Here is a 57,199-nt window from a genome sequence, read left to right as displayed (position 1 = left end):
GCCGGGACAACAACCGGCTGCCGCCCGTCACCCTGGACGCGGAAGAGGCCGCCGCGCTCGGAGTGGCCGCGAAAGTCTGGCAGCAGGCCCGGCTCGCGGGCGCGGCCAGTGGTGCGCTGCAGAAGCTGCGCGCCGCCGGGATGCCGCTCGCGGGGGAGGGAGCCGACCCGGAGGCCGGTGCGGTGGAGCAGGTCAGCGCGCTGGAGCCGCGGATTCCGGTGCGGGAGGCGGCGTTCGAGCCGCTGATGCTCGCCTGCCGCGACCGCCGGCCCGTCGTCTTCCCGTACCGCAAGGCCAATGCGGCCCGTCCGGAGGATCGGCATGTCGAGCCGTGGCAATTGGAGTGCTGGCGGGGCCACTGGTACCTCGTCGGCCACGACCGCGGCCGCGACGCCGAGCGCGTCTTCCGGCTCTCGCGCATCACGGGCCGGGTCCGCAACCGCGGCCGTGGCTTCACCGTCGAGGTGCCGGACCGGGTGACCGTGCGCGAGACCGTCGAGCGCTGGGCCGGCGAGAGCGCGGACCGCTCGGCGCTGATCCGGCTGCGCACCGGCGCCGGCTACCCGCTGCGCGCCCGCGCGTACGGCATCCGCGAGGCGGTGCTGCCCGGCTGGGACGAGCTGGAGATCCCGTACGGGCACGGACTGGACGCCTGGCTGGTGGAGTTCGGTCCTGACGTGGTGGTCCTGGAGCCCGCCGAGCTGCGGGCCGACGTCATCGACCGGCTGCGTGCCGTGGCCAAGGGCTGAAGGGGAGCGGGGGAGCAGTGGCCAGTGCCATCGACCGGACCCGGCGGATGCTGTCGCTGGTGACGTATCTGCGGGAGCGCAACGGGGCGTACCTGTCGGACGTCGCCCGCGCCTTCGGTGTCACCGAGGACGAGCTGATCTCCGACCTGGACGTGCTGCCGATGTGCGGGACGAGCTTCCGCGGCGGCGACCTGCTGGACATCGACACCGACGGCGAGCGCATCTGGTTCCACAATCCCGAGTCCACCGGCACCGGTGAGCCGCTGCGACTGGCCGCGGACGAGGCCACCGCGCTCCTGGTGGCGGCCCGGGCCGTGGCCACTTTGCCGGGGTTGCGGGCCGGTGACCGGCGGGCGCTGGTCCGGGCCACCGCGAAGCTGGAGGCCGCGGCCGGCGAGTCGGCGGCGGCCAGCTCCAGCCTGTCGGTGACGTTCGAGTCCGAGGGCGGGGTCTTCGCCGAGGTGGACCGGGCCATCTCCGAGCGGCGCCGGCTGTGGCTGCGGTACTACTCGCCGTCACGGGACGAGCTGACCGAGCGGGAGATCGACCCGATCCGGCTGGTCTCCGTCGGGCACACCTATGTGGAGGCGTGGTGCCGGCTGTCGGAGGCGCGGCGGACGTTCCGGCTCGACCGGGTCGCCGAGATCCGGATCCTCGACGCCCCGGCCGACCCGCCGCCCGTCGAGCTGCGCGATCTGTCCGAGGGCATCGTCCAGCCGTCCGCGGAGGACCCCGAGGTCGTCATCGAGGTGGGCCCGGGCGGGCGTTGGGTCGCCGAGTACTACCCGCACGACAGTGCGGAGGAGCTGCCCGACGGGGGGCTGCGGATCTCGCTGCGGGCCCCGGACCCGGCGTCGCTGCGCCGGCTGGCGCTGCGGCTGGGGCGGGACGGGCGGATCGTGGCGCCGGGTGACCTTGCGGACAGCGCGCGGGACGCGGCGGTCAAGGCGCTTGCCGCGTACGACGTTTAGTAACAAGCTCCGCTATTCCGGCATAGGGGGCGTAGCGAACGAATCGGCGGTCTGCGTCCTCCGGGCGCCGGTGTCTTCTGGGGCCGCCGCGGCGGCTAGGCTTCGCCCATGATGTGGCCCATGACCGCCGTCGCGCTCGGCTTCCTCGGGCTCGTCGCCCTTGCCGTTCCGGCCCTTCGCGTCGGCCTCGAAGTGCACAGACTCGCCCGCCGGCTGGACGACGCGGCGCAGCAGATCAGCCGTGCGACGCGAGATCTTGAACGCTCCGCGGCGGACGTCGCCCGGCGGGCGGGCTCGACACGTGACCTCCCCGGATCGGATTTCGGGAGGTAGGCTGCAGGTCGCGGCTCCGGTGCGAGGCGGGGGCCACGATTGGTGTACGCCGGGGGATTGCCCGGAGTTCACCCCCGCGGGTTACGATCGATCACGCCCAAACCCACGCAGCCTCGGTGAGAAGGTAGACGCATATGTTCGGACGGCTCGGCCCTACCGAGATCATCCTGATTCTCGTCGTCGTCATCCTGCTGTTCGGCGCGAAGAAGCTTCCGGACATGGCCCGTTCGCTGGGCAAGTCGGCCCGCATCCTCAAGAGCGAGGCCAAGGCCATGAAGAACGAGGGCAAGACGGACGAGGCCGCTCCGGCGGACCCGCCGCAGCCCGCGCCCAAGACCATCCAGGCCGCCCCCGGCGACGTGACCAGCTCCCGTCCGGTCAGCGAGCCGCAGGTCAACGACCAGCAGCCGCAGGCGCAGACGCAGCAGCAGTCGCAGCGCTGACCGATCCGCAGGGGCACTCCGCGGCCGGAGACGGTCTCGCGGCACGAGATGAGGACGTGGGTTGCTAAGCGTTGCCCGCCGTAAGGAGCGCAAGGAGCGCGAGGAGAGGGACCCCGAGGGGCGTATGCCGCTCGCGGAGCACCTGAGAGAGCTTCGCGACCGGCTCGTCAAGGCCGTCGGGGCCATCCTCGTCGTCTGTATCGTCGCGCTCTTCTTCTATCAGGACATCGTCGACTTCCTGATGGACCCGGTGCTCGAATCCGTCGGCTGCCCGGACGACCTCAAGGCGTCCGACATCGGCAAGAAGGAGGACTGCGCCTCCTTCACGGTCAACGGCCTCATCTCGCCGTTCACCATCATGCTCAAGGTCTCCTTCATGACCGGCATGGTGCTCTCGACGCCGATCTGGCTGTACCAGTTGTGGGCGTTCCTCGCCCCCGGGCTGCACAAGAACGAGAAGAAGTACTCGCTCGGGTTCGTCGCCGCGGGCGTGCCGCTCTTCCTCGGCGGTGCCTTCTTCGCGTACAAGATCCTGCCGACGACGGCCGAGGTGCTGCTGGAGTTCACTCCGGAGAACGCCACCAACCTGCTGCCGCTGCCGGAGTTCATCGACCTGCTGACCCGCATGGTCGTGGTCTTCGGGCTCGCCTTCGAGCTGCCGCTCGTGCTGGTGATGCTGAACATGGGCGGGGCCGTCACCGGGCGCCGTATGCTCGGCTGGTGGCGGGCCATGATCTTCGGCATCGTCGCCTTCGGCGCCGTCGCCACCCCCAGCACCGACCCGATCGGCATGTTCGCGCTGGCCGGCCCGGTGATCGTGCTGTACTTCCTGGCGACCGGGTTCTCCCTGCTCAACGACCGCCGCCGGGCCCGTATCGCGGCCCGTGGGCCGGCGGACGACGAGGCGTCCGACCTCGACCTCACGCCCGAGGACGTGGGCGACGTGGAGCCCGTGAGCGCCTCGGCGTCGCTGCCCGAGCAGTCCACCGGCGAGGCCGACGGCGCAGGTGGCGGCGGGAGCGGGGACAGCACGCCCCGCAGAAATGGTTACGACGACGCCACCTGACCGCTAGGGTCACGCGGGTGACCAGCGATATCACCGTGTTCGTCAACCCCACCGCGGGCCGCGGCCGGGGTGCCAAGGCCGCCCCCGTCGTCACCGAGGCACTGCGTGACGCCGGCTACGAGGTGACCACCGTCCAGGGTCGCGACGCCGCCACCGCGCTCGCCGGTGCCCGCGAGGCCGTCGCCGCGGGCACCGGGGCGCTCATATCGGTCGGCGGCGACGGGATGGCCGCCCTCGCGCTGCAGTCCGTGGCCGGCACCGAGGTGCCCGTGGGCATCGTGGCCGTGGGCACCGGCAACGACTTCGCCCGCGCCACCGGTCTGCCCGTACGCGATCCGGACGCCGCCGCCGAGGTCGTCGTGGGGGCCCTGGAGTCCGGCAGCACCCGGGCGATCGACCTGGGCAAGGCGGGGGACACGTACTTCGGGACCGTGCTGGCCTCCGGGTTCGACTCCCGCGTCAACGACCGGGGCAACCGGATGAGCTGGCCGCCCGGCCGGTTCAGGTACGACGCGGCGATGGTCGCCGAGCTGGCGTCCTTCCGCCCGATCCCGTACAGGATGCGGCTCGACGACGGCCCCGAGACCGAGATCGAGGCGACCCTCGTCGCCGTCGGCAACGGCCCGTCGTACGGCGGCGGCATGCGGATCTGCCACGAGGCGCGGATGGACGACGGGCTCTTCGACATCACCGTCGTGGGCCGGTGCAGCCGGCGCACGCTGCTGCGGGTCTTCCCGCGGGTCTACAAGGGCACGCACCTGACCCATCCGGCCGTCACCGTGCACCGGGCCGCGCGGGTGTCGCTGAGTGCCGCAAACGTCACCGGGTACGCGGACGGGGAGCCGCTGGGTCCGCTGCCGCTGACCGCGGAGTGCGTGCCGGGCGCGGCCCGAGTGCTGGTGCGCTGAGCCCCCGGCCACCCGGAACGCCGCTGGTCGCGGCCGCCGCGGTCCGGCGGGCCCGGGGCGGTCCCCAAAGATCGGGTGCGCTGTCGGTGGTGCCCGGTAGGCTCGTACTCACGATGACCGACGAGCACATCCCTCCCGCCGAGGCGTACGCGGCGCACCGCCGCCGGGCCGCCGAGGAAGCCACCGCACTCGGCTCGTTCCGCGGGCTGTACGAGTTCGCGCTCGACCCCTTCCAGCTCGACGCCTGCCGGGCGCTGGAGGACGGCCGCGGCGTGCTGGTCGCGGCGCCGACCGGCTCCGGCAAGACGGTCGTCGGCGAGTTCGCCGTGCACCTGGCGCTGGAGCAGGGCCGCAAGTGCTTCTACACCACGCCGATCAAGGCGCTGTCGAACCAGAAGTACGGCGACCTCGTCCGGCGCTACGGCGCCGCGAACGTCGGCCTGCTGACCGGCGACAACACCATCAACTCCGACGCCCCGGTGATCGTCATGACCACCGAGGTCCTGCGGAACATGCTGTACGCGGGCTCCCAGACCCTCCTCGGCCTCGGCTACGTGGTCATGGACGAGGTGCACTACCTCTCCGACCGCTTCCGCGGCGCCGTCTGGGAAGAGGTGATCATCCACCTCCCGGAGTCCGTCACCCTGGTCTCCCTGTCGGCGACGGTCTCCAACGCCGAGGAGTTCGGCTCCTGGCTCGACACCGTGCGCGGCGACACCGCGGTCATCGTCTCCGAGCACCGCCCCGTGCCGCTGTGGCAGCACGTGATGGCCGGCCGCCGGATGTACGACCTGTTCGAGGAGCGCACCGCCGCCGGCGGCCGGCAGGAGCCCGCCAAGGCGGTCAACCCCGACCTGTTGCGGCTGGCCCGGCAGGAGTACTCCCGGCCGTCGGGTCCGCGCGAGCGCCGCCGCGGCCGGGGCCGCGAGGCCGACCGGGAGCGCGAGCGCCGCTCCCGCTCCCGGGTCTGGACGCCCAGCCGGGTCGAGGTCATCGAGCGGCTGGACGCCGAGGCGCTGCTGCCGGCGATCACGTTCATCTTCAGCCGCGCCGGCTGCGAGGGCGCCGTACAGCAGTGCCTCTACGCGGGCCTCCGGCTCAACGACGAGGAGGAGCGCGCCGCCGTCCGCGAGATCGCCGAGCTGCGCACGGCCGCGATCCCCCGCGAAGACCTGCACGTGCTGGGCTACTTCGACTGGCTGGAGGGCCTGGAGCGGGGCATCGCCGCGCACCACGCGGGGATGCTGCCGACGTTCAAGGAGGTCGTCGAGGAGCTGTTCGCCAAGGGCCTGGTCAAGGCGGTGTTCGCGACCGAGACGCTGGCCCTCGGCATCAACATGCCGGCTCGCTCCGTGGTGCTGGAGAAGCTGGTGAAGTGGAACGGCGAGACCCACGCCGACGTCACGCCGGGCGAGTTCACGCAGTTGACGGGCCGCGCGGGGCGCCGGGGCATCGACATCGAGGGCCACGCCGTGGTGCTGTGGCAGCGCGGCATGAGCCCGGAGTACGTCGCCGGCCTGGCCGGCACCCGGACGTATCCGCTGCGCTCCTCCTTCCGCCCGTCGTACAACATGGCGGTCAACCTCGTCGCCCAGTTCGGCCGGCACCGCACGCGCGAGCTGCTGGAGATGTCCTTCGCGCAGTTCCAGGCGGACAAGTCGGTCGTCGGCATCTCCCGCCAGGTGCAGAAGAACGAGGAGGGCCTGTCCGGCTACCGCGAGGCGATGACCTGCCACCTCGGCGACTTCGAGGAGTACGCGCGGCTGCGCCGCGACCTGAAGGACCGTGAGACGGAGCTGGCCCGCGAGGGCGCCTCGCAGCGCCGCGCCGCCGCCGCGGGCTCGCTGGAGAAGCTGCGGCCGGGCGACGTGATCCACGTGCCCACCGGCAAGTTCGCCGGCCTCGCCCTCGTCCTCGACCCCGGCACGCCCGCGGGCCGCACCAACGGCCACCGCGGGTTCGAGCAGCACGACGGCCCCCGCCCGCTGGTGCTCACCGCCGCCCGGCAGGTCAAGCGGCTGGCCGCGATGGACTTCCCGGTGCCGGTGGAGCCGCTGGAGCGGATGCGCATCCCCAAGTCGTTCAACCCCAAGAGCCCGCAGTCGCGCCGCGATCTGGCCTCCGCGCTGCGCACCAAGGCCGGGCACCTGGAGCCGCGGCGGCACCGCAAGGAGCGCGCCCCCGCCGCCGACGACGCCGAGATCGCCCGGCTGCGCAAGGCGATCCGCGCCCACCCCTGCCACGGCTGCGACGAGCGCGAGGACCACGCCCGCTGGGCCGAGCGGTACCACCGGCTGCTGCGCGACACCCACCAGTTGGAGCGCCGCATCGAGGGCCGGACGAACACCATCGCCCGCACCTTCGACCGGGTCTACGCGCTGCTCACCGGGCTGGGCTACATCGCCGAGCAGGACGGCGGCGAGAAGGTCACCGAGGACGGCCGCCGGCTCGCCCGGCTCTACGGCGAGCTGGACCTGCTGGCCTCCGAGTGCCTGCGCGAGGGCGTCTGGGAGGGCCTCGGCCCCGCCGAGCTGGCCGCCTGTGCCTCCGCGCTGGTCTACGAGGCCCGGCAGTCCGACGACGCGATGGCGCCGAAGCTCCCCGGCGGCGGCGCCAAGCGGGCTTTGGGCGACATGGTCCGCATCTGGGGCCGGCTCGACGCGCTGGAGGAGGACCACGGCATCCGCCAGACCGAGGGCGTCGGCCAGCGCGAGCCGGACCTCGGCTTCGCCTGGGCCGCGTACCAGTGGGCGTCCGGGCGCAGCCTGGACGAGGTGCTGCGCGAGGCGGACATGCCGCCGGGCGACTTCGTGCGCTGGTGCAAGCAGTTGATCGACGTGCTGGGGCAGTTGTCCGCCGCCGCCGATCCGGAGGGCACGGTCGCGGGCAGCGCCCGCAAGGCGGTCGACAAGGTGCTGCGCGGCGTCGTGGCGTACAGCTCGGTGGGCTGAGGCGGCCCGCGCGCGGGGCACTACCCTGCCCGGGTGATCACCTACGACGATCTGACGCCCCCGGAGCGGGAGTTGTGGGCCGCGTTCCCCGAAGGCCGCCCGGTGGACCTGCGCGTGGGCGAGGCGGCTCTGGACGATCCCGCCGGCGGCGCGGCCTGGGGCCCGGAGCGTACGGTACGGGCCGCGGTCCTCGCCGCGCTGCTGCTGGGCGCGCACCCGCCGCAGCCCGGCGCCATCGCCGCGCTCCGGCTGGCCGGGGCGCGGATCACCGGGGGACTGGACCTGACCGGGGCGGAGACCACCCACCGGCTGCGGCTGGAGCACTGCTTCCTGCACGAGGAGGTCGTCCTCACCTCGGCGACCACGGCGAGCGTGCACCTCGACGACAGCGTGCTGCCCCGCGTCGACGCCCGACTCGCCCGGGTCGAGGGCGTGCTGTCGGTGCGGCGCAGCCGGGTCGCCGGCGCCCTGCTCGCCACCAACGCCCGGATAAGCGGTGAACTCCTCCTCCACGGCACCCGGTTGGCCGGCGAGAACGGCTGGTCCCTCTTCGCCGGCGGGCTGGAGGTGGACGGGGCGGTCTTCTGCACCCACGGCTTCACCGGCGGCGGCGGTATCCGGCTCATCGGCGCCCGGCTGTCCGGCGGGCTGTTCCTCGACGGCGCGCGGATCGGCGCCGCGGACGGCCTCGCGCTTCTGCTCGACCACGCCGAGGTCACCACCGTCCAGATCACCGACGGCTTCGCCGCCGCGGGCCGGTTGGAGCTGCGCGGCACGCACATAGCCGACCTGCTCAGCTTCGACGGGGCGCGGCTCGGCGACTGCACCGGCATCGACTGCGCCCGGATGCAGGCCACCGACCTCCGCTTCACGCCCGCCGTCCGCCCGGCCGGGCCGGTCTCGCTCGACGGCACGCAGGTGACCACGCTCCACGACGACCCGGAGAGCTGGCCCGTGACCGTCCTCCTCGACGGCTTCGCCTACGGGTCCATCCAGTCGGCGGGCGCCGCGGGGAAGGACTCCGTACCCCGCAGGCTCGACTGGATCCGCCGCGGCACGGGCTACGCCCCGCAGCCGTACGAGCAGCTCGCGGCCTGGTACCGGCAGATAGGCCACGTCGACGACGCCCGCCGCGTCCTGCTCGCCAAGCAGCGCGCCCGCCGCCGCACGCTGCGCCCCGCGGGCCGCGCCTGGAGCCTGCTGCTCGACGGCACCGTCGGCTTCGGCTACCGGCCGTGGCTGGCCGGGCTCTGGCTGGCGGCGCTCACGCTGCTCGGCAGCCTGGTCTTCGCCGCGGGCGACGACCGGCCCGTGCGCGAGGGCGAGGGGCCGGACTTCCATCCCGTCGTCTACGCCCTGGACCTGCTGATCCCGGTCGGGGGCCTCGGCCAGCGCGACTTCTGGTACATGTCGGGCGGGCCGGCGCAGATCCTCTCGTACGTCCTGGTCGCCACCGGCTGGCTGCTGACCACGGCGCTGGTGGCGGGGATGACGCGGACCCTGGAGCGGACGTAGCGGCCGGGACGCGGCGTGCCCCGCCGCGTCCGTGACCGGGTGACGCCGCTGCCCCGAACGTGGGAGAGGCGCGGGGTGTTGCGCCGCCGGACCGCCGCGGCCGGTGACCCTGTGAGCCATGCGTTGGACCAAACTCTGTGCCGCGGCGGTCTCCGCCGCCGCCCTGTCCGTGCTCGTGGCCGCACCGACCGCCGCCACGGCCCCCCGCGACGAGCCGGCGTGCACGTCGGACACCGGCCCGTACCAGCGGGAGCTGGAGAAGGAACTGCAGCTCGAAGTGGACGGCCGGCAGAGCCCGGAGGACTGCGCCGCCATCAGCGCGCTGCAGCGCCGCCTCGACATCCACCCGCCCGACGGGTACGCGGACCTGATGACGTACCGCTACGCGCTCGCCGACCGCGTGGGCCGCGACTCCGCCGAGCGCCGCGACTGCCCCACGCGCACGTACCGCGTCACGTGCGTGGACCTCGACCGGCAGTTGCTGTGGGTGCAGAAGGGCGGGCGGCTGGTGTTCGCACCGGTGCCCGTGCGTACCGGCCGCAAGGGGCTGGAGACCCGCGTCGGCTGGCACCGCATCTACTGGCGCAACCGGGACCACCACTCGACGATCTACGACGTCCCGATGCCCTACGCGCAGTTCTTCGACGGCGGCCAGGCCCTGCACGGCACCGACGAGGACCTGTTCACCTCCGGCTCCGCCGGCTGCGTGAACCTCACGGAGGAGGACGCCAAGACCCTCTGGGACCTGCTGCGCGAGGACGACCAGCTCTACATCTGGGGCGCGAAGCCGGGCACGGGCGGCTGAGCGCCGCACCCTCCCGCCGCGCCGGCGGCGCCGGCCCGGGTGTCCGGGGCGGCGCCGCCGTGCCCGTGCGGCGCGCCGCCATACGGCCGGCCCCGCCGTCAGATACGCGATACATCTCGTATTGACGGGCTCGCGATAGTCGCGATATGTTCGGCTACGAGTATACGGTGCCGGGCAAGGGAGGGGAGCGGACGTGCCCGCGAAGCGGCGGAAGCTGAGCAACCCGCTGGCCCTGGCCGTGCTGGCCTTCCTCGCCGAGCGGTCGATGCACCCATACGAGATCGCCCAACTGCTGCGGCAGCGGGGCAAAGAGGAGAGCATCAAGATCAATTTCGGCTCCCTCTACACCGTGGTGCAGAACCTGGAGAAGCACGGCTTCGTCACCGCCGCCGGGGTGCAGAAGCAGGGGAACCGGCCGGAGCGCACGGTCTACGCCATCACCGACGCCGGCCGCGCGGAGATGCACGACTGGCTCACCGAGATCGTCGCCGCCCCCCGCCGGGAGTTCACGCACTTCGAGGCCGCCCTCTCCCTGATCGGCGTGCTGCCGCCGGACGAGGCGGTCGAGGCGCTGCAGACCCGGCTGGCGCGGCAGGAGGTCCTGGCCGCGGGGCTGCGCGGCGCGCTGGCGAAGCTGTACGAGACGCTGCCGCGCGTCTTCGTCGTCGAGACCGAGTACCAGGCGCACATGCTGGAGGCCGAGGCGGCCTGGCTGCGCGGCCTGCTGGCGGAGCTGGCCGACGGCTCCCTCGGCGGCGTCGCGGAGTGGCGCGCCTGGCACGAGACCGGCGAGATGCCGGCCGAATGGCAGGATCTGGAGGAGGAGTTGCCCGGCGGCGCGGGCGGGACGCCCGGCGCCGCACAGGAGACGCAGGACCCGAGGAAGGGCCCGTAGCGGCCCGGAAGAAATGCGTCCCGGCGGGCTGCGCCAACAGCCCGCCGGGACGGACCCCGAACATCCGGACCTGCGCGGAGGCAGGCGCCGGGCGCCGAGGTGCGGCACACCCCAGGATAGCCAGGCTCCGCTTTCGCCGACGGTCCGGCGGCACCCACGCACACCGTGCGAGAGCGGAGTTCGCCATGCCCGGAAGAGGGACGCTCGCCGTCGAGGCGCGCGAGCTGACCAAGAAGTATCCCCACGGCGTCACGGCCCTGGACGGCATGTCCCTGGCCGTCGCGGCCGGTACGGTCTTCGGGCTGCTCGGCCCGAACGGCGCCGGCAAGTCCACCACCGTCAAGATCCTCACCACCCTGGCCAGGCCCGACGGCGGCACCGCCGCCGTCGCGGGACACGACGTGCTGCGCCACCCGGGGCGGGTCCGGCGCGCGATCGGCGTCGTGGCGCAGAAGTCGGGCGCCGACCCGATGGCCACCGGGCGCGAGAACCTGCTGCTGCAGGGCCGGCTGTACGGGCTGCGCGGCGCCCCGCTCGGCCGCCGCGCCGACGAACTGCTGGCGCGCTTCGACCTGGCCGGCGCCGCGGACCGCCTGGTACGCGGCTACTCCGGCGGCATGCAGCGGCGCCTCGACGTGGCGCTCGGCCTGGTGCACCGGCCCGAGGTGCTGTTCCTGGACGAGCCGACGACGGGCCTGGACCCCGAGGCCCGTACCGCCCTGTGGGAGGAGATCGCCCGGCTCGCCGGCGGCGAGGGGCTGACCATCGTGCTGACCACGCACTACCTGGAGGAGGCCGACCGGCTCGCCGAGCGCGTCGCCATCGTCGACCGCGGGCGGGTGGTCGCCGAGGGGACGCCCGACGGGCTGAAGGGCGAGCTGCGCGGCGACGCGGTGCACGTCGAACTCGCCCGCGCGCCGGGGGAGACGGGGGCGGAGCCGCTGCGCGCCGCGCTCACCGGCTTCGCGGGGGTGCGCGAGGTGGTGCTCGACGGGCGCCGGCTGAGCGCGCGCGCCGCGAACGGCGCGGCCGCCGTGCCGCTGGTGCTGGCCGCGCTGGAGCGCGCGGGCGCCGAGGCGGCCGCGGTCACCGTCGCCCGGCCCTCGCTGGACGACGTGTATCTGCGGCACGCGGGCCGCCGGTTCGCCGACGCGGACAGCGCCGGCCCGGCCGGCGACGCGCAGGTCCCGGCCGCCGCGGGGGGTGCCCGATGAGCGCCCTGGCCGCCCAGACCTGGTACATGACGCAGCGTCAACTGACCGCGTTCCTGCGGCAGCCGGCGTACCTTCTGATCACCCTCGTCCAGCCGGTGATCTGGCTCTTCCTCTTCGGCAACCTGTTCCGCGAGATCACCGAACTGCCGGGCTTCGGCACCGGCTCGTACCTGGACTACCTGATCCCGGGCGTGGTGGTGATGACCGCGCTCAGCTCCAGCATGTGGGCCGGCATGGGCACGCTGGAGGAGATCGAGCGCGGCACCCTCAACCGGTTCCTGACCACCCCGGTCAGCCGCGGGGCGCTGATGAACGCCAACGTCGTCAACAACGGCCTCAGCGTGCTCGTGCAGGCGGTCGTGATCGTCCTGCTCGGGCTGCTCGCCGGTGCGGACTACGCGGGCGGGGCCGCCGGGCTGCTGGTGCTGGTGGCCGCGGCGATCCTGCTGGGCACCGTCTTCGGGGCGATGTCCAACGCGATCGGCATGGTGGTGCGGCAGCGTGAGTCGATCATCGGCATCAACACGTTCCTGCTGCTGCCGCTGACGTTCCTGTCCTCGGCGTTCATGGCGCCGGCGCTGATGCCCGGGTGGATGCGGCACATCGCCGACGCCAACCCCGTCGACTGGGCGGTGGTGGCCGGCCGGGGCGCGCTGTCGGCGGACCCCGACTGGGGCGAGGTGCTGCTGCGCTGCGGGGGGCTGCTGGCGGTGGCGGTGGTGGCGGTGTGGCTGTCGACCCGTACGTTCCGCACGTACCAGCGGTCGGTCTGAGCCGTCCGCCCCGCGGGCCTCAGGGTGCGGAGCCGGTGGCCGGCTCCGCACCCTCCTGCTCGCGCTCGACGGCCTCGTTCCACTGCTTCTTCGAGGACTGCCAGCCGTCCTCGTCGTGGCCGAGCCGCCAGTAGCCGGAGATCGACAACTGCTCGCGTGGCACCTCCCGTTCCAGCCGCAGATGCCGGCGCAGTTCCTTGACCATCCCCGCCTCCCCGTGCACGAAGACCTGCGCCCGGCCGGGCGGGAACTCCAGCGCCCGCACCGCCTCGACGAGGGCCCTGCCCACCGGCCGGCCGTCGCGGCAGAGCCAGGTGACGGCGCCCTCGGGGGCCGCCAGCGGCTGCCGCTCGGCGGCGTCGGCGACCTCGATCAGCACGTGCGCGACGGCACCGTCCGGTACGCGCGCCAGCGAGGCGGCGATGGCCGGCAGCGCGCTCTCGTCGCCCGCCAGCAGATGCCAGTCGGCGTCCGGGCCGGGCGCGTACGCCCCGCCGGGGCCGAGGAAGCGCACCACCTCGCCCGGCCGGGCGCGCAGCGCCCAGGGGCCGGCCACGCCGGCCGCGCCGTGCACGACGAAGTCGAGCGTCAGCTCCCGGGCCTTGGCGTCCCAGTCGCGCACGGTGTACGTGCGCATCAGGGGCCAGCGGTCGCGGGGCAGGTCGCGGCGGATGGCGTCCAGGTCGTACGGCTCGGGGTACTCCGCGCCCGGTGCGGGGAAGAGGAGCTTGACGTAGTGGTCGGTCCACTCGCCCGCGGTGAAGCCGGCCAGTTCGTCGCCGCCGAGGACCACGCGCACCATGTGCGGGGTGAGTTGCTCGGTGCGCACCACGCGGGCGGTGTGGACCTGGCGCTTCCGGCCGGCGGGGCGGTCTGCCACGTGAACCTCCGGGACGAGAGTCAAGTTAGGGTTACCTAACTTAACACCCCGGCGGCCGGGCCGCGGCGCCGAACCGCGGCACCCGGCCCCTGTCCCGGCTCCTGTCCCGCCCCTGTCCCGGCCCTCGCCCGGCCCGCCGTCAGCCGCGCAGCGTCGTCAGCAGCCGCTCCAGCGAGCCGCCGAGCCCCCACTGCTTCGCCAGCGCCGCCAGCCGCTCCGGGTCCCGCGGCGACCGCGGCAGCTCCGGGTCGTACGCCGGCAGCGGCACGTCGGCCGCGACCCGCACCACCTTCGGCGCCACCTCGACGTACGGCCGCGCCTCGGTCAGCCGGCGCCGCTGCGCCGGGGTGAGCCGCGAGGCGGGGTCGCCGGCGGCGGCCATGATGCCGGCGAGGTCGCCGTACGCGTCGAGGAGCTTGGCCGCGGTCTTCTCGCCGATGCCGGGCACGCCCGGCAGGCCGTCGCTGGGGTCGCCGCGCAGCAGGGCGAGGTCGGCGTAGCCGGAGCCGTCGACCCCGTACTTCTCGCGCAGGGCCGCGCCGTCCATGACGGTGGCGTTGCCGACGCCCTTGACGGGGTACACCACCCGTACCCCCCGGGCGTCGTCGACGAGTTGGAAGAGGTCGCGGTCGCCGGTGACGATGTCCACGGGTCCTGCCGCCTGCGCGGTCAGGGTGCCGATCACGTCGTCCGCCTCGTACGGGGCCACGCCCACCCGCGCGATGCCGAGGGCGTCCAGCACTTCCTCGATGACCGGCACCTGGGGCGACAGCGTGTCCGGCACGACCTCCTCGTCCGCCTCCTCCCCGGGGTGCTCCTCGGCGACCCGGTGCGCCTTGTACGAGGGGATGAGATCCACGCGCCACTGCGGCCGCCAGTCGGCGTCCATGCAGGCCACGAGGTCGTCGGGACGATAGTCGGCGACGAGCCGGGAGATGAAGTCGAGCAGCCCCCGCACGGCGTTCACGGGGGTGCCGTCGGGGGCCGTGACCGATTCCGGTACGCCGAAGTACGCGCGGAAGTAGAGGCTGGCCGAGTCGAGCAGCATCAGGCGTCGGGTCATCCCCTGATGATGCCGTATGCACCGCGACCAAACGCGATCCAGATGTGAACTGGATCACGCAATGGTTTGGACATCGTGATCCTGGGCAGCGGCCGAAGTGGAGTGAACCGATGGTCTATACACGGACAATTCGGTAAGCAACCGGGCAGAACCCGCGTCACTCCACGACCTGCCGACGGGGGAGGCAGGTCGATTTTTCCGTTCGAAGCGTGAGGTGTATGTGAGCAGGCTCCAGGCGGAGCACCTGTACAAGGTGTTCGGCAAACGGCCAGAAGACGCGGTCGCCCGGCTAGAGTCAGGCGAAGACCGTGAGAAACTTCGCAAGAAGGGCACGACCGCGGCGGTGGTGGACGCCTCCTTCACCGTCGAGTCGGGCGAGATATTCGTGGTCATGGGCCTCTCCGGGTCCGGCAAGTCCACGTTGCTGCGCATGCTCAACGGGCTGCTCGACGCCACGTCCGGCCGGGTGCTCTTCGACGGCCAGGACCTGACGTCGCTGACCGACCGCGAACTGCGCGAGGTGCGTTCCACGAAGATCAGCATGGTCTTCCAGCACTTCGCGCTCTTCCCGCATCGCAGCGTCCTGGAGAACGCCGCCTACGGCCTCGAAGTCCAGGGCATACCCCGGGCGCAGCGCGAACAGCGCGCCACCGAGGCCCTGGAGCTGACCGGCCTGAAGGGCTGGGAGCACCACTGGCCGGACGAGCTGTCCGGCGGCATGAAGCAGCGCGTGGGCCTGGCCCGCGCCCTGGCCACCGACGCCGACCTGCTGCTCATGGACGAGTCCTTCAGCGCGCTGGACCCGCTGATCCGGCGGGACATGCAGGACCAGCTCATCGAGCTGCAGTCCAAGCTGAAGAAGACCATCGTCTTCATCACCCACGACCTCAACGAGGCCATGCGCCTGGGCGACCGCATCGCCGTCATGCGTGACGGCCGCATCGTCCAGATAGGCAGCCCCGAGGACATCCTCGTCCGGCCCGCGGACGACTACGTGCGCCGCTTCGTCGAGGACGTCGACCGCACCCGGGTGCTCACCGCCGGATCCATCATGGAGGAGCCGCAGGACGGCCTCTCCCCGAAGGAACTGCGCGCCGCGGCGCCCGTCAGCGTCACCGAGGACACCCCCGTCGCCGAGCTGTTCGGCCCGTTCGCCACCGGCGACGACGCCGTGGGCGTCACCGACGCCGACGGGGACCTCGTCGGCCTCGTGGAGCGCGGCCGGCTGCTGTCCATCCTGGGCGACCAGGCAGGCGACGACGAGGGTGAGAAGGTGACCGCAGGTGCCTGAGATCGACTTCGGGTCCCGGGTCGAGTCGGTCGTCGACTGGCTCAAGGACCACCTGGGCTGGCTCTTCGACTTCATCGACACGGTCCTGTCCGGCATGTACGACGGCGTCAACGCCGTCCTCGACGCGCCGGAACCGCTCGTCATGGCGGGCATCTTCGCCGTGATCGCCTTCTGGCTGCGCGGCCCGCTGCCGGCGGTGCTCGCCTTCGCCGGATTCGCCGTCGTCGACTCGGTGCAACTGTGGCCCGAGGCCATGGAAACCCTGTCGATGGTGCTGGTCGCCACCGCGATCACCGTGGTGATCGCCGTGCCGCTGGGCATCTGGGCGGCCCGTAACAAGGTCGTCAGCACCGCCATCAGGCCGATGCTCGACTTCATGCAGACGATGCCCGCCTTCGTCTATCTGATCCCGGGCGTCATCTTCTTCTCCATCGGCATCACCCCGGGCATCATCGCGACCATCGTGTTCGCCATGCCGCCCGGCGTGCGCATGACCGAGCTGGGCATCCGGCAGGTCGACGCGGAACTGGTCGAGGCCGCCGAGGCGTTCGGCACCAAGCCCGCCGACACGCTGCGCCGCGTGCAACTGCCGCTGGCGCTGCCGACGATCATGGCCGGCGTCAACCAGGTCATCATGCTCGCGCTGTCCATGGTCGTCATCGCCGGCATGGTCGGCGGCGGCGGCCTCGGCGAGGTCGTCTACAACGCCGTCACCCGCGTCGCCATCGGCACCGGCTTCGAGAGCGGCCTCGTCGTCGTCATCCTCGCCATGTACCTGGACCGGATGACCGGCGCACTCAACCAGCGCGTCTCGCCGCTCGGCCGGCGCGCGCTCGCCAAGACCGCGGCCGCGGTCGACCGGTGGAAGTTCCTGCACTACAAGCCCACCACCGCGATCGCCACCGTCGGCATCGTGGTGCTGGCGCTGCTCGCGGGCGGCCTGAACCTGGCCGACTCCGACGACGAGGGCACCCCGCAGGCCGCCGCCGCGTCCACCGACGTCGGCGAGGGCCGGCAGATCGACATCGGCTACATCCCCTGGGACGAGGGCATCGCCTCCACCTTCCTGTGGAAGGAGGTGCTGGAGCAGCGCGGCTTCGAGGCCGAGGCCAAGCAGCTCGACCCGGGCCCGCTCTTCACCGCCGTCTCCGAGGGCCAGGTCGACTTCCAGACCGACGCCTGGCTGCCCGTGACCCACGAGCAGTACTGGGAGAAGTTCGGCGACAAGATGGAGGACATGGGCTCCTGGTACGGGCCCACGACGCTGGAGCTGTCCGTCCCGTCGTACATGAAGGACATCAAGTCCCTGGAGGATCTGAAGGATCACAAGGGCGAGTTCGACGGGAAGATCATCGGCATCGAGGCCAGCGCCGGCATGATGGGGATCCTGAAGGACAAGGTCGTCAACGAGTACGGGCTGGAGGACTGGGAGGTCGTCTCCTCGTCCACCTCCTCCATGCTCGCCGAGCTGGAGCGCGCCTACCAGGCCGAGGAGCCGGTGGTCGTCACGCTCTGGTCGCCGCACTGGGCGTACAGCAAGTACGACATGACCAAGCTGGCGGACCCGAAGGAAGCCTGGGGCTCCGGTGACGACGTGCACACCACCGCGCGCAAGGGCTTCGCGAAGGACGAGCCCGTCGTCGCCGAGTGGCTGCGCGACTTCACCATGAAGGAGAAGGAGCTCACCAGCCTGGAGGAGATGATCGTCGACGCCGGGGAGGGCAACGAGCAGCAGGCCGTCCGCGACTGGCTGGAGCAGAACGAGGGCTACGTCGACAAGATGGCCCCGCTCCCCGACGGCGGCAAGGGCGGCGGTACCCAGGGCAAGGACGCGGGCAAGACCGTGAACCTCGGCTACTTCCCGTGGGACGAGGCCATCGCCTCCACGTACCTGTGGCAGAACGTACTGGAGGACCGCGGCTACAAGACCAACGTCAAGCAGCTCGACCCCGGCCCGCTCTACACCGCGCTCGCCGAGGGGCAGATGGACGTGCAGTTCGACGCCTGGCTGCCGGTGACGCACGAGCAGTACTGGGAGAGATTCGGCGACGACCTCACCGACATCGGCTCCTGGTACGGCCCGACCACGTTGGAGCTGTCCGTCCCGTCGTACATGAAGGACATCAAGTCCCTGGAGGATCTGAAGGATCACAAGGGCGAGTTCGACGGGAAGATCATCGGCATCGAGGCCAGCGCCGGCATGATGGGGATCCTGAAGGACAAGGTCGTCAACGAGTACGGGCTGGAGGACTGGGAGGTCGTCTCCTCGTCCACCTCCTCGATGCTCGCCGAGCTGGAGCGGGCGTACGACAAGAAGGAGCCCATCGTCGTCACGCTCTGGTCGCCGCACTGGGCCTACGGCAAGTGGGACCTGACCAAGCTGGAGGACCCGAAGAAGGCGTGGGGCGAGGGCGACGACATCCACACGGTGGCAAAGAAGGACTTCGCCCAGGACTTCCCGGAGTTCCACGAGTGGCTGAAGGACTTCAAGCTCTCAGAGGAGGAGCTGTCCTCGCTGGAGGTCGAGATCCAGAACGGCGGTGACGGCAAGGAGAAGGAGTCCGCCCGCAAGTGGATGGACGACAATCCCGAGGTCATCGACAGGATCGCACCGGTCTCCTGACCTGCGGCACACTCGCGGCGCCCCGTCGTCCCCTGCACAGGGGGCGGCGGGGCGCCCGCCTTTTGCCCGGCTTCGGCGGCCTGCGCCCGCCTACGCCGTGCGCAGCGCCGCGGCCAGCACGCCGGGCGCTTCGGCCAGCGACGGCCCGTACCACGTCAGATGCCGCCCGCTCACCGGCGCCGCGGCCATCGCCGGGAACGCCTCCGGGCCGTCGTCCGCCCCGAACGCGTACGGCTCGTCGGGCAGCACCACCAGCTCCGCGCCGCTCTCGTGCAGCTCCGCGAGCGGCACCCGCGGATAGCGCTCCGCGTGCCCCGCGTACACGTTCGCCACCCCCAGCCGCGCCAGCAGGTCCCCGGCGAACGTCTCCCGGCCCAGCACCATCCACGGCCGCCGCCACACCGGCACCACCGCCGGCCGGGCCCGCGCCGCCGGCCGTACGGCCCGCCAGGCCGCCTCCGCGGCGGCCAGCCACGCCGGCCGCGCCGCCGCCCCGCACGCCGTCAGCACCCGCGCCAGCTCCGCGAACGCCTGCTCCAGCGTGCGGACTTCGGTGACCAGCACCTCGAGCCCCGCCGCCCGCAGGGCGGCGAGGTCCGGTTCGCGGTTCTCCTCCTCGTTCGCGACGACCAGGTCGGGCGCCAGCGCGACGATCCGCCCGACGTCCGGGTTCTTCGTCCCCCGCACCCGTACGACGCCGAGCCCCGCCGGGTGGGTGCACCAGTCGGTGGCGCCGACGAGGGCGCCGGGCGCCGACACGGCGATCGCCTCGGTCAGCGACGGAACCAGGGACACCACGCGCCTGCCTGCCATGTCCCCAGGCTACGGGGACGGTCGTCAGCGGGCCGGGGCCGCGAGGAGGTCGCCGCGGGCCACCGCCGCCGCGGTGCGGACCGCGGCCGTCAGCCAGGCCGCGGTCAGCAGCACGTACAACAGCACCGCAAGCCCGCGGAACGCCGCGAGCCCCGTGTGCTCCGCCAGACTCGCCGCGCCCGTCACGCACGTGCCCACCGGGAACGTGAACGCCCACCACGTCAGCGCGAAGGGCATGCCGCGCCGCGCGGCCCGTACGACCAGCGCTCCCGCCACCGCCAGCCACAGCAGCGCGAAGCCCAGCACCGGCACCCCGTAGAGCGCCGCGAACGCCCCCGGCACCGCCGCCGAGCCGTCCGCCAGCGCCCCCGCGGCCGTCGTCGACTGCCCGAGCGGCCCCAGCACCAGGAACAGCGCCGGGGTCAGCGCGAGCGGCAGCGGGCCCCGCTCCACCAGCCGGGCGAAGATCAACGGCAGCATCAGCAGCGTCGCCAGCAGGCTCATCCCGAACATCCCGAAGCAGCCCAGCACCAGCGACTCCCGCCACTGCCCCGCGGGCAGCCGCGGTGCCAGCGCCGGGCCCGTCGCGGCCGACACCATCGGGGCCACCACCGGCAGCAGCCACACGGGCGAGGCGTCGCCGGGGCGCACCCGGTGGCGTACGACCATCAGGTACGGCACGGCCACGGCCGCCGCCAGCCCCACCGCGGTACCCGCCACCCACAGGGCGGCGTGCACGGCGAACGCGGCGTCGCCGCCGGTCACGTGCGCCCCCACGGCGGTCGTCGCGGCGCCGACCGCGAGCAGGGCCATCGACAGGCAGCCGTAGAACGGCGCGACCGCGGGATCGGCGAGGTGCTCGCGGGCGCGGTCGGCGTGCCGGGCCCAGTGCGCGGCGCGGGCGGCGAGCAGCGCGGCGAGGAGGAGGGCGGCCAGGGCCCAGACGGGCACCAGCGCGGCGGCCGGCAGGCCGACGGCGGCGCCCGCGGTGGCGACGATGGCGGTGCCCATGACTCCGGCGTACCAGTTGGGGCCGAGGTCGCGGGTGGAGAGCCGGTGGCGGGCGCGGGCGGTGTGCCGGGGACGTACGAGGGCGGTGGCGGCCATGGCTTCAGCCTTGCCCGGGTGGTGGGCGGCTGGTAGGGACCGATCTTCTATCGGCTCATAAGCTGGGGTTATGAGTGAGTACGAGGCCGCGGGCGACCCGGAGCCCTCGCTGGCCCGCCGGGTGCCGGACCTGGCGGCGCTGGAACTGCTGCTGGCCGTCGCGCGGCTGGGCAGCCTCGGGCGGGCGGCCAAGGCCCTCGGCGTGAGCCAGCCGGCGGCCAGCGCGCGCATCCGGTCCATGGAGCGGCAGCTCGGCGTCGCGCTCGTGCACCGCTCGCCGGCGGGTTCGCGGCTCACGGAGGCCGGGGGCGTGGTGACGGAGTGGGCCCGGCGGGTGGTGGAGGCGGCGGAGGCGTTCGACGCGGGCGCGGCGGCGCTGCGCGCGCGCCGGGACTCGCGGCTGCGGGTGGCGGCGAGCCTCACGGTCGCGGAGTACCTGCTGCCGGGGTGGCTGGTCGCGCTGCGCGCGGCGCGGCCGGAGACGGCGGTGTCGCTGCAGGCGGGCAACTCGGTGGCGGTGGCGTCGCAGGTCCGGTCAGGGGCGGCGGACCTGGGGTTCGTGGAGGGCTCGGGGGTGCCGCCGGGGCTGGACGGGGCGGTGATCGGGCACGACCGGCTGCTGGTGGTCGTGGCGCCGTCGCATCCGTGGGCGCGGCGCCGGCGGGGGCTGCCGCCGGGGGAGCTGGCGGGGGCGGCGCTGGTGCTGCGGGAGCAGGGCTCGGGTACGCGGCAGGTGCTGGACGAGGCGCTGAGCCCGTACGGCGGACTGGGAACGCCGCTGCTGGAGCTGGCGTCGACGACGGCGGTGAAGGCGGCGGCGGTCACGGGTGCGGGGCCGGCGGTGCTGTCGGAGCTCGCGGTGGCGGACGAGGTGGCGACCCGCCGTCTGGTGTCGGTCGCGGTGACGGCCCTGCCCCTCACCCGGGCCCTGCGCGCGGTCTGGCCCCGCGGCCAGCGCCCGACGGGCCCGGCGCGGGATCTGCTCGCGCTGACGAGAGGCGGGAGGGAGCGGTAGACGGGTGCGGTACGGGGCCTGTTTGCCGTACGGGAACGAGCGCCGGCCGGTCGCGGGTGGGGGTGCCCCGTCCCCACCCCTATCCCGCTTCCTCAGGGGCTGCGCCCCCGAGCCCCCCGCGGGGCTGCGCCCCGGACCCCCCGCGGGGCTGCGCCCCGGACCGCCACCGGCCTGTGCCCCTGTCCCCCGGGGCTGCGCCCAACAGCCGTCCGCGGCGCCCCCGCCGGGGGTCTGCCGCGGATCCTCTCGGGGGTTGGGCCCGCGGGTCCCCGCGGGGCTGTGGCCCTGCCCTCGGGCCTGTGGCCGCAGCACCCGCCCACCGCGCCCCCGGCAGGGCTTCGTGCCTGCACCCCGGCTCCTGCGAGCCCAGTACCGGCCCGCCACGCGCCCGTGGGACTGCACCCGGGATCCCGCGGAGCTTCGCCTCCCCACACCCGCCGCCCCCGCCGCATCCCAGCCGCCCTGCCCGCGCTCCCGACGATCCGCCCCCGTGCCCCCGCAGGGGCTCCGTACACCCTGCGGGGGGCGGGTTTCCGCGTTACCCTCGTTCCAACCTGTCTTGATCTTCGAGGCGTCGAGCGGACGCGGGGAGCGCGTGGTGTCAGCAGAGGACCAGTCCTTCATACCCGGCGTCTCCGTCGAACAGCCCACCTCCGCCCGCGTCTACGGCTGGCTGCTCGGAGGCAAGGACAACTACGCCGTCGACCGGGAGTTCGCGCTCAAGCAGCTCAAGGAGTTCCCCGCCGGGCTCGACATCACCCGTGAGAACCGGCTGTTCCTCTTCCGGGCCGTGCGGTGGCTCGTCGAGGAGGCCGGGATACGGCAGTTCCTCGACATGGGATGCGGGCTGCCCACCGACAACAACGTCCACCAGGTCGCCCAGCGCTTCACCCCCGACGCCCGCGTCGTCTACGTCGACAACGACCCCATCGTCCTCGCCCACGGCCGCGCGCTGCTCGCCGAGGACGCTTCCACCATCGTCGTCGACGGCGATCTGCGCGACCCCGCCACCATCCTCGACGACCCGCTCGTCACCCGGCTCATCGACTTCGACGAGCCGCTCGCGGTGCTCTACCTGTCGGTCATGCACCACGTACCCGACGAAGACGACCCCCACGCCGTCCTCGGCGCCGTGCTCGACCGCGCACGGCCCGGCAGTTGCGTCTGCCTGTCGCAGGTGGTCACCGACGACCCCGTCACCAGCGCCGCGATGACCGAGAGCGTCCGGGCCAAGGGCATCCCGTGGCAGACGAGGACGCCCGCCGAGGTCGACGCCCTCGTCCGGGGGCTGGAGCCCGTCGAGCCCGGGCTGGTGGATCTCGTCGACTGGCGGCCCGACCGGTTCCAGCCGCCGCTGGCCCCCGTCGACCCGGCTCTCCAGCCGTACCTCGGCACCACCAAGCACGCCAAGCCCGTCTACGAGTACGGCGGCATCGTCCGCAAGCCCGCCTGAGCCGCGGCGCCGGGCCCGTCAGCCCGCCGCCTCCACCAGGCCCCGCACCACCCGCACGTCCTCGCCCATCTCCGGGTGCCACTGCACCCCCAGCGCGAAGCCCCCCGCGTCCGGCAGCTCCAGCGCCTCCACCACGCCGTCCGCCGCGTACGCCGACGCGATCACACCGGTGCCCAGCTCCGCCACCGCCTGGTGGTGGTACGCGGGGACCGTCACCGCCTCCGGCAGCAGCGCGGCGAGCCGCGTGCCCGGGACCGGCTTGATCTCGTGGGCGCCGAAGACGCCGGGGCGCTGGCGGTGGCCCTCCATGTGCTGGCACAGCGTGCCGCCACGGGTGACGTTCAGCAACTGCGCCCCGCGGCAGACCCCCAGCAGCGGCAGCTCCGCCGCCAGGGCCGCGTCGATCAGGGCCAGTTCCCACGCGTCCCGCTCGCGTGACGTCGGGGTGACCGGGTCCGTGCGGGCGTCCGCCTCGGCGCCGTAGCGGGCCGGGTCCAGGTCCGGGCCGCCCGCGACGATCAGGCCGTCCAGGCGGCGCAGGGTCTCCGCCGCGCGGGCCGGGTCGTCGGGAGGGAGCAGCGCGGCGAGGCCGCCGGCGCGCTGGGTGAGGCGGTGGTAGCCGGCGGGCAGCAGGGCGGCGGGCAGGTGCCACTGGCCCCACCTGGCCTCGTCGACGAGGTAGGTGGAAATGCCGATCAGGGGCCGGGTCCTGCTCATCACTTCTCCCTCGTCGTGGGACGCTCGAGTTCCGCTTCCGCCTCCGCCAGCGCCGCGAACTCCTCCTCGGGTGCCGCCGCGACCAGCCGGTGCCGACTGTAGACGGCGAAATATCCCAGGGCCACCGCGTAGACGCAGCCCGCGATCATGGCCGCCCACTTGTCCACCAGGAACGTCGCCACCAGCGCCGACAGCGCGAGCACGAACGCCACCGAGGACGTCACCGCCCCGCCGGGCGTGCGGTAGGGGCGGTGCAGCCCCGGTTCGCGGCGGCGCAGCACGATGTGCGAGAGCGCCATCAGCGCGTACGAGATGGTGGCCCCGAACACCGCGACGTTCAGCATCCGCGCCCCGTTCCCGCTCCCGGCCGCCAGCGCGAAGCCGATCGCGCCCGGCACCAGCAGGCCCAGATACGGGGCCTTGCGGCGGGAGGTGAGGGAGAGGACGCGGGGCAGGTAGCCGGCCCGGGAGAGGGCGAAGAGCTGGCGCGAGCCGGCGTAGATGAGGGAGAAGAACGAGGCGACGAGCCCGGCGAGGCCCGCGTAGTTGACGAACCGGCTGAGCGCGGTCGCCTCGCCGTCCGGTTGCAGCGCCTCCACCAGCGGGTTGCCCGCGTCCTGTACGGCGGCGGAGCCGCGGGCGCCGGCCGCCGCGATGAAGGTGACGACGGCGAGCAGCAGCAGCACGCCCATCGCCCAGGCCATCGCGCGCGGCAGCGTACGGGACGGGTCCTTGGTCTCCTCGGCGGCCAGCGGCACCCCTTCGACGCCCAGGAAGAACCACATCCCGAACGGGAACGCCGCCCAGATGCCCAGGATCCCGAACGGCAGCCAGGAGTTGGCCCCGAGGGCGCCGTCGTCGACCGGGATGTCGTTCAGCGAGCCCGCGCTGAACTCGGTGAGGGCGCCGATCGCGAAGATCAGCAGCGCGGCGACCGCGACGGCGGTCACGACGAGGCTGAAGCGCAGCGCCTCGCCGACGCCCCACAGGTGGATGCCCAGGAAGAGGACGAAGCAGGCGAGGTAGACGGGCCAGCCGGAGGTGAGCCCGAACAGCTCCAGCGACTCGACGTAGTCGCCGATGAAGATGACGATCGCGGCCGGCGCCAGGACGTACTCGATGAGGATCGCGGTGCCGGTCATGAACCCGCCCCAGGGGCCGAGCGCCTTGCGGGCGAAGCCGTAGCCGCCGCCGGCCGTGGGCAGCACGGCGGCCAGCTCGGCGAGGGCGAAGACCAGGCAGGTGTACATCACGCCCATGAGCAGCGCGGCGATGGCCAGGCCGCCGAAACCGCCCTCCGCCAGGCCGAAGTTCCAGCCGGAGAAGTCGCCGGAGACGACGTACGCCACGCCCAGGCCGGTGAGCAGCAGCGGCCCGGCGCTGCCGGCGCGCAGGGCGCGGCGCTGGAGGTACGCGTCGTCCGCGGCGCCGTGCGCCGCGGGGCCGGAGCCGGGGCCGGCGGGGGCGCCGGGACCGCCGTCGGGGGCGGCGCGCGGGCCGGGCGGTGCGGTGCGGGACTCGGTGCCTTCGCTCATGGTGCCGCTCCTGCCTCAACGGACGGTGGGACCCAGCAATGGTGTGGTGCCATACCTTTGCGGCGCCGAGGTCACGAGCGCAAGCCCCGTGCATGAAGGTCCTGTTACGCGGCCCCGCCCGCGGCGGCGCGTCAGGCGGGGCCTAGCCCAGGAAGCCGCGCAGCAGCGCCGCCGTGCCGGCGCAGTGCTCGCGCATCATCTCGCGGGCGGCGTCCGGGTCGCCGTCGAGCACCGCGCCGACGAGCGCGGCGTGCTGCGCCTGGCTGTGCTCCAGGTTCCGTACCAGCAGCGGGATGCAGTCCAGCAGGTCGTTGACGGTGGCCCGGACGGCGGCGTACTGCGCCGCGAGCCGCGGCGAGCCCGCGAGTTCCGCCAGGGTCAGATGCAGCAGCGTGTCCAGCCGCCGGTAGTCGCCCAGCGGGGCGTCCTGGGTGGCCTCCAGGGCGGCACGCAGCCGTGCCCGCTGCCCGGTCGTCATCTCGGTGCCGGCGCACAGTTCGGCGGCGCCCGTCTCCAGCACCTCGCGGAAGCGCAGTACGTCCTCCAGGTCCGTACGTTCCGTGCGCCGGCGCAACTCCTCCTGCGCGTCCCGGCGCGCGGGGGTGCGCTCCCGTACGAAGGTGCCTCCGTAGCGCCCCCGGCGGCTCTCCACCAGGCCCTCGTCCGCCAGCACCTTCAGCACGTCCCGCAGCGTGACCCGGCTGATCCGCAGCCGCTCCGCCAACTTCCGCTCCGCGGGCAGCCGCTCGCCCGGCGGCACCAGGCCCAGGCGCAGCACCTGGAGTATCTGCTCCAGCGCCTCCTCGAAGCCGTTGCCCGCGCGCACCGGGCGCAGTACGGTCCGCAGCCCGTCGCCGGCCGCCGCGTTGCTGAACGCCCTCATCCCGACCCCGCCCTCCCGACCCGCTGCCTCTGCCTACTTCCCAACCAAAGGTATCCACGCATACCTTAAGACGTCCGCAGAAGAGGAGACCGATCCGTGACCGACTCCGCACGCACCCCCGCGCTGCCCGTGCCCGAGCTGCGCCGGCTCGTCGAGGCCGGTGAGCTCGACACCGTAGTCCTGGCCTTCACGGACATGCAGGGCAGGCTTCAGGGCAAGCGCTTCGCCGCCCCCTTCTTCCTCGACGAAGTACTGGCACACGGCACCGAGGGCTGCAACTACCTGCTGGCCGTGGACGCCGACATGAACACCGTCGAGGGCTACGAGATGTCGTCATGGGAGCGCGGCTACGGCGACTTCGCCATGCACCCCGACCTCGCCACCCTGCGCCGCATCCCCTGGCACCCCGGCACCGCCATGGTCACCGCCGACCTCGCCTGGCACGACGGCGCGCCCGTCACCGCCTCGCCGCGGCAGGTGCTGCGGCGCCAGCTCGACCGGCTCGCCGAGCGCGGCTGGACCGCGTACGCGGGCACGGAGCTGGAGTTCATGGTCTTCAAGGACACCTACGAGCAGGCGTGGGACAGCGCGTACCGGGGCCTGACCCCCGCCAACCAGTACAACGTCGACTACTCCGTGCTCGGCACCGGCCGCGTCGAGCCCCTGCTGCGCCGCATCCGCAACGAGATGGCCGCCGCCGGCATGACCGTCGAGTCCGCCAAGGGTGAGTGCAACCTCGGCCAGCACGAGATCGCCTTCCGCTACGACGACGCGCTGACCACCTGCGACCAGCACAGCATCTACAAGACCGGCGCCAAGGAGATCGCCGCCCAGGAGGGCACGGCGCTGACCTTCATGGCCAAGTACGACGAGCGCGAGGGCAACTCCTGCCACATCCACCTGTCCGTACGCGACGCCGACGGCGCCCCCGTCTTCGCCGCCCCCGCAGGACCGGAGGACGGGGACGCCCCGTACGGCATGTCCGAGACCATGCGGCACTTCGTCGCCGGACAGCTCGCCTGCCTGCCGGAACTGACCCTCCTCTACGCCCCGAACATCAACTCCTACAAGCGCTTCCGCCCCGGCTCCTTCGCCCCCACCGCCGTCGCCTGGGGCCCCGACAACCGCACCTGCGCGATCCGCGTCGTCGGCCACGGCGGCTCGCTGCGGCTGGAGAACCGGCTGCCGGGCGGCGACGTCAACCCGTACCTCGCCGTCGCCGGGATGATCGCCGCCGGGCTGCACGGCGTCGAGCGGAAGCTCGAACTCCCCGAAGCCTGCACCGGCAACGCCTACACCGGAGACGCCGCGCACGTCCCCGCCACCCTCCGGGACGCGGCCGAGCTGTGGAGCGGCAGCACCTTGGCCCGGGAGGCGTTCGGCGAGGACGTCGTACGCCACTACCGCAACATGGCGCGGGTCGAGCAGGAGGCGTACGACACCGCCGTCACCGACTGGGAACGCTTCCGGTCCTTCGAGCGCATGTGAGGTCGACACCCTTGGCAGCATCAGCACCCGCAGCACAGGCACCACCCGCCGCGCCGCACGAGCACACCGTCGTCAACCCTGCCACCGAGGAGCCCGTCGCCACCGTCCCGGCCGCGGGCCCCGAAGAGGTCGCCGCCGCCGTCGCCCGTGCCGCGGAAGCCCAGCGGGACTGGGCCGCCCTCGCCCCCGGCGACCGCGCCCGGCTGCTGCGCCGCTTCGCCGCCGAGGTCGACGGCCGGATCGAGGAGCTGGCGCGGCTGGAGGTCACCGAGGCCGGGCACCCGGTGGCCGCCGCCCGCTGGGAGGCGGGCAACGTACGCGACCTCCTCGACTACGCCGCCGGGGGAGTGGAACGCCTCACCGGCAGCCAGATCCCGGTGGCCGGGGGACTCAACGTCACCTTCGCCGAGCCGCTCGGCGTCGTCGGCGTCATCGCGCCGTGGAACTTCCCCATGCCCATCGCCGCGTGGGGCACCGCCCCCGCGCTCGCCGCCGGCAACGCCGTCGTGCTCAAGCCGGCCGAGACCACCCCGCTGACCGCGCTGCGGCTCGCCGAGCTGGCGCTCGAAGCGGGCCTGCCGGAAGGGCTGTTCCAGGTCGTGCCGGGCGCCGGACCGGGCGCCGGCGCCGCGCTGGTCGACCACCCGGACGTGGCGAAGATCGTGTTCACCGGCTCCACCGCCGTCGGCAAGCGCATCGCGGCGCGCTGCGCGGAGCAGGTCAAGCGCGTCACCCTCGAACTCGGCGGCAAGAGCCCGAACATCGTCTTCGCCGATGCCGACCTGGAGCGCGCCGCGGCCGCCGCCCCCGCCTCGTTCCTCGACAACACCGGCCAGGACTGCTGCGCCCGCAGCCGCATCCTCGTCCAGCGCAGCGTGTACGACCGCTTCCTCGCGCTGCTGGAGCCCGCCGTCCTCGCCTTCACCGCCGGCGACCCGGCAGACCCCGGTACGCAGATGGGCCCGCTGATCTCCGCCGCCCACCGCGAACGGGTCCGCGGCCACGTCCCCGAGTCCCGCCCCGCCGCCATCCGCGGCACCGTCCCCGAAGGCCCCGGGTACTGGTACCCGGCCACCGTCCTCACCGACGCGCCGCCCGGTGACCCGGTCAGCCGCGAGGAGGTCTTCGGCCCCGTCGCCGTCGTCCACCCCTTCGACGACGAGGCCGACGCCGTACGCCTCGCCAACGCCGGCCCGTACGGGCTGTCGGGCTCGCTGTGGACCCGCGACACCGCGCGCGCCGTGCGCGTCTCGCGCGCCGTCGCCGCCGGGAACCTCTCGGTCAACTCGCACAGCAGCGTGCGCTACTGGACCCCCTTCGGCGGCTTCAAGCAGTCGGGCCTCGGCCGCGAGCTGGGCCCGGACGCGCTCGCGTCGTTCACCGAGACCAAGAACGTCTTCATCAGCACCGAGGAGTGAGCACGTTGACCGACCAGACCCCCGTCTGCCGCCGGCTGCCCGGCCGCACCGCCGTCGTCACCGGAGCCGGCAGCGGCATCGGCCTGGCCACCGCCCGCCGGCTCGCGGCGGAGGGCGCGCACGTCGTCTGCGCCGACGTCGACGAGACCGCGGGCAAGGCGGCGGCCGAAGCGACCGGCGGGCTGTTCGTACGCACCGACGTCACCGTCCAGGAGGACGTCGAGGCGCTGTTCAAGGCCGCGTACGACACGTACGGCTCGGTCGACGTCGCGTTCAACAACGCCGGCATCTCGCCGCCCGAGGACGACTCCATCCTGCTCACCGGCATCGACGCCTGGCGCCGGGTGCAGGAGGTCAACCTCACCTCCGTGTACCTGTGCTGCAAGGCCGCCATCCCGTACATGCAGCGCCAGCGCCGCGGTTCCATCGTCAACACCGCCTCGTTCGTGGCCGTGATGGGCGCCGCCACCTCCCAGATCAGCTACACCGCGTCCAAGGGCGGCGTGCTGGCCATGTCCCGCGAGCTGGGCGTGCAGTTCGCCCGCGAGGGGATCCGCGTCAACGCGCTGTGCCCGGGGCCGGTCAACACCCCGCTGCTCCAGGAACTGTTCGCCAAGGACCCGGAGCGCGCGGCCCGGCGGCTGGTGCACATCCCGGCGGGCCGCTTCGCGGAGGCGGAGGAGATCGCCGCGGCGGTGGCGTTCCTGGCGAGCGACGACGCGTCGTTCGTCAACGCCGCGGAGTTCCTGGTCGACGGCGGCATCGCGGGCGCGTACGTCACGCCGCTGTAGCCGCGTTCCGCCCGTGCGGCCCGCTCCTGCGGGCCGTCCGGGCCGTCCCGCCTAGAGGAACGTACGGCCCTCGCCGCGGTACGTCGGAACCGCCTCCGTGACGCGCTCGCCCTCGATCAGGTGCAGCGCGTCGAACCGCTCGCACAGCTCGCCCGCCTTGGCGTGCCGGAGCCACACCCGGTCGCCGACCAGCAGGTCGTCGGCGGGCGGCCCGAGCAGCGGGGTCTGCACCTCGCCCGCGCCCTCCTGCTTGTCGTAGCGCAGGCCCGCCGGCAGGTACGGCACGGGAGGCCGGTCGGAGCCGGCGGGTCCGGACGCGGGGTAGCCGCCGCCGAGGACGGTGACGACGCCGACGCCGGGGCGGCGGACGACGGGCAGCGCGAAGACGGCGGCGGGGCGGCCGGAGAACGCGGTGTAGTTGTCGAACAGCCGCGGCTGGTAGAGCCCGGAGCCGGCGGCGATCTCGGTGACCGCGTCCTCGGCGGCGGTGTGCTGCACGCTGCCCGTACCGCCGCCGTTGACGAACTCCAGGTCCGCCAGCCGCCGCACCGCCGCCACCGCCTCCGCCCGCCGCTCGGCGAGCTGCCGCCGGGCCACCGCCTGCATCAGCCGTATCCCGCGCGACGTCAGCGGCCACCCGGGGATGTCGTCCCCGACGCCGGCCACGTGCCCCTCGTACGCCATCAGCCCCACCAGCCGGAAGCCCGGCCGCCGCACCACCTCGCGGGCCACCGCCGCCAGCGCCGCCGCGCCGGACAGCGGCGAGCGGCGGGCGCCGACGCGCAGCCGGCCGCCCAGCAGCCGCAGCGAGGTGTCCAGCTCCAGGCAGACGCGCACCTCCTCGCGCCCGCGCCCCCGCGCGGCGTCGACGAGGTCCAACTGCGCCGGGTCGTCCACCATCACCGTCACCGCGGCGGCGAGCTTCGGGTCGCCGGTCAGTTCGGCGAAGCCGGCGCGGTCCGCCGACGGGTACGCCAGCAGCACGTCCGCGAAGCCGGACCGCGCCAGCCACAGCGACTCGGCGAGCGTGAAGGACATGACCCCGGCGAAGCCCGGCCTGGCGAGCACGCGCTCCAGCAGCGCCCGGCAGCGCACCGACTTGCTCGCCACCCGCACCGGCTTGCCCGCGGCCCGGCGCACCAGATCCGCGGCGTTGGCGTCGAACGCCTCGGTGTCGACCGCGGCGAAGGGGGCGTCGAGGTGGGCGGTGGCGCGGTCGTAGCGGGCGCGCAGGGCCGCGTGGTCCGGGACGGGGGCGGTGTGGGCCGGCATGGGGGAAGCCTCCCACCGCGTGGCCGGGAGGCGGTAGTGGGTACGGACAGGATGAGGCATTCGGGCGGCGCACCGTCCGTCGCGGGAGCCCAGTAGAGTGTCGCGAGCGCCCGTCCAGCAGGTCATGCGGGGCTACTCACAGGAGGGGAGTGAGGGGGCTGTTGAGCACTGACGCAGAGCAGACTCCCGCGGCCCCGCCGTCGCCGGATTCCCCGCCCGCGGCGAAGCCGCGGGAGAGCGCGGAGCCCGTACGGCCGGTGCGCCCGCGCGCGGACGCGGAGCCTCCGCGACCGGCAGGTCCCGCGGGCGCCTCCCACACGGCGGTACGGGAGGCGGGGTCCGCGGCGGCCGACGCTTCCGTACGGCCGAAGCGGCCGGAGCCCGCGGCCGAACCCCCGCCGCCCGCAGCGGAATCCACCGGCACCGCGCCGTCTTCGCCGTCCCCGGCCACCCCCTCGCCGGAGGCCAAGCCGCCGCCGCGGCCGTACGCCCCGCCGGTGCCCGCCGGCCCTCCCAAGCCCGTAGGCGCCCCGCTGCACATGGCATCCGTGCTCCCCTCCGACATCCCCCGCCCCGAGCCGGAGCCGCCCGCCGAACGCCGCACCGTCGCGCGCACCGTGGCCGCCGCCGTCGCGCTCGTCACCGGCGTCGGCCTCGTCGTCGGCGCCGCCACCGGCAGCCTGCTCAGCGACGGGCCGAGCGCGCAGGCCAGGCCCGGGGCGTACGAGGTGGCCCGCGGCCTCTGGCACGCCACCCCCGTCGACACCCTCTTCCCGCCCCGGCTCGAAGGGGACGGCGCGGGACCCGGCGGCGCCGACCGCGTCTGGGTGCGCGTCGCCGTCGCCCCGCCCGCGGACTGCAAGTCGGGCCTCGACGCGGCGCTGGCCCGGGAGTTGCGCCGCGTCGGCTGCGAGAAGCTGCTGCGCGCCACGTACACCGACGCCACCCGCAGCAGCGTCACCACCGTCGGCATGGTCTTCACCGCGGCGGGCTCTTCGAAGATGGGCCGGTTCGAGGACCGCTTCGAGGAACGGGAGCTGGCCGCGCGGACGGACATGCTCCCGCGCGCGTACGGCACGGAGACGGGACCCGCCGCAGGCTTCGGCGCCGGGCAGCGCGCGACCTGGACCGTACGGGTCCTCTCCGACGCCCCCGTCGTCCTCTACGCCGTCACCGGCTTCGCCGACGGCCGCGCCGTCACCGAACCGCAGCCCGCCAACGAGGCCGTCCACCCCGACGCCACCACCGCGCCCGCCCAGGCCGGCCTCGGCCACGACGCCGAGGGCATCGCCGACCGCGTCGAGCGCGGCCTGCGCAAGACCTCCGCCAAGGCCACGGAGTCCCCCCGGTGACCCGCCCGTTCCCCGTACGCCGCCGCGCCGCCGCGCTCCTCGCCGCGCTGGCCGCCACCGCGCTGCTCGGCGCCACCGCCGCCCCCGCGCACGCGGACGGCCTCCAGGACCTGCAGTGGGGCCTGGACGACGTCCGCGCCCCCGAGGCGTGGAACACCACCCGCGGCGAGGGCGTCACCGTCGCCGTCCTCGACACCGGCGTCGACGCCGGCCACCCCGACCTCACCGGACAGGTGCTGGACGGCAAGGACTTCGTCGGCTTCGGCGCCCGCCGCGGCGACGACTCCTGGGCCCGGCACGGCACCGCCATGGCCGGCATCATCGCCGCGCACGGCCACGGCCCCGGCGCCACGGAAGGCGTCACGGGCGTCGCGCCGGAGGCGAAGATCCTGCCGGTACGGGTCATCCTGGAGGACGGCGACGCGCAGCGCGGCAAGGCCCGCGAGACCCGCGGCAGCGCGCTCGCCGACGGCATCCGCTGGGCCGTCGACAACGGCGCCGACGTCATCAACCTCTCCCTCGGCGACGACAGCAAGTCCGCCCACCCCGAGCCCGGCGAGGACGCCGCCGTGCAGTACGCGCTGCGCAAGGGCGTGACCGTGGTGTCGTCCGCAGGCAACAGCGGCGAGAAGGGCGACCGCATCTCGTACCCCGCGGCCTACCCCGGCGTCATCGCCGTCACGGCCGTCGACCGGACGGGCGCGCGCGCCGGGTTCTCCACCAGGCACTGGTACGCCACCGTCGCCGCGCCCGGCGTCGACGTCGCCATCGCCGACCCCGACCGCACGTACTACGAGGGCTGGGGCACCAGCGCCGCCGCCGCGTTCGTCTCCGGCGTCACCGCCCTGGTCCGCGCCGCCAACCCCGACCTGACCCCCTGGCAGATCCGCGACCTGCTGCGGGACACCGCGCAGGACCCGCCGGCGGGCGGCCGCAGCGACGAGCTGGGCGCCGGCCGGGTGGACGCGGCGGCGGCGGTCGCGGCGGCCGGGGAGCTGCAGGCCGCGCCGCAGGAGCCGAGGTCGGCCGCGTACGACGAGAAGCGCTTCGGCTCGGCGCCCGCGCTCGTCGCCACCGAGGACGACGGGCCCAACGGGCTGGCGCTCGCCGCGGGCGTCATAGGCGTGGGGCTGATCGCGGGCGCGTGGTTCCTGTGGCGCGGTCCGCGGTCGCGCGCGGCCGGCGTCTGGCGCGGCCCCGAGCCCCCGCCCTTCGCGCCGCCGCCGGCCGGGCCGCCGCGGCAGGCGCCCCCGCCCGGCGCCGCGGGACCGCGCCCGCAGGGCGGCGACGGGCCACCGCTAGGCTCGTCGGGTGTCGCTGAAGAACATCCCTGATTCCGGCTTCGCCGCCGACGACGGCTCGGCGGATCCCGGCCTCGCCGCCGCCCTCACCGCGTACGCGGCAGCCCCCGACGACCCCGCCGCCGGACCCCGGGTGCTCGCGGCCCTCGCCGGCACACGGGTGCTGGTCCCCGTCGTCGCGCTCCTCGGGGAAGTGGAGGAGGGACCCGACGGACTGCGCCGTGACAAGACCAGCGACATGGCCGTGCCCACCCTCGAAATCCCCGGCGGCCGGCGCGCCCTGCCCGCCTTCACCTCCACCGCCGCCCTCGCCCGCTGGGACCCCGCCGCCCGCCCCGTGGCCGTGGCGCTGCCGCAGGCCGTACGTGCCGCCGTCGCCGAGCGCGCCGACACCGTCGTCCTGGACGTCGCGGGCCCCGTGCCGTACGAGCTGACGGGACCCGCGCTGCTGGCCGCCGCCGAGGGCCGCGGCAGCACCGACCCGCTGGCCGACCCCGGCGTCGTCGCGGCCGTGACCGCCGTGGTCTCCGGCATCCGCGGGATACGCGCCGCGTCCCTGGCCCGCGCCGGCGAGGCGGACGGCACCCTGGCGCTCGTCCCGGCCGCCGGCACCGCCCCCGCCGACATCGCCCGCGCCGTGGCCGAGGCACTGGCCGCCGACCCCGCCCTGCGGGCCCGGCTGGTCCGCGGCCTCGACCTCGCCCTGCTGCCGCCCGGCACCCCGCTCCCCGGCGCACCGCTGCCGCTGCGTCCCGCCGGATAGGGCCCGTACCCGGCCCCGGGCCGCGGTCCGGGCGCTGGTTAGGGTGGCCTCCGGTCCCGTACGAGGAAGTGAGCCCCCATGAGCGACACCGGCCCCGGCGCCGACACAGGACCCGACTTCGACGCGATGACCCGCGACATCGCCGAGGTCCCCGCCGTGGAGGTGATCACGACGGTGGCGGTGCACCTGATGAGCGCCGCCGCGGTCAAGCTCGGGCTCGCCGAGGACGGCACCGCGCACAAGGACCTGGACGAGGCCCGCAAGCTGATCACCGCGCTGGCCGGGCTGGTCACCGCGGGCGCCGCGGAGGTCGGCTCGTACCACGCGGCACCGCTGCGCGACGGGCTGAAGTCGCTCCAGCTCGCGTTCCGCGAGGCGTCCGAGCACCCGGACGAGCCGGGCCAGGGGCCCGGCGAGGCGTACACGGGCCCCGTCTTCGGCTGACCCCCGCGGCGGGCGCGGCACGGATGTGCAGGGTCTCTCCGCGCACTGGTATGCTCGAAAGCGACCGGCCGGACGCGCCATGCAGGAAAGAGGAGCGCCCGGCCCGCAAGTGGAGGCTCCGATCTCCCACCTTCCGGCCCCCGGTCGGCGGGTCACCGGTCCCAAGCGCCCCGCGGCTCGCTCTGCGGTGGTGCTCCCCGGCAGGAGCCCGCATTTGCGTTCCGTCCGGGGCTTTTTTGTGCCCGCGTCGGATGGTCGGCAGACAGAACGTGACGCGGTTGCCCGCCAGGCAGTCGCGTGGTGGAAATGAGGAGGCCACATCAGCGCCGAGCCCCGCATCAACGACCGGATTCGCGTCCCCGAGGTGCGACTTGTCGGCCCCAGCGGCGAGCAGGTGGGCATCGTCCCGCTCGCCAAGGCTCTGGAGCTTGCCCAGGAGTACGACCTCGACCTGGTCGAGGTGGCGGCCAACGCCCGTCCTCCGGTGTGCAAGCTGATGGACTACGGGAAGTTCAAGTACGAGTCGGCCATGAAGGCCCGTGAGGCGCGCAAGAACCAGGCGCACACGGTCATCAAGGAGATGAAGCTCCGGCCGAAGATCGACCCGCACGACTACGACACCAAGAAGGGTCACGTCGAGCGGTTTCTCAAGCAGGGTGACAAGGTCAAGATCACGATCATGTTCCGCGGTCGTGAGCAGTCCCGTCCCGAGCTGGGCCGGCGGCTGCTGCAGCGGCTCGCGGAGGACGTGCAGGAGCTGGGCTTCGTGGAGTCCACCCCCAAGCAGGACGGCCGCAACATGATCATGGTCCTCGGTCCGCACAAGAAGAAGACCGAGGCGATGGCCGAAGCCCGGGAGGCCCAGGCCGCCCGCAAGGCGGAGCGCAGGGGCGACGACACCGCTCCGGCGGAGCGCGCCGAGGCCTGATCGCGGACCCGGCCCCGGGTCCGGAGACGTAGGACGAAAGTCAGTCTGACGCTTTCGCATGCCCTTTTACGGGTGGTGGGAGGCGCCGAAGACGAGGAGTGAACGGCGAGATGCCGAAGAACAAGACCCACAGTGGTTCCAAGAAGCGCTTCCGCGTGACCGGCTCCGGCAAGGTGCTGCGTCAGCGTGCCAACCGGCGCCACTACCTGGAGCACAAGCCGTCGACTCTGACCCGGCGCCTCGCCGGCACGGTCGAACTGTCCAAGGCCGACGCCAAGAAGGTCAAGAAGCTTCTCGGCAGGTGAGTCGCCGCCCTGCACCGGCAGGGCGCAGGACGACTCAAGAGACCGGGACCCAGCCGTTCCGGGTCGCGCAGCCGACGCGACCCAGCCCCAAGGAGTGAACAAGTGGCACGCGTCAAGCGGGCAATCAACGCCCAGAAGAAGCGCCGGGCGATCCTCGAGCAGGCCAGCGGTTACCGTGGCCAGCGCTCCCGCCTCTACCGCAAGGCGAAGGAGCAGGTCACCCACTCCCTCGTCTACAACTACAACGACCGCAAGAAGCGCAAGGGCGACTTCCGGCAGCTCTGGATCCAGCGGATCAACGCCGCTGCCCGCGCCAACGGCATCACCTACAACCGCTTCATCCAGGGCCTGAAGGCCGCGGGCGTCGAGGTGGACCGCAAGATGCTGGCCGAGCTGGCCGTGAACGACGCCGGCGCCTTCGCCGCGCTCGTCGAGGTGGCGCAGAAGGCGCTGCCCAGCGACGTCAACGCGCCGAAGTCCGCCGCCTGAGCCACCGCGCTCGCACGGCACGTACCAAGGACCCGCAGGCCCCCCGGCCTGCGGGTTCCGTCTTCAGCGCGGGCACTTCCCGCCGTCCGCACCGCAGTACGAAAGGTCTCCCCGCCGCCCATGGGCACCCCCGAGCCGATCTCGCCGCGCTCCGCCCGCGTCACCGCCGCCCGCAAGCTGCTCAGGCGCGCCGGGCGGGCCAAGGAGCGCAGGTTCCTCGCCGAGGGGCCGCAGGCCGTGCGGGAGGCGGTGGCGTACGGGGCCGGAGCGGCCGGCGGCGCCGGTCCTGCGCTGGTCGAGCTGTTCGTCACCGCGGAGGCCGCCGAGCGGCACGCGGAGATCGTCGCGGCGGCCCGTGACGCGGGGGTGCGCGTGCACAGCGCCGCCGGGGAGGTCGTCGCCGGGCTCTCGCAGACCGTGACGCCGCAGGGTCTCGTGGGCGTCTGCCGGTTCCTCGACGTGCCCCTCGCCGACGTCGTCGCCGCCCGCCCCCGGCTGGTGGCCGTCCTGGCGCACGTCCGCGACCCCGGCAACGCCGGCACCGTGCTGCGCTGCGCCGACGCCGCGGGGGCCGACGCCGTGGTGCTGACCGACGCCTCCGTGGACCCGTACAACCCCAAGGCCGTACGGGCCTCCGCCGGCAGCCTCTTCCACCTGCCCGTCGTCACCGGCGTGCCCGCCGAGCGGGCCGCCGCAGAACTGCGCGCCGCCGGCGTCCGGCTGCTGGCCGCGGACGGTGCGGGGGAGCGGGACCTCGACGACGAGCTGGACGACGGCGGGCTCGCCGCCCCCACCGGCTGGATCTTCGGCAACGAAGCGTGGGGGCTGCCCGCGGAGACCAGGGCGCTCGCCGACGCCGTCGTCCGGGTGCCGATCCACGGCCGCGCCGAGAGCCTGAACCTCGCCACCGCCGCCGCCGTGTGCCTCTACGCCTCGGCCCGGGCGCACCGCCCGATCGGCGGGTGCCGTGCCGTCAGCTCCGCCCGGTAAGGTGACCGCTCTAGGTCCGCGAGTCGACCGTGCGGGCAGGCCAACGCCCGGTCTGCGGGAGGGGGTTCATGGGGTGGAGAGTGCAGATGACGGGCCCGAGGCCAAGGGCCTCGGCTGTGCGCCCGACGATCTGCCGGACGGCCTCGTCGTGGCCGACGAGCGGGGCATCGTGGTGCGCTTCAACGCCGCCGCCGCGCGGATCACCGCCCTGGCGCCGGCCGCCGTCCTCGGCCGCCCGCTGACCGAGGCGCTGCCCCTGGAGGACCTGAAGGGCCGCCGCTGGTGGCGGCTGACGGACCCGTACGGCGGCCTGGCCATCCGCACCGGGCACCCCGAGCGCAACCTGCTGCTGCCGGGCAACCGCGAGGTGCTGGTCGCCGCCCGCTACGTACGCGACGGGCGCACGGGCCCGGTGCGCAAGCTGGTCGTCACCCTGCGCGGCACGGAGGCCCGGCGGCGCAGCGAGCGCAGTCACGCGGAGCTGATCGCCACCGTCGCGCACGAGCTGCGCTCGCCGCTGACCTCCGTGAAGGGCTTCACCGCCACGCTGCTGGCGAAGTGGGAGCGGTTCACCGACGACCAGAAGCGGCTGATGCTGGAGACCGTGCACGCCGACGCCAACCGCGTCACCCGGCTCATCGCCGAGCTGCTGGACATCTCCCGGATCGACTCCGGCCGGCTCGAAGTGCGCAAGCAGCGGGTCGACGTGGTCGCCGCGGTGCACCGGCACGTGGAGGCGCAGACCACCGCGGGCCAGGACCCGGCGCGGTTCCGCACGCTGGTGCCGGGGGAGCTGCCCGACCTGTGGGCCGACCCGGACAAGGTCGACCAGGTGCTGGGCAACCTGCTGGAAAATGCCGTGCGGCACGGCGAGGGACTTGTCACCATCGAGGTGGCACCCGCCACCCTCAACCACGGCAGGGAAGGCACCCAGGTCACCGTGAGCGACGAAGGCCCCGGCATCCCAGAGGAGTCGATGAGCCGCGTCTTCACCCGCTTCTGGCGGGGCAGCAAGCGCGGCGGCACCGGCCTGGGGCTGTACATCGTCAAGGGCATCGTGGAGGCCCACGGCGGGATCATCACGGTCGGCCGCGCGCCCGGCGGCGGCGCCCGCTTCCGATTTACCCTGCCCGTCGGCGCCCCGGCCCACCTCGCCTGAGCAGCGGCCGCCCGCCCACGGGCTTCACCTACGGGCTCCACCCACGGGCTCTGGCCTGCTCGCCCGCCCTCCGGGCGGACGACGGAGTCTGCGAGACAGGCCCTAGACTCGACCCCCGGCCCCTCGGCGACCTCGCTCGCCGACACGCCGCGGCCGCCGGGTCGGGGCGCAGCCAGCCAATCGGAAGTACGGGAAGAGATGTCGGCACCGAACAAGTCGTACGACCCTGTCGAGGTCGAGGCACTGAAACCGGAAGAGATCGACCGGGTGCGCGACGAGGCGCTGGCCGCCATCGCCGCGGCCGGCGACCTCGCAGAGCTCCGCGAGGTGAAGATCGCCCACGCCGGCGACCGCTCCCCGCTGGCGCTGGCCAACCGCGAGATCGGCGCCCTGCCGCCGCACGCCAAGGCGGACGCGGGCAAGCGCGTCGGCCGGGCCCGCGGCGAGGTCGGCCAGGCGCTCAAGCGGCGGCAGGAGGAGCTGGAGGCGGAGCGCGACGCCCGGGTGCTGGTCGAGGAGGCGGTGGACGTCACGCTGCCGTACGACCGCACGCCCGCCGGCGCCCGGCACCCGCTGACCACGCTCTCCGAGCGCATCGAGGACATCTTCACGGCGATGAGCTGGGAGGTGGCCGAGGGCCCCGAGGTCGAGGCGGAGTGGTTCAACTTCGACGCGCTCAACATCGCGCCCGACCACCCCGCGCGCAGCGAGCAGGACACCTTCTTCGTACGCGGCCCGCAGGGCGGCGCCGCGGAGCGGCAGGGCGACGACGAGTCCGGCGTCGTGCTGCGTACCCACACCTCGCCCGTGCAGATCCGCACCATGCTCGACCGCGAGCCGCCCGTCTACGTGATCTGCCCCGGCCGCGTCTACCGCACCGACGAGCTGGACGCCACCCACACCCCCGTCTTCATGCAGGTCGAGGGGCTGGCCGTGGACGAGGGCCTGACGATGGCCGACCTCAAGGGCACCCTCGACCACATGGTCTCCTCGCTCTTCGGCGAGGGCATGCGGACCCGGCTGCGCCCGGACCACTTCCCGTTCACCGAGCCGTCCGCCGAGATGGACATGGTCTGCTTCGTCTGCCGCGGCGAGTCCGTCGGCAACCCGGACCGGCCCTGCCGCACCTGCGGCTCCGAGGGCTGGATCGAGCTGGGCGGCTGCGGCATGGTCAACCCGAAGGTGCTGGTCGCCTGCGGCATCGACCCGGAGCGCTACAGCGGGTTCGCGTTCGGCTTCGGGATCGAGCGGATGTTGATGTTCCGCCACAACGTCGAGGACATGCGAGACATGGTCGAGGGTGACGTGCGCTTCACCAGGCCGTTCGGGATGGAGATCTGATGCGAGTCCCGCTTTCGTGGCTGCGGGAGTACGTCGACCTGCCGGCCGGCGAGACCGGCCGCGCCGTCCAGGCCCGGCTGATCAGCGCCGGCCTGGAGGTCGAGACCGTCGAGCGGCTCGGCGCGGGCCTGACGGGCCCGCTGGTCGTCGGCCGGGTGCTGGCGATCGAGGAGCTGACGGAGTTCAAGAAGCCGATCCGCTACTGCCAGGTCGACGTCGGCCGGGCCAACGGGACCGGCGAGCCGCAGAACATCATCTGCGGCGCGAGCAACTTCGCCGTCGGCGACAAGGTCGTCGTCATCCTGCCCGGCGGCGAGCTGCCCGGCGGCTTCAAGATCGGCGCCCGCAAGACGTACGGCAAGGTCTCCGAGGGCATGATCTGCTCGGTGCGCGAGCTGGACATCGGCGACGACCACGACGGCATCCTCGTGCTGCCGCCGGAGTACGAGCCGGGCACCGACGCGGTCGAGCTGCTGGAGCTGAACGACGAGGTCCTGGACATCGCCGTCAACCCCGACCGCGGCTACGCGCTGTCGCTGCGCGGCGTCGCCCGCGAGACCGCCATCGCCTACGGCCTGCCGCTGCGCGACCCGGCGCTGCTCGACGTGCCCCCGCCGAACGACTACGGCTACCAGGTCAAGGTCGACGACCTGCGCGGCTGCGACCGGTTCACCGCCCGCGTCGTCACCGGCGTCGACCCCGAGGCCCGCTCGCCGATCTGGCTGCAGCGCCGGCTGCAGAAGGCCGGCATGCGCCCGATCTCGCTCGCCGTGGACGTCACCAACTACGTGATGCTGGAGATCGGCCAGCCGCTGCACGCCTACGACCGCGACCGGCTCGACGGCCCCCTCGGCGTCCGCCGCGCGGCCCCCGGCGAGAAGCTCACCACCCTCGACGGCGTCGAGAGGACCCTCGATCCCGAGGACCTGCTGATCACCGACGACCGCGGCCCGATCGGGCTGGCCGGGGTGATGGGCGGCGCCGACACCGAGATCGCCGAGGCCGAGGTACGCGACCACCTGCTCGGCACCGTGGCGGGCACCACCGACATCGTCATCGAGGCCGCGCACTTCGACCCCGTCTCCATCGCCCGCACCTCGCGCCGCCACCGCCTCACCTCCGAGGCGTCGCGCCGCTTCGAGCGCGGCGTCGACCCGGAGGCGGGCCCGGCCGCGGCGCAGCGCACCGTGGACCTGCTGGTGCTGCTCGCCGGCGGCTCCGCAGAGGCGGGCGTGACCGTGGTCACCGCGCCCCGCGGCCCGCGTACCGTGCGGATGAAGGCCGACCACCCGGACCTGGTGGCGGGCGTGACGTACGGGCGCGAGACCGTGGTGCGCCGGCTCCAGGAGGTCGGCTGCGATGTCTACGGCGCCGACGAGCTGACCGTCACCGTGCCGACCTGGCGCCCCGACCTGGGCTCGCCGAACGACCTCGCCGAGGAGGTCATCCGGCTCGAAGGCTACGAGAACCTGCCCTCCACGCTGCCCAGGCCGCCCGCGGGCCGCGGTCTGACCGGCCGGCAGCGGCTGCACCGCAGGGCCGGCCGGGCGCTGGCCGGCGCCGGCTACGTCGAGGTGCTGAACTACCCGTTCCTGGGCGAGGCGGCGCTCGACGCCCTCGGCCTGGAGCCCGACGACGCCCGCCGCCGTACGGTCACCCTCGTCAACCCGCTGAGCGACGAGGAGCCGGCGCTGCGCACCACGCTGCTGCCCGGGCTGCTCGCCGCCCTGCGCCGCAACCACGGCCGCGGCGCCGCGGACCTGGCGCTCTTCGAGACCGGCCTGGTCTTCCGGCCCTCCGGCTACGAGACCGCGCCCGTGCGGCTGCCCGTCGACCGGCGGCCCACCGGCGAGGAGATCGCCGGGCTCGACGCCGCCCTGCCCAAGCAGCCGCGCCGCGCCGCCGTCGTCCTCGCCGGCGCCCGCGAGCAGGCCGGCTGGTGGGGCCAGGGCCGCCCGGCGGACTGGGCGGACGCGGTGGAGGCGGCCCGTACCGTGGCCCGGGAGGCGGGCGTGGAGCTGACGACCGAGTCCGACCGGCACGCGCCGTGGCACCCCGGCAGGTGCGCCGCGCTGTTCGCGGTCGTGGACGGCGAGCGGCGGGTCGTCGGCCACGCCGGCGAGCTGCACCCGCGGGTGGTCAAGGCGCTGCAGGTGCCGGAGCGCACCTGCGCGATGGAGGTCTCGCTCGACCTGCTGGAGATCGCCGGCGGCGAGCCGCTGCAGGCGCCGCGGATCTCCACGTACCCGGTGGCGACGCAGGACGTGGCGCTGGTCGTGGCCGCGGACGTGCCGGCGGCGAAGGTCGCCGGGGCGCTGCGCGCCGGGGCCGGGGAGCTGCTGGAGTCGGTGCGGCTGTTCGACGTCTTCACCGGCGAGCAGGTGGGCGAGGGCCGCAAGTCGCTCGCCTACGCGCTGCGCTTCCGCGCCCCCGACCGCACGCTGACCGCGGAGGAGGCGGGCGCCGCCCGGGACGCCGCGGTGGCCAGGGCCGCCGAGGAGGCGGGCGCGGTGCTGCGCGGGGCGTGAGCCCGCACGACGGTACGGGGCCGGCCGCGGGCCCCGTACCGTGCCGGACCCGACGCCTCAGTAGGCGTAGAACCCGGCGCCCGTCTTCCGGCCCAGCCGCCCGGCCTCGACCATCCGCGCCAGCAGCGGCGGCGTCCCGTACGTCGGCTCCTTGTACTCGGCGTACATCGAGTCGGCCACGGAGGCGATGACGTCGAGGCCGATGAGGTCCGAGAGCTTCAGCGGGCCCATCGGGTGGGCGCAGCCCAGCTCCATCCCGTTGTCGATGTCCTCGCGCGTCGCGATGCCCGACTCGAACATCCGCACCGCGGAGAGCAGATACGGGATCAGCAGCGCGTTGACGACGAACCCGGAGCGGTCCTGGGCCCGGATGGAGTGCTTGCCCAGTACGTCGCGGGCCAGCGCCTCGGTCCGCTTGAGGGTCTCGTCGCTGGTCGTCAGCGCCGGGATCAGCTCGACGAGGCGCTGCACGGGCGCGGGGTTGAAGAAGTGCATCCCGATGACCTGCTCCGGCCGCGTGGTGGCGATGGCGAGCTTGATCAGCGGGATGGACGAGGTGTTGGAGGCGAGGACGGCGTCCTGGCGGGTGACGACCTGATCGAGGATCTGGAAGATTTCGGTCTTGACCTGTTCGTTTTCCACCACCGCCTCGATCACGAGATCGCTCTCCGCAAGCTCTCCGAGATCGGTCGTGAAGCTCAGCGCGTCCAGTGCCTCGTCCCGCTCCACCTCGGTGATCTTGCCGCGCTCCGCGGCCTTGGCGAGCGAGTTGGTGACGCGCGTACGGCCCAGTTCGAGGGCGTCACCGGTGGTCTCGGCGACGACGACCTGAAGGCCGGAGCGGGCACACACCTCGGCGATGCCCGAGCCCATCTGGCCGGATCCGACCACTCCGACGCGTTCGATGTCGGTCAATGTCTCTCCTCGTCCCTCGTCCTGCCGTGTGGGCAACCCTTTCGGACCCCTGACGTTACCCGCGTAGCGCATGGCTCTTGTCCCCGGGTGAGGCAGGACGCGAGGATGTGCCGCAACTGACGAGTGGTTCAGACCACTTGGCTCAGTCGGATTCTTGTTCTCGGCGATTCGGAGGATCCAGATGGGGAGCAGCACTCCCGGCAGACCGCACCACCTCAGCCGGCGCCGGTTCGGCGCCGCGGCGGTGGGTGCCCTGTCCGCGGTGACCGTGGCGGGCGACGCGATCGCGGCCCCGGCCGGAGCGGCGGGGCGCGGCCACGGCCGCCCGGCCGGGCAGATGCGCGGCTCGTGGGTGGCGACGGTGGCGAACATCGACTGGCCGGTCAAGCAGGGCCTGAGCGCGGCCGAACAGCAGCGTCAGTTGCTGGCCCGGCTCGACGAGGCGGCGGACCGGCGGATGAACACCGTCGTCTTCCAGGCGCGGCCGACGGCCGACGCGATGTGGCCGTCGCCGCACGAGCCGTGGTCGGAGTGGCTCTCCGGGACCCAGGGCGTCGACCCTGGCTGGGATCCGCTCGGCTTCGCCGTCCGCGAGGCCCACCGGCGCGGTCTCGAACTGCACGCCTGGTTCAACCCCTACCGGGTGCGCAACGACGCGCTCGCGGAGAAGCTGGTGCCGGAGCACCCGGCGAACCGGCACCCCGAATGGGTCGTACCGTACGGCGGCAAGATCTACTACGACCCGGGGGTGCCGGAGGTCCGCCGCTTCGTCCAGCGCTGCATCCTCGACGCCGTACGCCGCTACGACATCGACGCCGTGCACTTCGACGACTACTTCTACCCGTATCCGGTCGCGGGTCAGGAGTTCGCCGACGAGGAGACGTACCGGAAGTACGGCGGCGCCTTCGCGGACAAGGCCGACTGGCGGCGCAACAACGTCGACCTGCTGGTCGCGGAGCTGGGCCGGGCCATCAAGCGGACGAAGCGCCACGTGCAGTTCGGCGTCAGCCCGTTCGCGGTCTGGCGGAACGCGGCCACCGACCCCGAGGGCTCCGACACCCAGGCGGGCACGCAGACGTACGACAACCTCTACGCCGACACCCGCAAGTGGGTGCGCGAGCGCTGGATCGACTACATCGTCCCGCAGGTGTACTGGAACATCGGCTTCGCGGTCGCCGACTACGCCAAGATCGTGCCCTGGTGGAACGACGTGGTCGCGGGCACCGGCGTCAACCTCTACATCGGCGAGGCGCTGTACAAGGTCGGCGCCGCGGGCCAGCCCGCGGCCTGGTTCGACCCGGCTGAGCTCTCCCGTCACCTGACGTTCTGCCAGGGCTACCCGGAGGTCCAGGGGAACATGTACTTCTCCGCGAAACTGCTGCCCCAGGACCCGCTGGGCGCGGTCAGCAGGCTCGTCGCCGACCACTACCGCGAGCCGGCCAGGCCGCCGCGCTGCTGACGGCGCGCCCGCCGGCCCCCGTCGTCCCGGCCGCACCGCCACCCGCGGCCGCGGACGTCAGCCCTGCCCGGACTCCCGGTCCCGATGCCGGACCACGGAGTCCGGGCCGGGTGACACCAGCGCCTCGTGGCCGTCGTCGAACCGCACCCGGTAGGGCGGTGCGCCGGCCGCGCCCATGACTTCGACGATCTCCGCGGTCCGGTCCTCCTGGCCGACGACGCGGCCGTGCACACACAGCTTGTCGCCCACTTCAGCCTGCATGGGGTCGACCTCCTGTCCGGAACGTCCCCGAATGACGGGGTCCGTGACCGCCAGTTTAGGGTCGTGCGCCGCGCTTGGCTCCCGGAGAATTCCGGTGTACGGGCCATGCACCGCGTGCCAGGCTCTGCCCATGGCTCACGTACCCGCTCCGTACGAGGTCTCCTCCGACCCCGCCCGGCTCGACCGCGCGCTCGTCCACCACTGGCTGTCCACCGACGCGTACTGGGCGCTCGGCCGCAGCCGCGCGCAGCAGGACACCGCGATCGACCACTCCCTGAACTTCGGCGTCTACGCTCCGGAGGCGCCCGCCGCCGGCGGTGGCCCCGGCGGCGCGGGCGGGCAGGTCGCGTACGCCCGCGTCGTCACCGACCGCGCCACCTTCGCCTGGCTCTGCGACGTCTACGTGGCCCGCGAAATCCGCGGCGCAGGCGTCGGCAGCGGCCTGGTCGCCGCGGTCCGCGACCACCTCGCGCCGTACCGGCTGCGCCGCGTCCTGCTGGCGACCGGCGACGCCCACGGGGTCTACGCGAGGCTCGGCTTCGAGCCACTGGCGGAACCGACCCAGTGGATGGCTCTGGGCAGAGCCTGACGGCGCTCCTACCATCGCCGCATGAACGTTCGTCTCACGCTGCTCGCCGCGGCCCGCAACTCCTCGCGGCTCGCGGAGCGCTTCGACGACGACCGGCCGCTGGACGCGGCCGGCTGGGTGGCGGCCGAGCGCGCCGTTCCGGTGTTCTCCCCGCTGGCCGCCGCCGAGTTGCGGTACTGCTCGCCCACGCAGCGCTCCCGCGAGACCGGCCGGGTGCTCGGCCTCGCGCCGCTGGCCCAACTCGCGCTCCGGGACTGCGACATGGGCCGGTGGCGGGGGCGCACGCTGGAGGAGGTGATGATGACGGAGCCGCGCGACGTGGACGCCTGGCTGGCGGATCCGCACGCCGCGCCGCACGGCGGCGAGCCGCTGATCGCCTTCATCCAGCGGATAGGCGGCTGGCTGGACACCCGTCCGGTGGACGACGGCACCCACGTGCTCGCCGTCACCGAGCCCTCGATCATCCGCGCCGCGCTGGTCTACGCGCTGAAGGCGCCGCCCGCCGCGTACTGGCACATCGACGTGATGCCGCTGTCGGCGATCAGCCTGACGGGGCGTCCCGGGCGGTGGAGCCTGCACGTCGACAGTTGGGCCTGAGCGCCGCTGCGAGTGGACTGCGGGGCGCGGCGGGCGGATGATGTCGGGGCCATTGCCAACTCCCTACGGGTAGGTAAGTCTACTGCCTGGTAGGTAGCCGCAGTACCGGGTGCGAGGAGCGAGACGCGATGAGCTCGTACGACGTGATCGTGATCGGTTCCGGCTTCGGCGGCTCGGTGGCCGCCCTGCGCCTGACCGAGAAGGGCTACAAGGTCGGCGTGCTGGAGGCGGGCCGCAGATTCGCCCGCGAGCAACTCCCCAAGAACTCCTGGCGGCTGCGCGACTACCTCTGGGCCCCCGCCCTCGGCCTCTACGGCATCCAGCGCATCCACCTGCTCAGCAACGTCATGGTGCTCGCCGGCGCCGGCGTGGGCGGCGGCTCCCTCAACTACGCCAACACCCTCTACGTGCCCCCGCCCGCCTTCTTCCGCGACCGGCAGTGGGGCCACATCACCGACTGGCAGGAGGAGTTGGCCCCGTACTACGACCAGGCGAAGCGGATGCTCGGGGTCCGGGAGAACCCGACGACCACCGAGGCGGACACGTACCTGAAGACCACCGCCGAGCGCATGGGCGCGGGCGACTCCTACCGGCTCACCCCCGTCGGCGTCTTCTACGGCGACGGGCGCGACGCCGGCGGCGAGACCACGGCGGCTCCCGGCGAGACCGTGCCGGACCCGTACTTCGGCGGCGCGGGCCCGGAGCGCGCCGCGTGCCTGCAGTGCGGCTCGTGCATGACCGGCTGCCGCTACGGCGCGAAGAACACCCTGACGGAGAACTACCTCTACCTCGCCGAGCGGCGCGGCGCCGTCATCCACCCGCTGACCACCGTCGTCGACGTGCACGAGGCCGCCGGCGGCGGCTACGAGGTGACCACGGTGGCGACGAACAAGCGCCGCCGCGGCAAGCGGCAGGTGCTGAGCTGCGACCACGTGGTGGTCGCGGCGGGCACGTACGGCACCCAGACCCTGCTGCACCGCATGAAGACCGGCGGCCGGCTGCCCGGGCTCTCCCCGCGCCTCGGCGAGCTGACCCGCACCAACTCCGAAGCCCTGGTCGGCGCGGTGACCTTCCCGCGCACGTACCGCAAGAAGCGCGGCACGGGTGAGCCGGACTTCACCAAGGGGGTGGCCATCACCTCCTCGATCCACCCCAACGACACCACGCACATCGAGAACGTGCGCTACGGCAAGGGCTCCAACGCGATGGCGCTGCTGTGCGTCCCGCAGTTCAAGCCCGACGGGAAGCTGCCCAAGGCGCTGCGGGTGCTGGGCGCGTATCTGCGGCACCCGGTGCTGGTGGCGCGGACGGCCACGACGTACCGGTGGTCCGAGCGGACGATCATCGGGCTCGTCATGCAGACCCACGACAACTCGCTGACCACGTACCTGAAGGACAAGGGCCTCGGGAAGGGCCTGCTCACGGCCCGGCAGGGCCACGGGGCGCCGAACCCGGTGCACCTCCCGGAGGGTGCGGAGGCGGCGCGGCTGCTCGCGGAGCAGATCGGCGGGCAGCCGGGCACGAACCTCGGCGAGCTGATGGGCAAGCCGCTGACGGCGCACTTCCTGGGCGGCTGCCCCATCGGGGAGGACGCGGAGCACGGCGTCATCGACCCGTACCACCGGCTGTACGGCCACCCGGGGATCTCGGTGGTGGACGGCTCGGCGGTCTCCGCGAACCTCGGCGTGAACCCGTCGCTGACGATCACGGCGCAGGCGGAGCGGGCGATGGCGCTGTGGCCGAACAAGGGCGAGGAGGACCCCCGCCCCGCCCAGAACGACCCCTACACCCGCCTCCGCCCGGTGCCCCCGCGCGAGCCGGCGGTGCCGGCGGGCGCGTTCGGCGCCCTGTTGCTGCCGATCCCCGAGGTCCCGCCCAAGGGCTGACCGGCCGCACGGACCACGTAGGACACGCTCTCAGAAGTCCGGGTGAGGCACAGGGGCGAGACCGCGCAGGCCGGCCCAGCGGGAGGAGCGGAGGAGCGCGGCAGCCCGTTCCATCGTCACCTGGTCGACGGTGGCGACCGTCTTGTTGCCCGTGCCCAGCTCCTTGGCCGTGATGTGGGCGATGTTGTTGAGATCGCAGTCGGCCGTCACCTCGATCTGCGGTACGCCGCGGGGAGCGGGTGGCAGGGCGAGTTCGAGGACCGCAAGGGTCCGGTTGCGCGCCGGGTCCTCCCGCTCGCCCTCCACGACGTGGAGCACCACCGCGCTCTGGTTGTCCGTGTGTGTGGTGAACATCTCGGAGCGCTTCGTGGGGATCGTCGTGTTCCGCTCGATCACTTTCGCCGTGGTTCCCTCGTTGGTTTCGACGCCGATCGAGTGGGGGGTTACATCGAGGAGCAACACGTCCTTCACGTCCCCGGTCATGATGCCCGCCTGAAGAGCGGCGCCCTTGGCGGCAGCCCCGGGGGGCAGGCCCCGGTAGGGCTCACGGCCTTCCGTGAGCCGGTGGATCAGGTCGCCCACCGCGGGCATCCGGGCGGCGCCGCCCGTCAGGACGACCCGGTCGATGTCGGTGGCCGTGCGGTCCGCGTCGGCGAGGACGCGTTCGACGGGCGTGCGGCAGCGTTCCAGCAGATCCCGGGTGAGCGCCTCGAACTCCTCGCGGGTCAGCTCCTCTTCGAGGTGGACGGGGCCGTCCGGTCCGGTGGCGAGGTGGGGCAGCCGGAGGGTCGTGGTGCGCACCGCCGACAGCTCGATTCTCGCGGCCTCGGCCGCCTCGCGGAGCCGCTCGGCCGCGGCGACGTCGCCGGTGAGATCCACGCCGTGCCGCAGCCGTACGCGGTCGGTCAGGAGCTCGACGATCCGCCGGTCCCAGTCGTCGCCGCCGAGCCGGCTGTCGCCGGCGCTGGCCCAGGCCACCACGGTGCCGTCGCCGAGGTCGACGAGGGAGACGTCGAGGGTGCCCGCCCCGAGGTCGAAGACCAGGACGGTGCAGTCGTCCCGGTACAGGCCGTAGGCCATTGCCACCGCCGAGGGCTCGTTGATCAGCCGCATGACGGGGAGCCCGGCCCGTTCGCCGGCCCGGAGCAGCGCGGCCCGCTGATCGCGGCGGAAGCCGGCGGGCACCGCCAGTACCGCGGCGGTGAGCGGCCGGCCGAGGTGGGCCTCAGCGTCCTCGCGCAGGCGGGCGAGGATCAGCCCGGCGACGTCCTCGGCGGTCAGCCGGACGTCGCCCCGCGTGACATGCCAGCCGGTACCCAGCTCCAGCTTGGCGGCGCGGGGGGCGTAGCCGGGGTTGGTGAGGGTCTGCCGCTCGGCGGCTATACCGACGAGGACGTCCCCCTCGGCGGTGAGGGTCACCAGGCTGGGAGTGGTATGCGCGCCCTGGGCGTTGGGGATCGGCCGGACCCTGCCGGCTTCCAGGACGGCCACGGCCGAGTTTCTCGTGCCGAGGTCGATGCCGACGACGGCCGGACGCGCCGCGTCCGGTTCGCCGTCCGGCGGCGCCGTGGCCTCGGCGGCTTCGGTGTAAGGGGCGGTCGGGGGCGTGGCGTGCCGCTGGATGAGGGTGGTGACGGCATCCGGCCAGGGGGAGGCGCCGGGGAAGTCGTCCGCCGGCTCCCAGTGCGCGCCGATCCGCTCCAGCAACCCTGTGAGCGTGGGCCGTTCACGGGGATTCTTCGCCAGGCACGCGTCGACCAGTTCGCGCAGCGGACCCGTGAGCCCGTCCAGCCGTGGCCGCCCGCTGACCACCCGGTTAAGCACCGCCAGTGGCGGACCCTCCCCGAAGGGCCCGGCCCCCGTCGCGGCGAAGGCGATCACCGCCCCGAGCGCGAACACATCGCCGGCCGGGCCGACTTCGCCGCCTTCGGCCTGCTCGGGCGCCATGAAGCCCACCGTCCCCGCCACCAGACCGGTCGCCGTCAGTGCGGTGTCCTCCAGCGTCCGCGCGATTCCGAAATCGATCACCCGCGGCCCGTCGGCGGCCACCAGCACGTTCGACGGCTTCAGATCCCGGTGCACTACCCCCGCCGCGTGAACGGCCTGCAACGCCTCCACGAGCCCCGCCGCCAGCCGCCACACCGCTCCTTCGGGTAGCGGTCCCGCCACACCGACCGCTTCCGCCAGATCGGGCCCCGGAACGTAGACGGTCGCGATCCACGGCAGGTCGTCCTCCGGCCCGGCGGCCAGCACCGGAGCCGTGAACGCTCCGCCCACCGCCCGCGCCGCCGCCACCTCCCGCGCGAACCGCCGCCGGAACTCCCCCTGCCGTGCCAGATGCGGATGCACCACCTTCACCGCCGCCGCCCGCCCGCCCGGCGACCGGCCCAGGAACACCTCGCCCATCCCGCCGGCACCCAGCCGGCCCCGCAACCCGAACCCGCCCACCTTCTCCGGGTCCCCGGCCCTCAGCGGCTCCACCCCGGCCCCCTTCCGCACCCGGCACTCACGGCCCGGCGCCCACGTCCGGCGCCCCCACGCAGGTTACGTTCCCCCGGCTCTCGCCGTGGCCGGCCGCGGAAGCGCACCCAAGGGCAGACCGGGAACTCTGCGTTCTGCAGCGGTCTGCGGACCGTAGAAGCACTCGGTCTCCATCCGGCGGACGGGGTGCGGCGGATATTCTTTGCATAGCTCTGCCGTCATCCGTATAGTCATGCTGTGACGAGGAGGAGCGGATGACCGTGCGGGTGGCAGTGGCCGGGGCCAGCGGGTACGTGGGCGGGGAACTGCTGCGGGTGTTGCTGGGGCATCCCGGGGTCGAGGTCGGGGCCCTCACCGCCCACGCCAACGCCGGGCGGCCCCTCGGCGACATACAGCCGCACCTCGCGCCCCTCGCCGGCCGGGAGCTGGCCGGGACCGCGCCCGGCGTGCTCGCCGGGCACGACGTCGTGTTCCTCGCGCTGCCGCACGGGCAGTCCGCCGCCGTGGCGGCGGAGCTCGGCGACGACGTGCTCGTCGTCGACTGCGGCGCCGACCACCGGCTCGCCGACGCCGCCGACTGGGAGCGGTTCTACGGCACGCCGCACGCCGGCACCTGGCCGTACGGGCTGCCCGAGCTGCCCGGGCACCGCGAAGCGCTCCACGGGGTCCGGCGCATCGCGGTGCCCGGGTGCTACCCGACCGCCGTCTCCCTCGGCCTCTTCCCCGCGTACGCCGCCGGGCTCGCCGAGCCGGAGGCCGTCATCGTCGCCGCCTCCGGCACCTCCGGCGCCGGCAAGGCACTCAAGCCGCACCTGCTGGCCAGCGAGGTGATGGGCTCCATGAGCCCGTACGGCGTCGGCGGCGGGCACCGGCACACGCCGGAGATCGGCCAGAACCTCAGCGCCGTCGCGGGCGAGCCGGTCACGGTCTCCTTCACCCCGACCCTCGCCCCGATGCCCCGCGGCATCCTCGCCACCAGCACGGCGCGCGCCCGCCCCGGCACCACGGCGGAGGCGGTGCGCGCCGCGTACGAGAAGGCGTACCAGGGCGAGCCGTTCGTCCGGCTGCTGCCGCCCGGGCAGTGGCCCGCCACCGGCGCCGTCACCGGCTCCAACACCGCGCTGCTCCAGGTCGCGTACGACGAGAGCGCCCGGCGCATCATCGCGGTCAGCGCCATCGACAACCTCACCAAGGGCACCGCCGGCGGCGCGGTGCAGAGCATGAACATCGCCCTCGGACTCCCCGAGGAGCTGGGGCTTTCTACGACAGGAGTGGCACCTTGAGCGTCACGGCAGCCAAAGGGTTCACGGCGGCGGGCATCGCCGCCGGGATCAAGGAGAACGGCAACCCGGACCTGGCCCTCGTGGTCAACGAGGGGCCGCGCCGCGCCGCCGCCGGCGTCTTCACCGCCAACCGCGTCAAGGCCGCCCCGGTCGTCTGGTCCGAGCAGGTGCTCAAGGGCGGCGAGGTGTCCGCGGTGATCCTCAACTCCGGCGGCGCCAACGCCTGCACCGGACCCCGCGGCTTCCAGGACACCCACGCCACCGCCGAGCGCGTCGCCGAGGTGCTCGGCCACAGCGCCGCGGAGGTCGCCGTGGCCTCCACCGGGCTGATCGGCACGCTGCTGCCGATGGACAAGCTGCTGCCCGGCGTCGGCCTGGCCGCCGCGGAGCTGTCCGCGCACGGCGGTGAGAAGGCCGCCATCGCCATCAAGACCACGGACACCGTGCACAAGACCGCCGTCGTCACCGCGGGCGGCGACGACGGCGCGGCCTGGACCGTGGGCGGCATGGCCAAGGGCGCCGGCATGCTCGCGCCCGGTCTTGCGACCATGCTCGTCGTCCTCACCACCGACGCCGACGTGCCCGCCGCCGATCTCGACGCCGCGCTGCGCGCCGCGACCCGTACCACCTTCGACCGCGTCGACTCCGACGGCGCCATGTCCACCAACGACACCGTGCTGCTGCTGGCCTCCGGCGCCAGCGGGGTCCGGCCGGCGCAGGCGGAGTTCGCCGAGGCGGTACGGGCCGTCTGCGACAGCCTCGGCCGGCAGCTCATCGCCGACGCCGAGGGCGCCAGCAAGGAGATCAAGGTCGAGGTCGTGGGGGCCGCCGGCGAGGACGACGCCGTGGAGGTCGGCCGCTCCATCGCCCGCAACAACCTCCTCAAGTGCGCCATCCATGGCGAGGACCCCAACTGGGGCCGGGTGCTGGCCGCGATCGGCACCACCTCCGCCGCCTTCGAGCCGGACCGGCTGAACGTCGCGATCAACGGCGTGTGGGTGTGCAAGAACGGCTCGTTCGGCGAGGACCGCGACCTGGTCGACATGCGCTACCGCGAGGTCCACATCGTGGCGGACCTCGCCGCGGGCGACGCGGAAGCCGTGATCTGGACCAACGACCTGACCGCCGACTACGTCCACGAGAACAGCGCGTACAGCTCATGACGACGACCCCCGCGGCCCCCGCCGCACCCGCCACCGAGGCGGCACCCGCCACCCCCACGCGCAAGCACACCGCTCTGCCCAAGGCCCGCACCCTCATCGAGGCGCTGCCCTGGCTGACCCGCCACCACGGCAAGGTCGTGGTGGTCAAGTTCGGCGGCAACGCCATGGTCGACGACGACCTCAAGCGCGCCTTCGCCCAGGACGTCGTCTTCCTGCGGCATGCCGGGCTGCGCCCCGTCGTCGTACACGGCGGCGGCCCGCAGATCAGCGCGCAGCTCGACCGGCACGGCCTGGCCAGCGAGTTCCGCGCCGGGCTGCGGGTGACGACGCCGGAGGCCATGGCCGTCGTACGGATGGTGCTCGCCGGGCAGGTGCAGCGCGAGCTGGTCGGGCTGCTCAACGAGCACGGCCCCTTCGCCGTCGGCCTGACCGGCGAGGACGCGCACACCATCACCGCCACCCGGCACCGCCCGCTGGTCGACGGCGAGCCGGTCGACATCGGCCGGGTCGGCGAGGTCACCGGAATCGACACCGGAGCGATAGAGGCGCTGCTCGCGGACGGCCGCATCCCGGTCGTCTCCTCCGTCGCCCGCTCCGCCGACGAGTCCGACGCGGCCGGCGAGGTCTTCAACGTCAACGCCGACACCGCCGCCGCCGCGCTGGCCGCCGCGCTCGGCGCGGAGACCCTGATGGTCCTCACCGACGTCGAGGGCCTGTACGAGAACTGGCCGGACAGCGACGAGGTCATCAGCCGGCTCACCGCGGGCGAGCTGGAGCGGCTGCTGCCCGACCTGGCCAGCGGCATGGTCCCGAAGATGGAGGGCTGCCTGTACGCGGTGCGCCACGGCGTGCACACCGCGCGGGTCATCGACGGCCGGGTGCCGCACTCCATCCTGCTGGAGATCTTCACGGACGAGGGCATCGGCACGATGGTCGTGCCGGACGCGGAAGGGTCTGCGACATGAGCGGCACGGACGTCGGCACGAGCAGTGGCGTGAGCGGCAACGCGGAGCTGACGGAGCGCTGGCAGGGCGCGCTGATGGACAACTACGGCACCCCCCGCCTGCCCCTCGTCCGCGGCTCGGGCGCGAAGCTGTGGGACGCCGACGGCAACGAGTACCTGGACTTCGTCGGCGGCATCGCCGTCACCTCCCTCGGCACCGCCCACCCCGCGGTCGTCGAGGCGGTCTCGAAGCAGATCGCCACGCTCGGGCACGTCTCCAACCTGTACGTCGCCGAGCCTCCGGTGGCGCTCGCCGAGCGGCTGCTGGAACTCGCCGGCCGGCCCGGCCGGGTGTTCTTCGCCAACTCCGGCGCGGAGGCGGTGGAGGCCGCGTTCAAGATCGGCCGGCTGACGGGCCGTACGCACATGGTGGCCACCGAGGGCGGCTTCCACGGCCGCACCATGGGCGCCCTGGCGCTGACCGGCCAGCCCGGCAAGCAGGAAGGCTTCGGCCCGCTGCCCGGCGAGGTCACGCACGTGCCGTACGGGGACGCGGAGGCGCTGCGCGCCGCGGTGACCGGGGAGACCGCGCTCGTGATCATCGAGCCGGTGCAGGGGGAGAACGGCGTCGTCGTACCGCCTGACGGCTATCTCGCCGCCGCCCGCGAGATCACGAGGGCCGCCGGCGCGCTGCTGGTGCTGGACGAGGTGCAGACGGGGATCGGGCGTACGGGCCACTGGTTCGCCGCGCAGGCGCAGGGCGTGGAGGCGGACGTCGTCACCCTCGCCAAGGGCCTCGGCGGCGGCCTGCCGATCGGCGCGACGCTGGCCTTCGGCCCCGCCGCCGGCCTCTTCACCCCCGGAAGGCACGGCTCCACCTTCGGCGGCAACCCGGTCGCCTGCGCCGCCGCGCTGGCGGTGCTGGACGTGATCGCGGCCGACGGGCTGCTGGCGCAGGTCAAGCGGGTGGGGGAGCGGCTGCGGGACGGAATCGGCCGACTCGAACACCCGCTTGTCGACCATGTGCGAGGCGCGGGCCTGCTGCTCGGTATGGTGCTCACCGAGGCCGTCGCGCCGCAGGTGCAACAGACGGCCCAGGCAGCGGGATTCCTGGTCAACGCGGTGGCGCCGGACGTGATCCGGCTCGCCCCGCCGCTGATCCTCGGTGAGGCGGAGGCGGACGCCCTGCTTGCCGCCTTGCCGGCCGTGCTCGACGCGGCGGGTCCCGCAGCCTAGCCCCGACGAGCCGGAGAGTGACATGTCCGAGGAGCACAACGGTCCCGCCGTGCCGCACACGCGCACGGCACGCCACCGCAGGATCGTCGACATCCTGAACCGGCAGCCGGTCCGCTCGCAGAGCCAACTGGCCAAGCTCCTCGCCGACGACGGCCTGACGGTGACGCAGGCGACTCTCTCCCGGGACCTGGACGAACTGGGCGCGGTCAAGATCCGCAACACGGGCGGCGAGCTGATCTACGCGGTCCCCTCGGAGGGCGGCTTCCGCACCCCGCAGGTGCCGCTGGGCGAGTCGGCGAAGGAGGAGCGGATGGCGCGGCTCGCCGGCGAACTGCTGATCTCCGCGGAGGCGTCGGCGAACATCGTGGTGCTCCGCACGCCGCCGGGTGCGGCGCAGTTCCTGGCCTCGGCGATCGACGCGGCGGAGCTGACGCCGATCCTCGGCACGATCGCGGGGGACGACACCCTGATGGTGATCAGCCGCGACCCCTCGGGCGGCCAGTCCCTCGCCGACCACCTCCTGAAACTCGCCGAACGCGAACGGTGACCCCGCGGGTGGCGGGGCGGAGTTCCGTGCCGTCCGTGCCGGTGGCGCGGACGCCGGGCGCGCGGCCTGGAGGGGGTGAGGAATCCCGCCGTCCGGGAGTGCCCGTACGCCTCCGGCCTGCGACCGCCGGTGCCCGGAACGGGGACCGGGCCGACTGCGGCCTGCGTTTCCTCCGGTTGTTCCTGGGCAGTCGCAGGCGGACCGAGGAGGAGGTCGACGATGCAGGCGGCAAGCCCGGCAGCGCGGACGCGCAGGACGATGCGCAAGGCGGCGGACAGTCAGGCGGTGGGGTGGGGCGCACGGGCCGGGTTCACCGGCCGCGGGTATCGCGGTGGCGGGCGGGGTGCTTGCGGTGCGCGCCGCGATGCGCTCGTACCGCAAGCACCTTCGCACGTCCCGGATGTCCCGGACCACCAGGCGCCTCGTCGACGTGGCCGGGGTCACGGGCGGTATGGCGCGTGGCCTGGTCGTGGGTGCCATCGGAGTCTTCGTCACCCGGGCCGCGCTGCGGTACGACCCGAAGGAGGCCAAGGGGGTCGACGCGGCGTTGAAGTCGTTCGCGGACACCGCGGCGGGGCCGTGGCTGCTGGTCGTCGTTGCCGCGGGCCTGGTGCTCTTCGCCCTCTTCTCCTTCGCCTGTGCCCGCTGGCGCCGGGTCTGAGGTGAACGTGAGGACGACCGTGCGACGTGACCGACGAGGAGAGGACGACCAGGATGCCGGCGATGGACGTGTACCTTCAGGCGCTCAACTCCCTGCTGGACGAGTCGGACGACTCCCAGGCGAGCATCGCGGTCACCCTGCACCTGAGCGGTGGCGTCCTGCACGGGCACATGATCAGCCACCGTGCCTGGCGTGAGGCATGGCTGGACCAGATCCACGCGTCCGACCCCGCGGTCGCCGCGTTCCTCGACACCGCGCTGGCCGTGGTGCCCACCGACGCCGACGATCCCGATCCGTCGAGGGAGCCCTATCTCCACCTCCGTGACGTCACCTACCACCACGGCACGGATAACGCGGAGGCGTCCCTGTGGCGCGGTCCGATGTCCGCGGTCTCCGGCTGGTCCCTGACGCAGCCGCGCCTGTGACAGGCGGCCGGCCCGCGGCGGAGGAGTGGACAGCGAAGGGGGTGGGGGGTGGGCGCGGGGCCCCCCCCCCCCCGGCGCCCCCCCCCCCCCCCGGGCCCGCGAAAACCTGGTCAGCTGGGCCGCGAGTTTTGGGGGGGGGGGGGCGGGGGCCCGCTGGGCGACGGGGTGCGGATCGGGGGGC

General features: G+C 73.7%; 51 protein-coding genes and 1 pseudogene (1 of these 52 cut by a window edge). 41 read left to right on the top strand and 11 right to left on the bottom strand.

Going from position 1 to position 57,199, the window contains the following annotated elements; translation table 11 throughout:
- The 12 genes from ACFYVJ_RS22765 to ACFYVJ_RS22710 all read left to right on the top strand — a co-directional run.
- Nucleotides 1-749, top strand: the 3' portion of a protein-coding gene (locus tag ACFYVJ_RS22765) for a helix-turn-helix transcriptional regulator (protein WP_388894214.1). Its footprint begins 268 nt before the window's first position; the window shows 749 of its 1,017 coding nt (coding positions 269-1,017); its start codon lies beyond the left edge, outside the window; the stop codon is at nt 747-749.
- Nucleotides 750-796: 47 nt separating this feature from the next.
- Entirely contained in the window at nt 797-1,720 is a 924-nt protein-coding gene (locus tag ACFYVJ_RS22760; RefSeq protein ID WP_388894296.1) for a helix-turn-helix transcriptional regulator, read from the top strand.
- A 120-nt stretch (nt 1,721-1,840) separates the two neighbouring features.
- Nucleotides 1,841-2,053 (top strand): hypothetical protein, encoded by a 213-nt coding sequence (locus tag ACFYVJ_RS22755; protein ID WP_388894211.1) that lies wholly within the window; start codon nt 1,841-1,843, stop codon nt 2,051-2,053.
- Between the two features lie 134 nt (nt 2,054-2,187).
- Nucleotides 2,188-2,496 carry a Sec-independent protein translocase subunit TatA gene (gene tatA, locus ACFYVJ_RS22750; protein WP_047014839.1) on the top strand — a complete coding sequence of 103 codons (309 nt, stop codon included), beginning with the start codon at nt 2,188-2,190 and terminating at the stop codon, nt 2,494-2,496.
- A gap of 124 nt (nt 2,497-2,620) precedes the next feature.
- Entirely contained in the window at nt 2,621-3,562 is a 942-nt protein-coding gene (gene tatC, locus ACFYVJ_RS22745; RefSeq protein ID WP_388894293.1) for a twin-arginine translocase subunit TatC, read from the top strand.
- Between the two features lie 17 nt (nt 3,563-3,579).
- Complete coding sequence (locus ACFYVJ_RS22740) at nt 3,580-4,470, top strand: diacylglycerol kinase (RefSeq protein WP_388894207.1); 891 nt, start codon at nt 3,580-3,582, stop codon at nt 4,468-4,470.
- A 113-nt stretch (nt 4,471-4,583) separates the two neighbouring features.
- Entirely contained in the window at nt 4,584-7,421 is a 2,838-nt protein-coding gene (locus ACFYVJ_RS22735) for a DEAD/DEAH box helicase (protein WP_388894204.1), read from the top strand.
- A gap of 33 nt (nt 7,422-7,454) precedes the next feature.
- Nucleotides 7,455-8,936, top strand: coding sequence for an oxidoreductase (locus tag ACFYVJ_RS22730; protein WP_388894201.1), 1,482 nt, complete (start codon nt 7,455-7,457; stop codon nt 8,934-8,936).
- A gap of 118 nt (nt 8,937-9,054) precedes the next feature.
- Nucleotides 9,055-9,741 (top strand): L,D-transpeptidase, encoded by a 687-nt coding sequence (locus ACFYVJ_RS22725; protein ID WP_388894198.1) that lies wholly within the window; start codon nt 9,055-9,057, stop codon nt 9,739-9,741.
- Nucleotides 9,742-9,934: 193 nt separating this feature from the next.
- A complete protein-coding gene (locus ACFYVJ_RS22720; RefSeq protein ID WP_388894195.1) occupies nt 9,935-10,636 on the top strand; it encodes a PadR family transcriptional regulator in 702 nt (233 codons plus the stop codon).
- Nucleotides 10,637-10,821: 185 nt separating this feature from the next.
- On the top strand, nt 10,822-11,850 hold the full coding sequence (locus tag ACFYVJ_RS22715) for an ATP-binding cassette domain-containing protein (RefSeq protein ID WP_388894191.1): 1,029 nt from the start codon (nt 10,822-10,824) through the stop codon (nt 11,848-11,850).
- Complete coding sequence (locus tag ACFYVJ_RS22710) at nt 11,847-12,623, top strand: ABC transporter permease (RefSeq protein WP_388894188.1); 777 nt, start codon at nt 11,847-11,849, stop codon at nt 12,621-12,623. Before ACFYVJ_RS22715 ends, ACFYVJ_RS22710 begins: the two co-directional genes overlap by 4 nt.
- Nucleotides 12,624-12,642: 19 nt before the next feature.
- Here ACFYVJ_RS22710 and ACFYVJ_RS22705 read toward each other — a convergent pair whose 3' ends face one another.
- A complete protein-coding gene (locus tag ACFYVJ_RS22705) occupies nt 12,643-13,503 on the bottom strand; it encodes a siderophore-interacting protein (RefSeq protein WP_388894185.1) in 861 nt (286 codons plus the stop codon).
- A gap of 139 nt (nt 13,504-13,642) precedes the next feature.
- The gene (locus ACFYVJ_RS22700; RefSeq protein ID WP_388894290.1) at nt 13,643-14,551 is read right to left on the bottom strand and encodes a 5'-3' exonuclease H3TH domain-containing protein; all 909 of its coding nucleotides are present in this window, start codon (nt 14,549-14,551) and stop codon (nt 13,643-13,645) included.
- 235 nt (nt 14,552-14,786) lie between these two features.
- On the opposite strand from ACFYVJ_RS22700, the gene ACFYVJ_RS22695 reads away from it, so the two are divergent.
- Together ACFYVJ_RS22695 and ACFYVJ_RS22690 are read left to right on the top strand one after the other, a co-directional pair.
- Nucleotides 14,787-15,857 carry a glycine betaine/L-proline ABC transporter ATP-binding protein gene (locus tag ACFYVJ_RS22695; protein WP_388894182.1) on the top strand — a complete coding sequence of 357 codons (1,071 nt, stop codon included), beginning with the start codon at nt 14,787-14,789 and terminating at the stop codon, nt 15,855-15,857.
- Nucleotides 15,850-18,480 carry an ABC transporter permease/substrate binding protein gene (locus tag ACFYVJ_RS22690; RefSeq protein ID WP_388894179.1) on the top strand — a complete coding sequence of 877 codons (2,631 nt, stop codon included), beginning with the start codon at nt 15,850-15,852 and terminating at the stop codon, nt 18,478-18,480. The genes ACFYVJ_RS22695 and ACFYVJ_RS22690 overlap by 8 nt, the downstream gene beginning before the upstream one ends.
- Nucleotides 18,481-18,570: 90 nt before the next feature.
- On the opposite strand, the gene ACFYVJ_RS22685 is transcribed toward ACFYVJ_RS22690, so the two are convergent.
- On the bottom strand, nt 18,571-19,293 hold the full coding sequence (locus ACFYVJ_RS22685) for a helical backbone metal receptor (RefSeq protein WP_388894176.1): 723 nt from the start codon (nt 19,291-19,293) through the stop codon (nt 18,571-18,573).
- A gap of 24 nt (nt 19,294-19,317) precedes the next feature.
- Complete coding sequence (locus tag ACFYVJ_RS22680; protein WP_388894173.1) at nt 19,318-20,400, bottom strand: TDT family transporter; 1,083 nt, start codon at nt 20,398-20,400, stop codon at nt 19,318-19,320.
- A gap of 70 nt (nt 20,401-20,470) precedes the next feature.
- Here ACFYVJ_RS22680 and ACFYVJ_RS22675 point away from each other — a divergent pair, with 70 nt between their 5' ends.
- Complete coding sequence (locus tag ACFYVJ_RS22675) at nt 20,471-21,415, top strand: LysR family transcriptional regulator (protein ID WP_388894170.1); 945 nt, start codon at nt 20,471-20,473, stop codon at nt 21,413-21,415.
- A gap of 598 nt (nt 21,416-22,013) precedes the next feature.
- Nucleotides 22,014-22,868, top strand: a complete 855-nt coding sequence (locus ACFYVJ_RS22670; protein ID WP_388894167.1) for an SAM-dependent methyltransferase — start codon at nt 22,014-22,016, stop codon at nt 22,866-22,868.
- An 18-nt stretch (nt 22,869-22,886) separates the two neighbouring features.
- Here ACFYVJ_RS22670 and ACFYVJ_RS22665 read toward each other — a convergent pair whose 3' ends face one another.
- The 3 genes from ACFYVJ_RS22665 to ACFYVJ_RS22655 form a co-directional block, all read right to left on the bottom strand.
- Nucleotides 22,887-23,585, bottom strand: coding sequence for a gamma-glutamyl-gamma-aminobutyrate hydrolase family protein (locus ACFYVJ_RS22665; protein ID WP_388894164.1), 699 nt, complete (start codon nt 23,583-23,585; stop codon nt 22,887-22,889).
- Nucleotides 23,585-25,120 carry an ethanolamine permease gene (gene eat / locus ACFYVJ_RS22660; protein WP_388894161.1) on the bottom strand — a complete coding sequence of 512 codons (1,536 nt, stop codon included), beginning with the start codon at nt 25,118-25,120 and terminating at the stop codon, nt 23,585-23,587. The genes ACFYVJ_RS22665 and eat overlap by 1 nt, the downstream gene beginning before the upstream one ends.
- Before the next feature lie 142 nt (nt 25,121-25,262).
- The gene (locus ACFYVJ_RS22655) at nt 25,263-26,003 is read right to left on the bottom strand and encodes a FadR/GntR family transcriptional regulator (protein WP_388894158.1); all 741 of its coding nucleotides are present in this window, start codon (nt 26,001-26,003) and stop codon (nt 25,263-25,265) included.
- 96 nt (nt 26,004-26,099) lie between these two features.
- Between ACFYVJ_RS22655 and ACFYVJ_RS22650 the strand changes: the two genes are divergently transcribed.
- Genes ACFYVJ_RS22650 through ACFYVJ_RS22640 form a run of 3 tightly spaced genes read left to right on the top strand, consistent with a single transcriptional unit; the run spans nt 26,100 to nt 29,700 of the window.
- On the top strand, nt 26,100-27,491 hold the full coding sequence (locus ACFYVJ_RS22650; RefSeq protein WP_388894155.1) for a glutamine synthetase family protein: 1,392 nt from the start codon (nt 26,100-26,102) through the stop codon (nt 27,489-27,491).
- A gap of 11 nt (nt 27,492-27,502) precedes the next feature.
- Complete coding sequence (locus ACFYVJ_RS22645) at nt 27,503-28,909, top strand: aldehyde dehydrogenase family protein (RefSeq protein WP_388894153.1); 1,407 nt, start codon at nt 27,503-27,505, stop codon at nt 28,907-28,909.
- 5 nt (nt 28,910-28,914) lie between these two features.
- Nucleotides 28,915-29,700, top strand: a complete 786-nt coding sequence (locus ACFYVJ_RS22640) for a 3-oxoacyl-ACP reductase (RefSeq protein WP_101425448.1) — start codon at nt 28,915-28,917, stop codon at nt 29,698-29,700.
- Nucleotides 29,701-29,751: 51 nt separating this feature from the next.
- Here ACFYVJ_RS22640 and ACFYVJ_RS22635 read toward each other — a convergent pair whose 3' ends face one another.
- Nucleotides 29,752-30,972, bottom strand: a complete 1,221-nt coding sequence (locus ACFYVJ_RS22635; RefSeq protein ID WP_388894150.1) for an alanine racemase — start codon at nt 30,970-30,972, stop codon at nt 29,752-29,754.
- A gap of 161 nt (nt 30,973-31,133) precedes the next feature.
- On the opposite strand from ACFYVJ_RS22635, the gene ACFYVJ_RS22630 reads away from it, so the two are divergent.
- The 11 genes from ACFYVJ_RS22630 (at nt 31,134) to pheT (ending at nt 42,572) form a co-directional block, all read left to right on the top strand.
- Nucleotides 31,134-32,324: a hypothetical protein gene (locus tag ACFYVJ_RS22630; protein WP_388894147.1), complete on the top strand. Its 1,191-nt coding sequence runs from the start codon at nt 31,134-31,136 to the stop codon at nt 32,322-32,324.
- Nucleotides 32,321-33,658, top strand: coding sequence for a type VII secretion-associated serine protease mycosin (gene mycP / locus ACFYVJ_RS22625; protein WP_388894144.1), 1,338 nt, complete (start codon nt 32,321-32,323; stop codon nt 33,656-33,658). Before ACFYVJ_RS22630 ends, mycP begins: the two co-directional genes overlap by 4 nt.
- A complete protein-coding gene (locus tag ACFYVJ_RS22620) occupies nt 33,636-34,388 on the top strand; it encodes an SseB family protein (RefSeq protein ID WP_388894141.1) in 753 nt (250 codons plus the stop codon). Before mycP ends, ACFYVJ_RS22620 begins: the two co-directional genes overlap by 23 nt.
- Before the next feature lie 78 nt (nt 34,389-34,466).
- Nucleotides 34,467-34,832: a DUF1844 domain-containing protein gene (locus tag ACFYVJ_RS22615; RefSeq protein ID WP_388894138.1), complete on the top strand. Its 366-nt coding sequence runs from the start codon at nt 34,467-34,469 to the stop codon at nt 34,830-34,832.
- A gap of 319 nt (nt 34,833-35,151) precedes the next feature.
- The gene (infC, locus tag ACFYVJ_RS22610; protein ID WP_388894287.1) at nt 35,152-35,760 is read left to right on the top strand and encodes a translation initiation factor IF-3; all 609 of its coding nucleotides are present in this window, start codon (nt 35,152-35,154) and stop codon (nt 35,758-35,760) included.
- A gap of 110 nt (nt 35,761-35,870) precedes the next feature.
- Complete coding sequence (gene rpmI / locus ACFYVJ_RS22605; RefSeq protein WP_018852864.1) at nt 35,871-36,065, top strand: 50S ribosomal protein L35; 195 nt, start codon at nt 35,871-35,873, stop codon at nt 36,063-36,065.
- A 102-nt stretch (nt 36,066-36,167) separates the two neighbouring features.
- Complete coding sequence (rplT, locus tag ACFYVJ_RS22600) at nt 36,168-36,554, top strand: 50S ribosomal protein L20 (protein WP_018836831.1); 387 nt, start codon at nt 36,168-36,170, stop codon at nt 36,552-36,554.
- 120 nt (nt 36,555-36,674) lie between these two features.
- Nucleotides 36,675-37,544, top strand: a complete 870-nt coding sequence (locus ACFYVJ_RS22595) for a TrmH family RNA methyltransferase (RefSeq protein WP_388894134.1) — start codon at nt 36,675-36,677, stop codon at nt 37,542-37,544.
- A 73-nt stretch (nt 37,545-37,617) separates the two neighbouring features.
- Entirely contained in the window at nt 37,618-38,703 is a 1,086-nt protein-coding gene (locus ACFYVJ_RS22590; protein WP_388894131.1) for a sensor histidine kinase, read from the top strand.
- A gap of 198 nt (nt 38,704-38,901) precedes the next feature.
- Nucleotides 38,902-40,044: a phenylalanine--tRNA ligase subunit alpha gene (gene pheS / locus ACFYVJ_RS22585; RefSeq protein ID WP_388894128.1), complete on the top strand. Its 1,143-nt coding sequence runs from the start codon at nt 38,902-38,904 to the stop codon at nt 40,042-40,044.
- Nucleotides 40,044-42,572, top strand: a complete 2,529-nt coding sequence (gene pheT, locus ACFYVJ_RS22580) for a phenylalanine--tRNA ligase subunit beta (protein WP_388894125.1) — start codon at nt 40,044-40,046, stop codon at nt 42,570-42,572. The genes pheS and pheT overlap by 1 nt, the downstream gene beginning before the upstream one ends.
- A gap of 57 nt (nt 42,573-42,629) precedes the next feature.
- On the opposite strand, the gene ACFYVJ_RS22575 is transcribed toward pheT, so the two are convergent.
- On the bottom strand, nt 42,630-43,487 hold the full coding sequence (locus ACFYVJ_RS22575) for a 3-hydroxybutyryl-CoA dehydrogenase (protein ID WP_388894122.1): 858 nt from the start codon (nt 43,485-43,487) through the stop codon (nt 42,630-42,632).
- Between the two features lie 244 nt (nt 43,488-43,731).
- Here ACFYVJ_RS22575 and ACFYVJ_RS22570 point away from each other — a divergent pair, with 244 nt between their 5' ends.
- Nucleotides 43,732-44,946: a glycoside hydrolase family 10 protein gene (locus ACFYVJ_RS22570; RefSeq protein WP_388894284.1), complete on the top strand. Its 1,215-nt coding sequence runs from the start codon at nt 43,732-43,734 to the stop codon at nt 44,944-44,946.
- Between the two features lie 57 nt (nt 44,947-45,003).
- On the opposite strand, the gene ACFYVJ_RS22565 is transcribed toward ACFYVJ_RS22570, so the two are convergent.
- Nucleotides 45,004-45,207 carry a DUF1918 domain-containing protein gene (locus ACFYVJ_RS22565; RefSeq protein ID WP_037750937.1) on the bottom strand — a complete coding sequence of 68 codons (204 nt, stop codon included), beginning with the start codon at nt 45,205-45,207 and terminating at the stop codon, nt 45,004-45,006.
- Between the two features lie 130 nt (nt 45,208-45,337).
- Between ACFYVJ_RS22565 and ACFYVJ_RS22560 the strand changes: the two genes are divergently transcribed.
- The 3 genes from ACFYVJ_RS22560 (at nt 45,338) to ACFYVJ_RS22550 (ending at nt 48,279) form a co-directional block, all read left to right on the top strand.
- Entirely contained in the window at nt 45,338-45,796 is a 459-nt protein-coding gene (locus ACFYVJ_RS22560) for a GNAT family N-acetyltransferase (protein WP_388894119.1), read from the top strand.
- Between the two features lie 21 nt (nt 45,797-45,817).
- Complete coding sequence (locus tag ACFYVJ_RS22555) at nt 45,818-46,393, top strand: histidine phosphatase family protein (RefSeq protein ID WP_388894116.1); 576 nt, start codon at nt 45,818-45,820, stop codon at nt 46,391-46,393.
- 128 nt (nt 46,394-46,521) lie between these two features.
- A complete protein-coding gene (locus ACFYVJ_RS22550) occupies nt 46,522-48,279 on the top strand; it encodes a GMC oxidoreductase (protein WP_388894113.1) in 1,758 nt (585 codons plus the stop codon).
- Between the two features lie 30 nt (nt 48,280-48,309).
- Here ACFYVJ_RS22550 and ACFYVJ_RS22545 read toward each other — a convergent pair whose 3' ends face one another.
- The gene (locus ACFYVJ_RS22545) at nt 48,310-50,760 is read right to left on the bottom strand and encodes an Hsp70 family protein (RefSeq protein ID WP_388894111.1); all 2,451 of its coding nucleotides are present in this window, start codon (nt 50,758-50,760) and stop codon (nt 48,310-48,312) included.
- A gap of 254 nt (nt 50,761-51,014) precedes the next feature.
- Between ACFYVJ_RS22545 and argC the strand changes: the two genes are divergently transcribed.
- The 7 genes and pseudogenes from argC (at nt 51,015) to ACFYVJ_RS22510 (ending at nt 57,018) form a co-directional block, all read left to right on the top strand.
- A complete protein-coding gene (gene argC, locus ACFYVJ_RS22540; protein WP_388894108.1) occupies nt 51,015-52,043 on the top strand; it encodes an N-acetyl-gamma-glutamyl-phosphate reductase in 1,029 nt (342 codons plus the stop codon).
- Nucleotides 52,040-53,206 carry a bifunctional glutamate N-acetyltransferase/amino-acid acetyltransferase ArgJ gene (gene argJ, locus ACFYVJ_RS22535; RefSeq protein WP_388894105.1) on the top strand — a complete coding sequence of 389 codons (1,167 nt, stop codon included), beginning with the start codon at nt 52,040-52,042 and terminating at the stop codon, nt 53,204-53,206. Before argC ends, argJ begins: the two co-directional genes overlap by 4 nt.
- Nucleotides 53,203-54,171, top strand: coding sequence for an acetylglutamate kinase (argB, locus tag ACFYVJ_RS22530; RefSeq protein WP_388894102.1), 969 nt, complete (start codon nt 53,203-53,205; stop codon nt 54,169-54,171). Before argJ ends, argB begins: the two co-directional genes overlap by 4 nt.
- Nucleotides 54,168-55,385 (top strand): acetylornithine transaminase, encoded by a 1,218-nt coding sequence (locus tag ACFYVJ_RS22525; RefSeq protein ID WP_388894099.1) that lies wholly within the window; start codon nt 54,168-54,170, stop codon nt 55,383-55,385. Before argB ends, ACFYVJ_RS22525 begins: the two co-directional genes overlap by 4 nt.
- A 22-nt stretch (nt 55,386-55,407) precedes the next feature.
- A complete protein-coding gene (locus ACFYVJ_RS22520) occupies nt 55,408-55,932 on the top strand; it encodes an arginine repressor (RefSeq protein WP_101425469.1) in 525 nt (174 codons plus the stop codon).
- A 313-nt stretch (nt 55,933-56,245) separates the two neighbouring features.
- Nucleotides 56,246-56,593, top strand: a pseudogene (locus tag ACFYVJ_RS22515) (DUF1206 domain-containing protein); the annotation flags it as partial.
- Nucleotides 56,594-56,619: 26 nt separating this feature from the next.
- The gene (locus ACFYVJ_RS22510; protein ID WP_388894095.1) at nt 56,620-57,018 is read left to right on the top strand and encodes a hypothetical protein; all 399 of its coding nucleotides are present in this window, start codon (nt 56,620-56,622) and stop codon (nt 57,016-57,018) included.
- The last annotated feature ends 181 nt before the right edge of the window (nt 57,019-57,199 follow it).

This window comes from Streptomyces sp. NPDC004134 (assembly GCF_042874195.1).
GTDB lineage: Bacteria > Actinomycetota > Actinomycetes > Streptomycetales > Streptomycetaceae > Streptomyces.
This window is presented reverse-complemented; position numbering and strand designations above follow the sequence as displayed.

Coding starts and splice junctions, on each gene's coding strand:
- argC (WP_388894108.1), top strand. CDS start 51,015: ATGACCGTGCGGGTGGCAGTGGCCGGGGCCAGCGGGTACGTGGGCGGG.
- ACFYVJ_RS22565 (WP_037750937.1), bottom strand. CDS start 45,207: ATGCAGGCTGAAGTGGGCGACAAGCTGTGTGTGCACGGCCGCGTCGTC.
- ACFYVJ_RS22710 (WP_388894188.1), top strand. CDS start 11,847: ATGAGCGCCCTGGCCGCCCAGACCTGGTACATGACGCAGCGTCAACTG.
- ACFYVJ_RS22655 (WP_388894158.1), bottom strand. CDS start 26,003: ATGAGGGCGTTCAGCAACGCGGCGGCCGGCGACGGGCTGCGGACCGTA.
- ACFYVJ_RS22615 (WP_388894138.1), top strand. CDS start 34,467: ATGAGCGACACCGGCCCCGGCGCCGACACAGGACCCGACTTCGACGCG.
- pheS (WP_388894128.1), top strand. CDS start 38,902: ATGTCGGCACCGAACAAGTCGTACGACCCTGTCGAGGTCGAGGCACTG.
- eat (WP_388894161.1), bottom strand. CDS start 25,120: ATGAGCGAAGGCACCGAGTCCCGCACCGCACCGCCCGGCCCGCGCGCC.
- tatC (WP_388894293.1), top strand. CDS start 2,621: ATGCCGCTCGCGGAGCACCTGAGAGAGCTTCGCGACCGGCTCGTCAAG.
- ACFYVJ_RS22555 (WP_388894116.1), top strand. CDS start 45,818: ATGAACGTTCGTCTCACGCTGCTCGCCGCGGCCCGCAACTCCTCGCGG.
- ACFYVJ_RS22635 (WP_388894150.1), bottom strand. CDS start 30,972: ATGCCGGCCCACACCGCCCCCGTCCCGGACCACGCGGCCCTGCGCGCC.
- ACFYVJ_RS22520 (WP_101425469.1), top strand. CDS start 55,408: ATGTCCGAGGAGCACAACGGTCCCGCCGTGCCGCACACGCGCACGGCA.
- ACFYVJ_RS22685 (WP_388894176.1), bottom strand. CDS start 19,293: ATGGCAGGCAGGCGCGTGGTGTCCCTGGTTCCGTCGCTGACCGAGGCG.
- ACFYVJ_RS22665 (WP_388894164.1), bottom strand. CDS start 23,585: ATGAGCAGGACCCGGCCCCTGATCGGCATTTCCACCTACCTCGTCGAC.
- ACFYVJ_RS22760 (WP_388894296.1), top strand. CDS start 797: ATGCTGTCGCTGGTGACGTATCTGCGGGAGCGCAACGGGGCGTACCTG.
- pheT (WP_388894125.1), top strand. CDS start 40,044: ATGCGAGTCCCGCTTTCGTGGCTGCGGGAGTACGTCGACCTGCCGGCC.
- ACFYVJ_RS22680 (WP_388894173.1), bottom strand. CDS start 20,400: ATGGCCGCCACCGCCCTCGTACGTCCCCGGCACACCGCCCGCGCCCGC.
- tatA (WP_047014839.1), top strand. CDS start 2,188: ATGTTCGGACGGCTCGGCCCTACCGAGATCATCCTGATTCTCGTCGTC.
- ACFYVJ_RS22525 (WP_388894099.1), top strand. CDS start 54,168: ATGAGCGGCACGGACGTCGGCACGAGCAGTGGCGTGAGCGGCAACGCG.
- ACFYVJ_RS22755 (WP_388894211.1), top strand. CDS start 1,841: ATGACCGCCGTCGCGCTCGGCTTCCTCGGGCTCGTCGCCCTTGCCGTT.
- rpmI (WP_018852864.1), top strand. CDS start 35,871: ATGCCGAAGAACAAGACCCACAGTGGTTCCAAGAAGCGCTTCCGCGTG.
- ACFYVJ_RS22550 (WP_388894113.1), top strand. CDS start 46,522: ATGAGCTCGTACGACGTGATCGTGATCGGTTCCGGCTTCGGCGGCTCG.
- ACFYVJ_RS22675 (WP_388894170.1), top strand. CDS start 20,471: ATGAGTGAGTACGAGGCCGCGGGCGACCCGGAGCCCTCGCTGGCCCGC.
- ACFYVJ_RS22715 (WP_388894191.1), top strand. CDS start 10,822: ATGCCCGGAAGAGGGACGCTCGCCGTCGAGGCGCGCGAGCTGACCAAG.
- ACFYVJ_RS22700 (WP_388894290.1), bottom strand. CDS start 14,551: ATGCTGCTCGACTCGGCCAGCCTCTACTTCCGCGCGTACTTCGGCGTA.
- ACFYVJ_RS22725 (WP_388894198.1), top strand. CDS start 9,055: ATGCGTTGGACCAAACTCTGTGCCGCGGCGGTCTCCGCCGCCGCCCTG.
- ACFYVJ_RS22595 (WP_388894134.1), top strand. CDS start 36,675: ATGGGCACCCCCGAGCCGATCTCGCCGCGCTCCGCCCGCGTCACCGCC.
- argB (WP_388894102.1), top strand. CDS start 53,203: ATGACGACGACCCCCGCGGCCCCCGCCGCACCCGCCACCGAGGCGGCA.
- ACFYVJ_RS22560 (WP_388894119.1), top strand. CDS start 45,338: ATGGCTCACGTACCCGCTCCGTACGAGGTCTCCTCCGACCCCGCCCGG.
- ACFYVJ_RS22735 (WP_388894204.1), top strand. CDS start 4,584: ATGACCGACGAGCACATCCCTCCCGCCGAGGCGTACGCGGCGCACCGC.